The following is a 55,025-nucleotide window of genomic DNA, read 5'->3' on the forward strand; positions in this document are numbered from 1 at the left end:
CAGCCCGATGCGGTTCTTCTGCATGAGGATCAGCTCGCGCGGGTGGTCGGCGCACTGCGCGTACCCGGGCGCGTGGCGCCGGTTGAAGCCGACGGCGAGCGAGACCCCGCGCTCCTCGGCGAGCCTCACCAGCCGCTCGGAGTCGGCGAGTTCGTAGGCGAGCGGCTTGTCGACATAGGTCGGCACGCCCGCTTCCAGGAGCCGCGCCACGATCTTGGGGTGCACGGCGGTCGGGGCGTGCACGAAGGCGGCGTCCAGGCCTTCAGCGAGCAGCGCGTCCAGGGTGGCGTGCCGGTGGTCCACGGGGAGGTGGAGGCTGTCGCCGACCCGGTCGAGCGTGTCCGGCGTGCGGGTCTGCAGATGCAGCTCGACGCCGGCCAGGCCGCCGAGCACCGGGAGGTAGGCCTTCTGCGCGATGTCGCCGAGTCCGATGCAGCCGACCTTCACGGGGTGGTCTCCTCTAGCGCTTGCCTGCCGTTGTGATGCCGGAAGCATACGGCTGCTGCGGCGGCCGCCAGCCGGCGATCGGATCGAAGCTCCGCAGGAGCAGCCCGGGCACCGCCTTGGACAGGCCGGCGATCGCGGTGTCGCGCAGGGCGATCGCGGCGCGGTTGGTCATGAGGTTGAGGCGCGCGGCCCTGACCGACTGCCGTACGACGGCCGTCGTACGGGGCAGCCGGGCCGCCGTGTAGGCCTCGAGGTCGTCGCCGTGGTGGGCCAGCACGATCGCGTCCTCGACGGCCTGGTTTCCGCCCTGCCCGAGCATGGGCGGCATGGCGTGCGCGGCGTCGCCGACCAGGGCGACCCGGCCGCGGTGGAAGGCGGGCAGCGGCTCGGCGAGGTGGTGGACGTCGTGGCGCAGGACGTCCTCGGGCCGGGTGGCGGCGAGGACGGCGGGGATCGGGTCGTGCCAGTCGCCGAAGCGGCGCAGCAGTTCGGCCTTCTCGTCGTCCGGGGCCCGTTCGCCTGCGGCGGCGACCGCGGCCGCGTAGGCGTAGACCCGGCCGTCCTTGAGGGGCTGAGTGCCCCAGAGGCGGCCCCTCCCCCAGGTCTCGTGCGGGGCGAACTCGCCGTCGGGCACCGGGACGACGACCCTCCAGGTGGTGAAGCCGGAGTACACGGGGCCGGGATGCTCCGGGAAGAGCGTGCGGCGTACGGCGGAGTGGATGCCGTCCGCCGCCACCACGAGGTCGGCCTCCCACTCGCCGTCGGACGTGCGCACGCGGGCCGGCCGGTCGGTGTCGCCGGCGTCGACGAGGGTCGCGCCGGCCGCCGTCCGGACGGCGTTCTGCGGGATGCGGGCGGCCAGGCTGGTGATCAGCGTGGCCCGGTGGAGCAGGACGAGGGGGCCGCCGAAGCGCTCGGCCGCCGCGTCGGCGTCGGCGCGGGAGAGCCGGCGTCCGCCGGGGGTGCGCAGTACCCCGTCGCCCTGCCAGGCGGCGAGGTCGCGGATCTCGTCGCCGATCCCGATGACGTCCAGGGCGCGCAGGGCGTTGGGGGCCAGCGAGATGCCGGCGCCGACCGGCTCCAGGGAGTCCGCCCGCTCCAGCACGGTCACCTGCCGGCCGCGTTGGTGCAGCGCCATCGCCGCGGTCAGGCCGCCTATGCCGCCGCCGATCACGACGGCCCGCCCGGACTGTGCCATGGCTCCTCCTCGTGTCCCGCCCCATCGGGTACTACAGATGTAGTGCCCCCTGACTCGACCGTACTACAGACGTAGTGCGACGGGTAGGTTGGCCTGTATGCCGACCTCCGCCCCCGTGGGCACCTCGGGCGCCTCACGCGCCGACCTCGTCGCAGACGCCGCGCTCGCCCTGCTCGCCGAGCGCGGGATGCGCGGCCTCACCCACCGGGCGGTCGACGAGGCGGCCGCGCTCCCCCAGGGCTCCGCGTCCAACGTGGCGCGGACCCGGCAGGCACTGCTGGAGCTGGCGGTGCGCCGGCTGGCCGACCGCGAGGCACGGGTGCTGGCGCTGCACGAGCTGCCGGAGCCGGGGGCCGGGCTCGCCGGCCTGGTGGACGCGCTGGCCCTCGCCACGCACCGTGCCCTGACCCGCAACCGTGAACTGACGCTCGCCCGCTACGAACTGGCCCTGGAAGCCACCCGCCGGCCCGAGCTGCGCACGTACTTCGATACGGCCGGGGCCCGTTTCCGCGATCAGCTCACCGGCATGGTCGCCGCGATGGGCTCGGCCGATCCGGCCCGGCACGCGCTCTCACTGGTGGCCTGGGCGGACGGGCTGATGTTCTCCTGCGTGGCCGGGTCCTTCAGCGCCGAGGTACCGGGCCTCAAGGAGGTACGGGCAGGCCTGCAGGAACTGCTGGACGGGATGCTCGGCGGGTGAAATCCGCTGGTGCGGGCGGGGGCGGCCGGGACAGGATGCCGTCATGACCACCGAGCGCCGTGAACCCGACACCACCGCCGACGAACGCACCATGCTGGAGGGCTGGCTCGACTACCACCGGCAGACCCTGGCCTGGAAGTGCCAGGGTCTGACCGACGAACAGCTCCGGACCGCCTCGGTCGAGCCCTCCACCCTGTCGCTCATGGGGCTGGTGCGGCACATGGCCGAGGTGGAGCGCAGCTGGTTCCGCCGTGTCCTGGCCGACGAACCGGACGAGCAGGCCGGGCCCATCCACTACAGCGACGCCGATCCGGACGGCGAGTTCCGGCTCACCGAGGCGGACACCTGGGCGCAGACGTCAGCCACCTGGCAGGCCGAGATCGAGGCCGCACGGCGCCATGCCGCCCGCTTCGGCCTGGACGACCTCTCCGTCGGCAAGCATCGGCGCACCGGCGAGCACTTCAACCTGCGCTGGATCTACACCCACATGATCGAGGAGTACGCGCGGCACAACGGCCATGCCGACCTGCTGCGCGAGCGCATCGACGGCGCCACGGGCGACTGACGTCACCCGGGCCGCGTGCACGGCCTCCGTACGGGGACCGAGATCACCCGTGCGGGGCATCCTCCGGCCGTCCGGCGTTCTCCGGGCCGTCGGAGCCGACATTCTTGCGCGGGTGCATCGATCGACGACCACTGCAACGCTCCTGGTCACCGTGGCCGTCTCGGCCCTCACCGGCTGTGTGACCGTGCCGCGCGCGCCCGCTCCCGGCCCGCCGCCTGCACCGCCCCGGCCGTCCGCGCCGCACCCTGACGGCGCGGCCGGGCCACGGGCCGTGCAGGCGCCGGCCCGCGAGGCGCTGGAGATGATCGGCCCGTCCCGGTCCGCCGTACCGACGGCACCCAAGCGGCCTCAACAGCCGCAGGCCACGGCTTCGGCCCGGCGGCCGCCGACCCCTCACCCGCCTCGGCAGCCGTCCCGTCCCCCGTCGGCGCATCCGGCGACCGGAGAGCACCGGCAGCCGGAGGTCGAGCTTCCGGACCTGCCGAGCAGCACCGACGTGTGCGCCCTCGGCCGGCAGTACGGAGGCTGGCGGGAGGGCAGCCCGGAGGCGGTCATCTGCGAGCAGACATACGGGAGTTGAGGCCGTCGGAGGTCGTCGGGCCGGGGGGTGTCCGACAATTCCCGTCGTCCGCCCGCGGGGCAGGCGGGAATTGTGAGACACCCCCTAGCGCTCCCCTAGGGACGCTGGCGCGGCGGCCCCCACGAACCGGCCGGGTCCGGGCCCTCCTCCGCCAGCCGCAGTTCCAGCTGCGTGATGGCCGCCCGTACGCCCTGTCCGTAGCCGTCGTCGCCCAGCGACCCGGCCGCGCCGCGGGCCCGGCGGACATGGGTGCGGGCGGCGCCGTTGCGGCCGAGCTTGAAGTAGTCGGCCGCGAGGTTCAGGTGCAGCGAGGGGTAGAGCGTGCGTACCGCGGGCGCGCCCTGGTGTGCCGCCGCGCGGTCGTCGCTGAGTTCCTCGGCCGCCGTCAACGCCCGTAGGTCCCAGGCGAGTTCGTCGGCCGGGTCGTCCTGGGTGTCGGCCATGTAGTGGGCCAGGGTGCAGCGGTGCAGCGGGGCGCCGTCCTCGCCGATCTCCGCCCACAGGTCCAGGAAACGGTGCCGGGCCTCCTCTCGGTCGCCGGCGTGGTGCAGCATGACGACCTGCCCGATCCGTGTCATCACGGCATCCGGTGCCGTCTGCTCCTGTCCCTGGGCCACCGCGTCCTCCGCACATTCGCCGGCTGGTCGGCTGTCCCGACCGACGCTAACGGCAGCCCGCGGCAATCCCGCTCAGGCGGCACCGGGCCGGCTCCCGGGAGAACCGGCCCGGCGGCGGCTCAGCCCAGGTCCCGGATCGTCCAGTCGATGGGCTGGTGGCCCTGGCTCGCGACCGCCTCGTCGATCTGTGTGAACGGGCGCGAGCCGAAGAACTTCTTCGCGGACAGCGGCGAGGGATGCGCGCCCTTGACCACCACGTGCCGGGTCTCGTCGATCAGCGGGAGCTTCTTCTGCGCGTAGTTCCCCCACAGCACGAAGACCGCCGGGTCGGGGCGGTCGGCCACCGCGCGGATCACCGCGTCGGTGAATTTCTCCCAGCCGCGGCCCTTGTGCGAGTTGGCCTCGCCGCCGCGCACCGTGAGCACCGCGTTGAGCAGCAGGACGCCCTGCTGGGCCCACGGCATCAGATAGCCGTTGTCCGGGATGGGCAGGCCCAGCTCCTCCTTCATCTCCTTGTAGATGTTGCGCAGGGAGGGCGGGGTCTTCACGCCGGGACGGACCGAGAAGCACAGGCCGTGCCCCTGCCCCTCGCCGTGGTAGGGGTCCTGGCCGAGGATCAGGACCTTCACCCGGTCGTACGGCGTGGCGTCCAGCGCGGCGAAGACCTCCTCGCGCGGAGGATGGACGGGACCTCGCGCCCGCTCCTCCTCGACGAACTCCGTCAGCTCCTTGAAGTAGGGCTGCTGCAGCTCGTCGCCCAGAATCCCGCGCCAGGACTCGGGCAGCATGGAGATGTCGGTCACGTCAACGTCCTTATGTCGTGCGGTCGTTTCAGGTCTCAGAACCTACAGGCGAGCACTGACAACGGCCCCGACTCCCCGAACTCCCACGCCTACCAGCTGGTCTTGCGGTGCAGCTCCCACATCAGCATGATCGTCGACGGGTCCAGGGCCTGCTCCGCGCCGGAGATGTCCTCGCTCGCGGCCACGTACTGCTTGCCCTGCCACAGCGGCAGCAGCCGGGCGTCGTTCACCAGGATCTGCTGCGCCTGCTCGAAGTCCGAGACCACGTTGGCGCGATCGCTCTCACTGCGGGAGCGGGGCAGCAGCACACCGGTGATCTCGGGCGCGGGGTACGGCGTGCCCAGCGCGTTCTGCTTGCCGACGAACGGCGCGATGAAGTTGTCGGGGTCCGGGAAGTCGGGGAACCAGCCGCGCCCGAACACCGGGTACTCGCCCTTCTGGTAGCCCGTCACATACGTCTTCCAGGGGCGGCTCTTGAGCGTGATCGTGAACAGCCCGGAAGCGTCCAGCTGGCGCTTGATCTCCGCGAACTCCAGCTTGGTGGAGGAGCCGTAGCGGTCGGTGGTGTACCAGAGGGTGAGCGGGACGCGCTGGGTGATGCCGGCGTCGGTGAGGAACTTGCGGGCCTTGGCGACGCTCGGGCTGCCGAAGTCGTCGAAGAAGTCGGTGGTGTGCGCGGTCAGGCCCTTCGGGACCATGGAGTACAACGGCTCCACGGTGTCCTTGTAGACCTTGTGCGCGATCGCGCCGCGGTCGACGACCTGGGCGACCGCCTTGCGGACCGCGGGCTTGGCGGCCCAGGAGTCCTTCGGGTTGAACACCAGGTAGTTGATCTCCACGCCGGCGCCCTCGTTGATCTGGAGGCTGCCGTCGGAGTTGTGCTTCTGCAGGTTGACGATGTCGTCGGCGTTCAGGCCGCGGAAGGCGACGTCGACGTCCTTGTCCTTCAGCGCGCCGACCATGGTGGCCGAGTCCTGGAAGTAGCGGATGGTCACCGCGCTGTTCTCGCGCTGGGCGTAGCCCTTGTAGTTGCCGTTCTTGGCGAGCTCGGCCTTCTTGCCGTCCTCGTAGGCCTGCAGCGTGTACGGCCCGGAGCCGTAGACCTTGTCGTCCTTGCGCAGGGAGCCGGCCGGGTACTCCTCGGGGTCCACGATCGACATGGCGGGTGTCGCGAGCACGAACGGGAAGGTGGCGTCGGGCTTGTTGAGGTGGAAGACGACCTTCAGGTCACCGGTCACCTGCACCCGGTCGAGGCTGCCGAGCAGGCCGGCGGGGCCGCCGTTCACGTTGATCTTCCGTATTCGGTCGATCGAGTACTTGACCGCCCGGGCGTCGAGCGTGTGCCCGTCGGAGAATCTCAGGCCCGCGCGCAGCTCGCACTCGTAGATCCGGTTCGAGTTGTCGGAGAAGCGGCAGCTCTCGGCCGCGTCCGGCTGCGGCGTGGTCGCTCCGGAGGGGTAGCTGAGGAGCGTCTGGTAGATGTTGCGGAAGAGCTCCCAGGACTGGTCCCAGGAGGCGGCGGGGTCCAGCGTGCTGGGTGCGCTGGTCGTCCCGACGACGATGGGGCCCTTGTCGCCGGAGGAGTCCGACGAGAGGATGCCGCATCCGGCCACCAGCGACGACATGGACGCGATGGCCGCCATGTTCCGCAGGCCTCGGTTCCGGTTGAACACGCGCTCGCTCCTCGATCTGCCGTACCAAGGGTCGGCAGACCATACCGCAGCGCGACGGTAGTTGAACCCGCTTTGTACGAGGCCCTTGATCAGGTTGTTTATGACGACGTTGTCATGGGGCTGTGCCCTTCTTGTGCCATGACAAGGGCGCCGTTTCCGTCAAGGAAACGGCGCCCTCAGGTGCCTGATCGTTACGGTCGCAACGGGTTGCTCAGGAGACGCCGGCGTTCAGGAAGATGCCGCCGTCGACGACGAGCGTCTGCCCGGTGATCCAGTCGGACTGGCCGGACGTGAGGAACGCGGCGGCGCCCCCGATGTCGGACGGCACACCGAGCCGCGCGAGCGGGTAGGCGGCCGCGGCCTCCTCCTCCCGGCCCTCGTACAGGGCCTGCGCGAACTTGGTCTTCACGACGGCCGGGGCGATCGCGTTGACCCGCACCTTGGGCGCGAACTCGTGCGCGAGCTGCTGGGTCAGGTTGATCAGCGCGGCCTTGCTGACCCCGTACGCGGCGATGAAGGGCGACGGCGCGAGGCCCGCGACCGAGGCGATGTTGACGATCGAGCCGCCGTTGTCCTTCTGCCAGGCGTGCCAGGTCTTCTGGGCGAAGCCGAGCGCGGAGATCACGTTGGTCTCGAAGACCTTGCGGGCCACGTTCAGGTCGAGGTCGGCGATCGGGCCGAACACCGGGTTGGTCCCGGCGTTGTTGACGAGGTGGTCGACGCGGCCGAAGGCCTCCATCGTCCGCTCGACGGCCTCGGACTGGTGGTCCAGGTCGTGCGCCTTGCCGGCGATGCCGATGACGCGCTCGGCGCCGAGCTTGTCGACGGCCTCCTTCAGCGCGTCCTCGTTGCGGCCGGTGATGGCGACGCGGTCACCGCGGGCGACGAGCGCCTCGGCGACGCCGTAGCCGATACCGCGGCTGGCGCCCGTGACGAGGGCGACCTTGCCGGAGAGTGCGGGCAGTTCAGTCATGGCTGGGAGTTCTCCTAGTCGAGCGGTCCGCCGGCGACGTACAGCACCTGGCCGGAGACGAAGCCGGCCGCCTCACCGGTGAAGAAGGCGATGGCGTTGGCGATGTCGTCCGGCTCGCCGACCCGGGCCACCGGGATCTGGGTGGCGGCAGCGGCCTTGAAGTCGTCGAAGCCCATGCCCACGCGGTCGGCGGTGGCCTTGGTCATCTCGGTGGCGATGAAGCCGGGGGCGACGGCGTTGGCGGTGACGCCGAACTTGCCGAGCTCCTTGGCGAGGGTCTTGGTGAAGCCCTGCAGACCGGCCTTGGCGGCCGAGTAGTTGACCTGCCCGCGGTTGCCGAGCGCCGACGACGAGGACAGGTTCACGATCCGGCCGAAGCCCGCGTCGACCATGTGCTTCTGGCAGGCCTTGGACATCAGGAAGGCGCCGCGCAGATGCACGTTCATGACGGTGTCCCAGTCGGAGACGCTCATCTTGAACAGCAGGTTGTCGCGCAGCACGCCCGCGTTGTTGACCAGGATCGTCGGCGCGCCGAGCTCCGCGGCCACCCGCGCGATCGCGGCCTCGACCTGCGCCTCGTCGGAGACGTCGGCGCCGACCGCGAGGGCCTTGCCGCCGGCCGCGGTGATCTTCTCCACGGTCTCCTTGCAAGCGGCCTCGTCGAGGTCGATCACGGCGACCGCGCGGCCCTCGGCGGCCAGCCGTACGGCGGTGGCGGCGCCGATGCCGCGCGCTCCGCCGGTGACTACCGCGACCCGCTGCTCAGTGGTGGACATTGCTGCTTCTCCTCGCCCTCGAGAAAGTACGCCCGCTTGAAAGTACGTCTCTTACGAACCACGCCCGCCAGGTGAGCGACCGCTTAGTACCTTCGGCAGACGAGACGCTAGAAGGCCTGGCACTCGGTGTCAACGGCACGCGGCGCGGGTGTGATCCATTACCTCACCAGCAGGTCGAGCAACCGCTCCGTCTCGGCCGCCGGATCGGCGGTGAGCCCAGTGTGCACCGGTCCGGGCTGCACGACCGTGGAGCGCGGCGCAATCAGCCAGCGGAAGCGCCGTCCGGCGTCCTCGCCGGCGGCCTGTCCGGCCGCCTCTCCCCCGCCGCAGACCCGCTCGACGGCGCCGAGCGCGGCCCGGACGCCGGCGACGTCCGCGGCCGGATCGAGGGCGAGCAGCCGCGCCTCGTCGAGGTGGGTGCGGGCCCCGACGTAGGCCTTGGCGCGGCAGTAGACGAGCACGCCGGCGTTGATGCACTCGCCGCGCTCCACACGGGGCACGACCCGCAGCAGCGCGTACTCGAAGACGTCCCGGTCGCCGCCCTGGCCGCCGCGGATGATGTGCCGCTCGACCACGGAACCGGCCATGTGGATATGGCGCTCGCTCACTTGCCCTCCTCGATTCCGGTGACGCGCTCGTGCACGGCCGCGGCCCGGGCGAGCAGCGGCCCGGCGTACGCCCCTCTGAGGTCGTCCGGTGTGTCGAAGCCGGGCTCGCCGGCCAGCCAGGCGTCCGGGATCTCCGCCGTGACCTCGGCCAGCAGCTCCTCGGTGACACGGGGCGCGAGCTCGGCGGCGGCGCCCGCGACATCGGGCCGGAAGCGGGCGAGGGCATGGTCGCGTGCGTCGTAGGAACGGGCCGCGGAGGCCTCGGCGCCGGGCCAGTTGTGGTGCCAGATCATGGTGGCGCCGTGGTCGATGAGCCACAGGTCGCCCCGCCACATCAGCAGGTTGGGGTTGCGCCAGGAGCGGTCGACGTTGTTGACCAGGGCGTCGAACCAGACGATCCGCCCAGCCTCCTCGGGGCTCACCTCGAAGGCGAGCGGGTCGAAGCCGAGGGCGCCGGAGAGGAACTCCATGCCCAGGTTGGTGCCGCCGCTGGAGCGCAGCAGGTCCTGCACCTGCTGCTCGGGCTCACCCAGTCCCAGCACCGCGTCGAGGCCGATGGTCACCAGGCCCGGCACGCGCAGACCGAGCCGGCGGGCGAGCTCGCCGCAGACGACCTCGGCGACCAGCGTCTTGCGGCCCTGGCCGGCGCCGGTGAACTTCAGGACGTACGTCCCGAAGTCGTCGGCCTCGACCAGCCCCGGCAGCGATCCGCCCTCCCGCAGAGGCGTGATGTAGCGGGTCGCGATGACTTCCTTGAGCATCGCCCCAGGTTACTGGGGCAGCGGCGGGCCCCGGACGAGCAGTGGGCCGACATCGACAGCAAAGCGACAGCGCCCCTTTACCCACCTCGGGACATGACCTTGCCAAGCTCGGCATCGGGTGAACAACCCACGGCGACCGGCCGTACCCCTGTACAGATCCACGACGCTTGAATGGAAGGGAACGTCAGCATGACCAGCGAATCAACTCCTCCCGCCCAGGCACCTGCCCGCCGGACCGTCATGGCGGCGGCAGGCGCGGCGGGACTCGCCGTCGCGCTGACCGCGTGCGGATCGTCCGACGGCGGCTCCTCGGGCAGCTCGGACACCCAGGCCGGTGCGAACGCGTCGAGCGGCGGTGACTCGGGCAGCGGCTCCGGGGGGACGGCCCTGGCCAAGACCTCCGACATCCCCGAGGGCGGGGGCAAGATCTTCAAGGACCAGAGCGTGGTGGTCACCCAGCCCGCCGCGGGGACCTTCAAGGCCTTCTCGACCAAGTGCCCCCACCAGGGCTGCGCCGTGAGCAGCATCGCCGACGGCATCATCCACTGCCCCTGCCACGGAAGTGAGTTCTCGGTCGAGGACGGCAGTGTGAAGAAGGGCCCGGCGACCTCCGGACTCAGCACCCAGAAGGTCACCGTCAGCGGGGACTCGATCACGCTCTCCTGACGCGCGGCCCCTTGAGACAGCCGAGCACCTCGTCCGTGGTCGCGACCGTGGCGACCAATGCGAGGGTGTTGCGGATCATCGCCGGGGTGTAGTCGGAGGGCACCCCCGCGATGGCGTCGGACGGCACCACGGCGGTGTAGCCGCGGTTCACCGCGTCGAAGACGGTGTTCGGAACGGCCACGTTGGCCGAGACACCGGTGACGACCAGGGTGCGGCAGCCCAGGTTGCGCAGCAGCGCGTCCAGGTCGGTGCCCTGGATCGGGGACAGCCCGTGCAACCGCCGTACGACGAAGTCCTCCTCGGTGACCTCGATCGGGGCGGCGACGCGCACCGCCGTGGTGCCGGACAGCTGCTGGACGGGGAGGCGTTCGGCGGCGCGGAAGAGCCGGGCGTTGCGGTTCGCGCCGCGGCCGTCCGGGCGGCGCTCGGCGATCGCGTGCACCACCTGGACCCCGCTCTCGTGCGCGGCCGCGACCAGCCGGGCGACGTTGGCGAGGGTGCCGGACGAGCGTGCCTCGTGGGCGAGTTCGGGCAGGGCGCTGTCCGGTCCCACGACGCCCTGCTGGCATTCGACGGTCAGCAGCACGGTGGAGTGAGGTGCGAGGAGTTCGCTGAGCTGTTCGTACGACGGCACGGTGCCCCCTCGTCGACGGCGGTCCGGGGCGGGCGAGCGTAACGGTCATTGCGTACGGGCGGAAGACGACTCATCCTTTTCTGACGTGATGTCAGAGGATCTCTCCTCTGACACGACGTGAGAGAAGAGGGGGCCGCATGACCGTCACTCAGCGCCGGGGCCGGAAGATCATGATGACGCCTGGTGAGCTGGACGAATTCCTGACCACCCAGCGCACCTGCCGCGTCGCCACCGTCTCGGCGGGCGGAGCACCGCACGTGAGCACGCTGTGGTTCGCCTGGGACGGATCCTCGCTGTGGCTGTACTCCGTGGTACGCAGCAAGCGCTGGACGGACCTGCGCCGCGATCAGCGGGTCGCGGTCGTGATCGACACGGGCGAGGAGTACGACGAGCTGCGCGGCGTCGAGCTGTCCGGGGCCGTCGAGTTCGTGGGCGAAGCGCCGCGCACCGGGGAGCTGTGCGCCGAACTCGACGTCCCGGAGACCCTGTTCGCGCGCAAGAACTTCAACCTGGAGGAGATGCCGCACGACGGCCGGCACGCCTGGATGCGGCTGACACCGGAGAAGATCGTGTCCTGGGACTTCCGCAAGCTGGGCGGCGCCTGACGCCTCCCGTCCGGCTCAGCCCACCTTGCGGGCCGCGTCCTGCAGCGCCTGCACCGCCGCCCGGATCGACGGGCGGCGGTCGGCGTCCGCGCGCCAGACGACGTACACATGCCGGCGCACGCGCTGCCGGAGCGGGACGGTGACGACGCCGGCGGGCATCGGGTGGCGGCCGAGCAGCGGGGCGATGCACACCCCGAGCCCGGCCGCGACCAGGCCCATCTGGGTGTGGGTCTCGGCGGCCCGGTGGCCGACGATGGGCTCGACGCCGCGCGAGCGGAGTGTGAACATCAGCCACTCGTGGCAGAACTCGCCCTCGCCCCAGGTGATCCACTCGTCCTCGGCGAACTCCCCGAGGTCCACCTCGTCGCGCCCCGCGAGCCGGTGCCGGGCCGGCATCGCCACGTCGGCGGGGTCGTCCAGGAGGGGCGCCTTCACCAGGCCTTCGGGCAGCGGCATCGGCTTGTTGTACCAGTCGAGCACCACCGCGAGGTCGAGGTCGCCGCGCACCACCCCGGCGATGCCGGCCTCCGGCTCCAGCTCGCTGGAGCGCAGCAGCAGCGCCGGGTGTTCGGCGCGCAGGGCGGCGAGCGCGGTGGGGAACAGGCCGCGCGCGGCGGTCGGGAACGCCGAGAGCCTGAGCTCGCCGACCACCTGCCCGCGGTGCGCCTCCAGATCGGACTGGGCGAGCTCGACCTGCGACAAGATGCGTGACGCGTGCTCGGCGAGCAGCCGGCCCGCGTCCGTGAGCCGCACGCCCCGTCCGTTCTTGGCGAGGAGCTGCTGGCCGGCCTCCCGCTCCAGCTTGGCCATCTGCTGGGAGACGGCCGACGTCGTGACGTGCAGCGCGTCGGCCGCGCCGCTGACCGAGCCGTGCCGGGCGAGGGCGTCGAGGGTACGCAGGCGCTCCAGGTTCAACATGTAAGTAATGCTACGAGGTACCTCGCGAAAAGTCTCGATTGTGCTACGAGGTTCTGTGCTGCATCGTTGCCGTCATGACCACCGCCGCCGCCTCGCGGACCCCTGTCCGCGCCCCCGCCCACCGTCCCGCCCTCGACTGGCGTCTGCGCTTCGGCGCCCTCTCCCTGATCTGGGGCTTCAGCTTCCTGCTCATCAAGGTCGGCACGGAGGGGTTCGCACCCTTCCAGGTCACCCTGGGGCGGCTGGTGTTCGGTACGTCCGTGCTCGCGGGGGCGCTGGCGGTGAAGCGGGAGCGGCTGCCGCGCGGGGTGCGGCTGTGGGGGCACCTTGCCGTGGCCGCGTTCCTGCTGAACGCGCTGCCGTTCTCGCTGTTCGCGTACTCCGAGCTGACGATTCCGTCGACGCTGGCGGGGATCTGCAATGCGACGTCGCCGTTGTGGGGGATGGCGCTGTCCGTGGTCGCGCTGTCGGAGGACCGGCCCACGCGGGTGCGGGTCGCGGGGCTGGGGATCGGGTTCCTCGGGGTGCTGACGGTGCTCGGCGCGTGGGAGGGGTTCAGCGGGCTGGATGCCAAGGGGACGACGATGGCGCTGCTCGCGTCGCTGAGCTATCCCGTGGGGTGGATCTATGTGCGGCGGACGCTCGGCGGCTCCCGGAACTCGCATCTGTCCATGACCGGGGCGCAGTTGTTGCTGGCGACGGTGCAACTGGCTTTTGTGACACCGTTGTTCACCTCTGCGCCGACGCGGTTCTCTCTTGTGCCGTTGCTTGCCGTCGCCGCGCTGGGGGCGTTGGGGACGGGGGTCGCCGTTCTTCTTCAGTACGGGCTGGTGGCTGAAGTCGGGCCCACCACGGCGCAGATGGTCACGTATTTCATTCCGGTCATCGCCACGGCGGCGGGGGTCGCCGTTCTCGGGGAGTCGTTGCGGTGGTCGACTCCTGTGGGGGCGGTGGTCGTTCTGGCGGGGGCGGCGCTTACGCAGGTTCGGCGGCGCGGCTGAGTTTTGGCGGTGCGCCTAAGGGGGATCGGTGCTGGGTTCGGGGGCGGGTGCGGGTCTGTTGTGGCTAGTCGCGCCGTTCCCCGCACCCCTGGGTCAGCTGTCTTCACCCCTACGCATAGTTCCTGGTCGGTGCCGGGTCCAGGGCCCTGGCCGTTGCTTCGGCCAAGGGAGCTGTCTCCTCCGGGGTGAGGGTGGCGACCGTGATGCGGATGCCGGGGGGTGCCGTCAGGCGGAAGCGGGCGCCCGGGGCTACCGCCCAGCCGGCGTGCAGGAGGCGGGAGACGGCCGCAGTTTCGTCGGGCACCGGGATCCAGACGTTGAGGCCGGAGCGGCCGTGGGATGCGATGCCGCGTTGCGCGAGGGCGTCGATCAGGAGGTCTCGGCGGGCGCGGTAGGCGGCCGCCACTGATCGCGTGTCGAGGGCCCCGTCCGCCCAGAGTCGGACCACCGCCCGCTGGACGATGCGGCTGACCCAGCCGGGGCCGAGGCGGTGGCGGCCGGTGACGCGGTCGATCGTGGTGGGGTCGCCGGTGAGGACGGCGAGGCGCAGGTCGGGGCCGTAGACCTTGGCGACGGAGCGCACGAAGGCCCAGTGGCGGGTGATGCCGGCCAGGGGGTGCAAGGGGAGGTCGACGATGCCGTGGCCGTGGTCGTCCTCGATCAGCAGCGTCTCCGGGTGCTCGCCCAGCACGGCGCGCAGGGCACGCGCGCGCGTGGCGGAGACCGCGGCGCCGGTCGGGTTCTGGGCGCGGTCCGTGACGATCAGGGCGCGGGCGCCGGACTCGAGAGCCCGTCGTACGTCGTCGGGGCGTGGGCCCTCGTCGTCCAGGCCCACCGGTACGGTGCGCAGCCCGAGCGCCGGGACGAGGTCGAGCAGGCTGCCCCAGCCGGGGTCCTCCACGGCGACGGTGTCCCCCGGTTTCAGATGGACGGCGAGCACGCGCTCGATGGCGTCCAGTGAGCCCGAGGCGACGGTCAGCGGGCCGTCGGGCACCCCGTCGGCGTCCAGTGCCGCGCGCGCGATCCGCGCGAGGTCCGGTTCCACGAGGGCGTCCCCGTAGAGCACGGGCTCGCGGTCGTTCTGCTCGGCCGCCGCCGCGAACGCCTTCGCCAGGGACGGCAGCAGCGCCGGGTCGGGGTTGCCGTTCGCCACGTCGCGCGCGCCCTCCGGCACATCCATGCGGACGTACTCGCGCCCGGTGGTGGCGGGCTTGGAGCGCACTCGGCTGCCCCGGCGCCCGGACGTCTCGATGACCCCGCGCTCGCGCAGGATCCGGTACGCGGACGCGACCGTGTTCGGGTTCACGCCCAGCTCGACCGCCAACTCCCGCATGGGCGGCAGTAGTTGGCCCGGCTCCAGCTCGCCGGCCCCCACCGCACGCTCGACGCTCGCCGCGATGTCCGCTGCGCGCCGTCCTTCGATCCGGTATTCTCCTAGCACAAAGCAGATTATGCACTAGTGCAAAACATGGTGCAAGACGAACAGCCAGTGCAGGACGAACAGCCTTGGAGAGTGTCATGCAGGGGACCGCCCAGCCGACGTCGCAGCCCACCGCCTACACGCCGACCGACCGCACCGTCCCCACCCGTTCCGCGGAGCGGGCGTCGTACGACAAGGAACTGGTGCACGCGATACTCGACGAGGCCTACGTGTGCCACCTCGGCTTCGTCCGTGACGGGCGGCCGGTCGTCCTGCCCACGTTGTTCGCCCGGGTCGGCGAGCTGCTGTACGTGCACGGCTCGACGGGCTCGCGTCCGCTGCGGATGACCGGCAAGGCCGACCCCGGGCTGGAGGTGTGCCTGACGGTCACGCACGTCGACGCGCTGATCCTGGCCCGCTCGGCCTTCCACCACTCGATCAACTACCGCTCCGTGGTGGTCCACGGCACCGCCCACGACGTGACGGACCCGCAGGAGAAGCGGGCCGCCCTGGACGCGCTGGTCGACCATGTCGTGGCGGGCCGGGCGGCCGACTCCCGGCCCGCGAACAAGAAGGAGCTGGCCGCCACCGCGGTGATCCGTCTCGACCTGGACGAGGTCTCCGCCAAGCTGCGCACGGGCGGCGTGAACGACGAGCCCGAGGACCTGGACCTGCCGCACTGGGCCGGCGTCGTCCCGCTGCGCAAGGGCTACGAACTCCCGCTCCCCGACGCCGACTTGACGCCTGGGATCGAGCTTCCCGACTACCTGGCGGCGCGCTGATGCTGATCCACCCCTGGGACGCGCCCCGCGACGACGCCGAGTGGCAGCAGTGGCTCGGCACGCACGACTTCGGGCAGCTCGCCGTCAACGGCCTGCCCGGCGAGCCGCCCCACGTCCAGCCGCTCCACTTCGCCTACGACGCCGACCGCACCGAGGTCGTCACGCACCTCGCCCGGCCCAACCCCCTGTGGCCGGCGCTGGAGGCCGGCCCGGACGTGCTGCTGAGCGTGGTCGACGACTACGTGTACGTCCCCGGCCCCTGGCAGGCGCCGCCCGACGTCCCGCCCGAGCACGGCGTTCCGACGAGCTTCTACGCCGCGGTTCAACTCCGTTGCACGGCCCATGTCGTGGACGATCCGGCGGAGAAGGCCGAGCTGCTCAACCGCCAGGTCGGCCACTTCCAGCCGCAGGGCGGATCCGCCCCGGTGGCGGTGGGCGAGGCGCCGTTCGACAGGTTCCTGGCGGGCATTCGCGGGCTGCGGCTCGAAGTGGTCGGCGTCCGGGCCAAGTTCAAGTACGCGAGCCACAAGCCGCAGGAGGTGCAGGACCGCGTGGTGGCGGGCCTCGCGGCGCGGGGCGGCGCGCGGGACGCCGCGGCGCGGGAGCACCAGGTGCGGCGGCGAGGGGTGTGGCCGGACGGACGGTGAGCTGTGTGTGGGGGGTGCGGGAACCGGTGATCGGCTCCCGCACCCCCCACGGTGCTACGCCGGTACCGGCTCCTGCGCCGCAGCGCCGCGTGCCTCCGCGAGCGCCAGGCCCGCGACCGAGGCGAGCATCAGCACGGTTCCCGCCAGGGTGGGGGTGGTGAGGTGTTCGCCGAGCAGGACGACCGCGAGCACCGCGGCGGCCACCGGTTCGAGGAGCATGATCACGGACACGGTGGCCGAGCGGACCACGGCCGCTCCGGCGAAGTAGAGCCCGTAGGCGAGGGCCGTGGGGACCGAGGCGATGTAGACCAGCAGCCACAGGGTGCGGGCGAGGTGGTCGGTGTGCGGGACGATCCCTTCGGCCAGGGCGAACGGCAGCAGGCACAGGCCGGCGACCGCGAACGCCCCCACCGACGTGCTGGACGCGTCCGTCTCGCCGTGCCGGCCCCACCAGCGGGTGAGGAGGGTCATCGCGCAGTAGCCCGCCGCGGCCAGCAGGGCGAACAGCACCCCGGCCGGACGTACGGTCGCGCCGCCACCGCCGAGCACGAGGACCGCGAGCCCCGCGAGCGCCCCGGCGACGGCGGTCACACCGCCGCGACCGAGCCGCTCCCCCATGGTGAGCCGGGCGCCCAGGGCGATGAGCACGGGTCCGGCGCCCAGGGTGACGACGGTGCCGACCGCGAGTCCGGTGGCGGACACGGCGGCGAAGTAGGCCGTCTGGAACACGGCGAGCCCCACGCCGGTGGCACCGGCCCGCAGCGCCCGGCGGCGCAGCGGTTCACGCACGGCGGTCCGGGCGCGCGGACGCAGCAGGCGGGCGGCGAGCAGCAGGACGAGGCCGGCCGCGCAGCGCCAGAAGGAGAGGGCGGCGTAGCCCATGTCACTGGCCTGGTAGACCAGGGAGGCGGCCGCGCCCGCGGTGCCCCAGGCGACACCGGCGACGATCAGGAAGAACAGGCCTCGCCCGACGGGCAGGCCGAGAGCAGCATTCGACACGAGTGGTCTCCGCAGAGTGCAGAAGGTCGGAAGGGGACCGGCCGGGGCCGGGTCCCGTGGACTGCTTCTGCGGGCAGCACCGTTCAGCCCGACACCGTCGGGCGTGAGGTCCGGAGGGCCCGCCTCAGGCGGCCGGGGGCGGAAGAACGAGTGCGTCCGAATGCATGATCGACACCTTAGGCCGCGGTTTCCCGGGAGGACAAGGTGGTTTCCGTGCCGCCGCTCGCCACCGGCTCCGGGGAGGCCTTGGCGGGCGCCGACGACTGGGCGATGAAGGCGCCCGCCAGGACGACGGCTCCGCCGATGATCTGCGGCGCCGACAGGTGCTCGCCGAGGAGCACCCAGGCCAGGACCGTCGCGATGACCGCCTCCAGGCAGGCCACGACGCCGGCGACCTGCGGCGACAGCCGGCGCACCGACACCACACCGGTGACGTAGGCGAGGACGGTGGCGACGAGCACGATCCAGGCCAGCAGGTACACGGCGGCGACGGGTGTGCCGTTCATCTGCGCGGTGCCCGTCAGCACGGAGAAGTCCATGGTCCAGGGGCGGGCCACCACGGTCAGGACGACGGCGCCGATCAGCAGGCCGTACGCGATGACGCCGAGCGGGTCGGGTGCCTCGTCACCGGCGTCGCTGCCCTGGTCGGCCAGGACGAAGTAGCCGACCTGGCAGCAGGCCGCGCCGAGCGCCAGCAGCAGCCCGAGGGCGTCGAAGCTCAGCCCCGACCAGACCTCGACGACGCAGGCGAGGCCGCCGGCCGCGAGGACCACGCCGAGCGCCGCGGCGCGCGTCACCGGCCGCCGCTGCACGAACCGGACCCAGCCCAGCACGAGGGCGGGCGCGAGGTACTCGACGAGCAGGGCGACCCCGACGGGGATACGGGAGATCGCGGCGAAGTAGCAGGCCTGCACACCGGCCACGGCGAGCAGTCCGAACCCCGCGAGCAGTGCCGGGCGGCGCAGCAGCAGGGCACGGTGGCGCACGGCGACCGGCAGCATCACCAGGGCCGCGCCCGCCACCCGCAGCCACACCACGTGGAGCGGGTCGAGTCCGGCCTCGATCAGAGGCTTCGCCGCGACCCCGGACCCGCCGAAGGCGACCGCGGACCCGAGGGCGAGCCCGAGCCCCATCCCCTTGCCGCTGCCGTGACGGCTCTCAGACGTATGCACCGGCACATGATGACAGGCGACGACAGGAGCGTCACCCCCATTGACACCTGTCTCAACGGCTGGACCACCGCAGCCGCTCCAGCCGGTCCTCGATGCCCGTGATCAGGGCCCCGGTGTCGATGCCCGCGCGGTGGAGCACCTCGACCGCGCGCGCCTCGGGGTCGGGGACGATCGCCGCCAGGAGGTCGATGCCGCGGGCCGGTCCGGCACCACGGGCGGCGGCGCGCTCGCAGGCGTGCTCCATGGCGCCCGCGGCCAGTGGCGAGAAACCGTCGGACTGCGCCACGACGGGCACCGCGCCGGAGTCCTCCACGGAGCCCTGCCAGCGCAGGCCGTAGCCGATGCTGCGCTGTACGAGGTAGCCGAGCAGCCGGGCGATCCCGGGCCCCTCACCGAAGACGGCCCGCACCTCCGGGTCGTGCTCCAGGAGCGAGTGCAGCAGATGGGCCGAGTCGATCTGCCGGTCCCCGTCGCGCACCGCCCGGCGGCGGGCACCGGAGACCACCGCTGCCAGCTCGGCGGTGAGCCTGGCATCGTTGTCCGCGCGAGGTGCCACGACCTGCTCGTCGACCGACTGCCGGGGGATACGGGGTTGCACAACCCCTACCCCATCAGCCCCGTCGTCCGCGGTCATCCCCGAGGGGAAGCATCTTGACGTCCCACACAAAGTGGACCCGGCCGGCCGGAATCTCCTCCTTACGGATGAGATCAGGCCGTTCTACCCGCAGGGGCGCGCGCCGCCTTGCGGTGCGCCACGCGCGCAACCACAGCACTCCGTCGCACGTCCCAGCAGGTGCATGGAGCGCAGGTACTGGCTGGTGTCGCTGCCGGCCGTCGACGGCAAACAGTACGTGTACCGGGTGTACGCCCCGGAGGACGCACTGCCCGCCGACCTGTTCTGGGACGCCTGGCACTGCCACGACGAGAGCGTCTTCCCGCGGGCCTGGGACCTGTTCGACGCCGCGCTGATACGGCACGTCGGCTGAGCGGCGCCGCACACGCTCACATTTTCTGACGGTTCATCAGTATTGAATGTTCCAGGCCGTGCGGCTACTTTCCGCGACACCGGAGCCCGACAGAAGAGGTGGTCGCATGGCCGAAGTCAGCGCGGAGGCCCGTATCGAGGCACCCGCCGAGAAGGTGTGGGCGCAGCTCACGGACTGGTCCGCGTACGGCGAGTGGAACGCGACCCACACCAGCTTCCCCAAGGGCGGTCCCGAGACCCTCGAAGTGGGCGGGACCTACCAGGAGAACATGAAACTGATGGGCTTCCCGGCCGAGGTCGAGTGGACCGTCGACGAGCTGGAGCCGGCCCGGGTGTTCGCCACCCGGGGCAAGGGCCCGATGGCGGTGAGCCTGGTCAACCGCTACACGCTGACCCCGGACGGCGACGCCACGACGGTCCGTGTCGACAGTGAGTTCACGGGCGCGGCGGTGTCCCTGATGGCGGGCAAGCTCAAGGACTCTGCGACGGCGGCGCTCACCGAGTCGCTGCGGAAGCTGGCCGGACTGGTGACCTGAGGGCGCGGACACACGAAGGCGCCCCGTGGAGGTTCCACGGGGCGCCTTCTTCACGGCGGGGAGGCCGCCGGTCCTCGACGAGCCCGGTCAGTCCTCGTCGGCGAGGATCAGGTACAGCTTCTTGCGGGCTTCGTTGATGACGGTCAGCGCCTTCTCGCGCTGCTCCTTGCTGCCGGTCTTCCAGACCTGGCCGAATGCCTCCATCAGACCGAAGCCGGCCTGCCGGATCTCACCGAGAGCCTCGAAGTCGATGCCGCGGGAGGCTTCCTCCCAGGGCGCTTCCGGGCCCTCGTCGGCCGCCGCGCGGCCCGTCTCGGTGAGGGAGAACAGCTTCTTGCCGCCCTCGCTCGCACTGGTGATCAGACCCTCGTCCTCCAGCAGCTGGAGGGTGGGGTACACCGAACCGGGGCTGGGCTTCCACGCCCCGCCACTGCGCTCGGCGATCTCCTGGATCATCTCGTAACCGTGCATGGGCCGGTCCTTCAGCAGGGCCAGGATCGACGCCCTTACGTCGCCTCGCCGTGCCCTGCCGCGGGGTCCGCCCCGTCCTCGTGGGCCCCAGGGGCCCGGGCCGAAGCCGGGACCGCCGAAACCGAAACCGGGGCCGTGGCCGCCGCCGCCCGGGCCGCCCGGCCCGAAGGGACCGAAGGCACCGCGCCGGCTCTCGAAACCACCCCGGCCGCGGGAGCCGGGTCCACCGTGTCCACGCTCGAATCCATGGGAACGCATCGCAATCACTTCCATTCCATCGTTGATCTGTCGCGATGCGTCAACGATATATCGGAATAGTTCGGAAGACAAGGTCTGGCGGAAATACGACAGCGGAAGGGCCCGGCCCCAGGTCAGGGCCGGGCCCGTTGAGCCCCAGCGGTTGTCGGGGCGGCCTCAGTGGCCGCGGAACGCCTCCTCCAGCCACCAGGAGCCGTGGTCGCGGGTCACCTTGGCGTCGATCAACAGAGGTGCCGAGCGCGGACCGGCGACCCAGTCCCGCACGGCCTTGAGGTCGGCCGGGGTGCGGACGGTCACCGCCTCGAAGCCGTAGCCGCGGGCCACGGCGGCGATGTCCGTCTCCGGGAAGGTGACCGTGCCGAGCGGGAAGCCGTCGGGGCCGAAGTGGTGGACCTCCGCCCCGTAGCCCTCGTCGTTGTAGACGACGACCACCATCGGCAGGCCGAGGCGGCGCACGGTGTCGAGCTCCACGGCGCTCATCAGCGCACCGCCGTCGCCGAGGGTGGCCACGGGCAGGCGGTCGGGCTGCGCGAGGGCCGCGCCGATCGTGGTCGCGAGGCCCAGGCCGATCGACTGGAAAGCCTGGGTGAAGCAGAAGCCGTTGTGGTCCGGCACCGCGAGGTACGCGCTCGGGTAGCCCATGAAGTTGCCCGAGTCGACGCCGACCACCCGCTCGGCGGGCAGGATGTCGTCGAGCCCGATGCTGAGCGTCCGCGGGTCGATGCGCTCCCGGGTGCCCTCGTCCTCGTAGGGGACGTCGCGCCACCGGCCGCTTGCGGCGAGGGCGGTGGCGATCTCCGGGGTCCGGTACCCCTCGCGGGTCTTCCCTCGCGTCTCCAGGACCCGCCGTGCCGTGAGCTCCACGTCACCGGTGACGCCGAGGTCGATCTCCCGGTGTGCGCCGAGGGCCTCCGGGTCGTCGTCGACCTGGACGACGGTCGCTCCGGGGCCGATCAGACGGCCGTGGCGCATGGTCCACATGTTCAGGGCGCAGCCCCAGCCGACGATGAGGTCGGCGCCCTGGAGGAGTTCGGCCACCAGCGGCGGGGCGAAGCCGCCGGACACGTCGAGCGAGAAGCGGTCGCCGTGGAACAGGCCGCGGGCGACGGCCGAGGTGGCGAGCAGGGCGCCGTGCCGCTCGGCGAGTGCGGCGAGGGCGTCGCGGCTGCCGGGGGTGCGGGCGCCGCGGCCGGCCACGAAGACGGGGCGCCGGGCGGCCTCGAGTGCCTGCGCCAGCTCCGCCAGCGCCTTCCGGGACGGCTCGACGGGCTGCGGTTCGGGAATCCGCACGCCGGCGACGGACACCCCGTCCGGCACGTCGAGGGCCTGGACCTCCAGCGGGAGGTTGAGGAGGACGGTGCGGCGTTCGTGCTTGGCCCGGCGCAGGGCGGCGAGGGCCTGTTCGACCGCGTCGTGCGCGGTCGTCAGGCGTGCGGTGACGGCTCCTACGGCGTGCGCGGCAAGGGCCTGGTCGATACGGAAGTTGGAGCGCTGCTCGGTCGCCTCGGCGGCCAGCACGAGCAGGGGCGTACGGCTCTTGGCCGCCTCGGTGATACCGGTGAGGGCGTTGGTCAGGCCGGGTCCCTGATGGACGCTGAGCGCGGCCGGTGCCCCGCTCGTGCGGGCGTACGCGTCCGCCATGGTCGCCGCGCCGCCCTCGTGGCGTGCGGCGACGAACCGCGCGCCCGCCGCCACCATGGCGTTGGTCAGATGGAAGTTGCCCGAGCCGACGACGCCGAAGACATGGTCGACCCCGGACGCGGCCAGGGCCCGCCCGACGGCTTCGGCGACCTTCACGACCGCTCCACCAGGGCGAGTACGCGGGCAGGGGCGCCGGATCCGGAGACGATGGGCAGCGGTCCCGCGACGACGAGGGCACCGGTCGGGGGCAGGGCGCCCAGATTCTGGAGCTGGGTGAGGCCGTACTTGCCGCTGCCGAGCAGGTGGGAGTGGCACGGGAAGGGCGGTTCGAAGGAGTGGGCCAGCCCCGCGTCCGTGCCGACCGTCTCCACGCCGAGCCCGATCACGGGTGCCTCCTCGGCGACCCAGCGGGCGCACTCCGGCGACAGGCCGGGGGTGTGCGGGCCGTTCTCGTCGGCGTTCAGGAACTCCTCCTGCGACTGGGAGCGGGTGTCCCAGCCGGTGCGCAGCAGCAGCCAGCCGCCTTCGGGCAGGGGACCGTTGTCGGCCTCCCAGGTCTTGATGTGGTCGACCTCGACCAGGAAGTCGGGGTCCTTGGCGGCCGCCGCGGAGAAGTCCAGCACGGCCGCCGGCGCGATCAGCCTGCCGGCCGGCACCGACGCCACGTCGCCGAGGTCCTTGCCGGTGGCCCAGTGCACCGGCGCGTCGAAATGGGTCCCTGTGTGCTCACCGCTGCGGAAGTTGTTCCAGTACCAGGCCGGCCCCCGGTCGTCGTACCGGCTGATCTCCTCCAGCTCGAAGGTCTGCGTCTGCCCGAACTGGGGTGGCAACTGGATCACCGGCGTCGTCGCCGACAGCGGCGACGTGAGATCGACGATTTCGATCGATCCACCCCGCAACCCGGACAGCAGAGCGGCAAGCACGGACGGCTGGGACATGACGGCCTCCTGGGACGGGGCTGAACTGTCAACGCCTTTCTGTACAGCCTGTCAGCCGGTGGCGGCCACGCCGAGACCGTTGACGGCTAAATCAGTCCAGCGGCCGCGAATTGGCCTTGGTGGGCCGGGCCACCTCGGCCTAGCGTCGACGTATGCGAATCCGAGTCGTCGACGCCTTCACCGATCGTCCGTTCGGCGGGAATCCCGCCGGTGTGCTGCTGCTCGAGTCCTTCCCGGAGGACGCGTGGATGCAGCGGGTCGCTCTTGAGGTCAATCATGCCGAGACGGCGTTCGCGCATCGGCTGCCGGAGGGCGGGGAGGCCGACTGGGCGCTGCGGTGGTTCACGCCGGTGGCCGAGGTGCGGATGTGCGGCCATGCCACGCTGGCGACGGCGCACGTCCTGCGGAGCACCGGCGCGCACGTGGGCGTGGTGCGGTTCGCCACCCGTAGCGGAGTGCTCGTGGCGACGCCCGGGGAGGACGGCTCGATCACGCTGGACTTCCCGACCGCGCCGCTCACCGAGGTGGAGATCCCGGCCGGCGTCGCCGATGCGCTGGGCGCCGAGCCGCGCTGCGCCTTCGACACCGGGCCGAACGTCGGCGATCTGGTGGTTGAGCTGGCCGACGAGAAGTCGATCCACGCGCTCACACCGGACCACAAGGCGCTCGGCGCCTACTCCGAGCGCGGCATCATCGCCACCGCCCGGGCCGAGGACCCGTCCAGGGGCTATGACTTCGTCTCCCGCTGCTTCTTCCCGAACGTCGGCATCGACGAGGACCCGGTCACCGGCAGCGCCCACACGGCCCTCGCCCCCTACTGGTCCCCGCGCCTCGGCAGCGCCGTCCTCACCGGCCTGCAGGCCTCGCCCCGCGCCGGCCGCGTCCGCACCGAGCTGCGCGGTGACCGCACCCTGCTGAGCGGCCGCGCGGTCACCACGATCGAGGGCGAGCTGCTGGCGTAGCCGTACGTCAGGCCGTCGGCAGCCAGCCCACCTTGCCGGCCAGCAGCGCGTATCCGACGAACGCCCCGATGTCGAGCAGGGAATGCGCCACCACCAGGGGGCCCACCCGCCCCCACCGGCGGTAGAGGAACACGAACACCAGGCCCATCACCATGTTGCCGATGAACCCGCCGATGCCCTGGTAAAGGTGATAGCTGCCGCGGAGTACGGAACTGGCCACCAGCGCCGAGCCGGGCGTCCAGCCCAACTGCCCCAGCCGCCGCAGCAGATACCCGACGACGACGACCTCCTCGAGGATCGCGTTCTGCATCGCCGAGAGCACCAGCACCGGGTACTTCCACCACACGTCGGGCAGCGCCTCCGGCACCACCGTGAGGTTGAAGCCCAGCCCCCGTGCGGCCAGGTAGAAGGCGATCCCGGTGCTGCCGATCAGCGCCGCGACGCCGGCGCCGCGGCCGAGGTCCGGCCAGGGCCGGGTGCGGTCGAACCCGATCGTGCGCATGCTGCGGCCCTCGCGCATCAGCAGATGGGCGACGAGGGCGACGGGCACCAGCGCCGTCGCGATCCCGAACAGCTGCCAGGCGAGATCGAGCCATGGACGCCCCGGCGCCGCCGACGCGTTGAGGGTCGCCGCCTGATCCTTCAGACCCCCTGGTTTCGTGACCGATCCGACAAAACTGATCAGTGCGGACACACCACTCGCACCGAGCGAAAGCCCCAGAACGAGCAGGGTCTCGTCACGGAGAATCCGCCGCGAGGGCCGTTCCGGCGGAACAGAATCGGCCACCGGCTCAGCCTCTGCCTGCACACCTGCCTCCAGTTGAGTAATCCAGCCTCATGCCCACCGCAGCCCCGCTAGGGTCTCGAAAGAAGTTACGAAGATCGTGCGCGACAGGCCGTCGGGGGGACGGGCGCCGTACGGGGCGTACCTCCCTTTTACCTGCCTTACGGCCGAAATCCGCCGCGAGGTTCAACAGGGAGGTGCACCCCGTCATGGGACGTCACAGCTTGCCCGATCAGTATGGGGCGGGCCGCAGCGACCCCCGCCCACGTTCACGACGCCGCACGGTGGCCGTCGCCACGGCACTCGTCCTCACCGTCGCCGGCGGCACGGCGGCCGCCGCCAGAAGCGGGCTGCTGTCGTTCGGCCCCTCCTGCCAGGACGATCCGCTGCGGCTGACGCTGGCCGCCTCGCCGGACATCGCCCCGGCCCTCGCGGCCGCGGCACGGCAGGCCCACACCGACAACATCACCTCCGACGGCCGCTGCCTCGCGGTCGCCGTGACGGCCCGCGACTCGTACAAGGTCGCGGACACGCTAGGCGCGGGCCGCAGGACCGATGTGCAGCTGTGGGTCCCCGACTCGGATTTATGGGTCGACCGGATCACCGCCAACAACAGCGCGGTCGAGGCCACCACGGCGGGCACGGTCGCCTCGACGCCGATCGGTGTCGCCATGGTGCCGCAGGCCGCGAAGTCGCTGGGCTGGCCGCAGAAGACGTACAGCTGGACCGAGCTGGCCGGCGCCGCCATGCAGGGCGACTCGCTCAAGTTGGGCGCGGCCGACCCCGCGCGCAGTGCCACCGGACTGCTCGCCCTCACCCAGCTCAGCGCGGCCGCCGCCGGGACGAAGGACGGCGACACCCAGGCCGTGGCCATGATGAAGGCGCTGTCGCAGCGCACCTCGGACACTGACGGCCAGGTCGTGGACACGCTCCCCCGCGACTCCTCGGGCACCGAGCTGGGCAATCCGAAGCGGAACCAGGCGCTGGTGCTGTCCGAGCAGGCGGCGTACGCCCACAACTCCTCGGCCGACAGCGGCACCGGCGTGGACATGTTCTATCCCAAGGACGGCTCGCCCCGGCTGGACTACCCGTACGCGATGGTCGGCGAGCTCAGCACCGACCAGAGCCGGGCCGCGCTGCGCTTCATGAACTTCCTGCGCCGGCCCGCGCAGCTGCAGATCCTGCGGGAGCACGGCTTCCGCGCCTCCGAGGACGAGACGCCGCAGGCGGTGGTCGCCAAGGCCGGCGGCAGCAGCCCGCAGCCGTACGCGGACGAACCCCCGAAGCCGGCCCCGGCCGTCGCGCTCCAGGAAGCCCTCGGCATGTGGACGATCACCGTGCAGAGCGCCCGGATCACCACGGTCGTGGACGCCTCCTCGTCCATGTCGGAACCGGTGCCGGACACCGGCCAGTCGCGCATGGACGTCACCAAGGGTTCATTGCTGCAGGCCCTCGCCACGTTCACGCCCGAGGACGAGATCGGCCTGTGGGAGTTCTCCACGAAGCTGGACGGTGACAAGGACTACCGCGTCCTGGTGCCCACCGAGCGGCTCGGCGACCACAAGGGCGCCGGCACCCAACGCGACCGGCTCTCGGCGGCGTTCAACGGTCTCAAGCCGGTACCGGACGGGGCCACCGGGCTCTACGACACCACGCTCGCGGCGTACCGGGCGGCGACCTCGACCTACGCCAAGGGGAAGTTCAACGCACTGGTCGTGCTGACCGACGGCGCCAACCAGGACCCGGGCAGCATCTCTCGTGGCGAGCTCGTCAACAGGCTCCAGAAGCTCACCGACCCCCAGCGCCCGGTGCCGCTCATCATGATCGCCGTGGGCCCTGACGCCGACCGGGCGGAGGCCCAGGAGATCGCGAAGGCGACGGGCGGTTCGGGCCAGTCGGTCAGCAGCCCCTCGCAGATCCAGGCGGTGATCCTGAAGGCGATCGTGGCGGCGGGCTCGCAGGGCGACGACTGACGCGGCCGTCCCCGGGCCGGCCGCCACTCACCCCGTGGGCACCGGCTCCGGCAGCCCCACCGGCCAGGTGTGCACCGGGTCCCCCAGGTGCATCAACTGGCTGTACCTGCGCGTCGTGGCGGCCAGCGCGGCATCCCGCGACAGCCCCGCTTCCAGGGCCCGGTGGAAGGTCGCCGCCTGCCAGGACGCGCCGTTGGCCCGGCGCCGGCAGCGCTCCTCGATGACACCGAGGTACAGATCCCGGTCGGCGGGCTCGACGCCCCACGCCTCCAGGCCCGTCTCGGCGAGCGGCAGGAGCTCGTCGCGTACGAGGCTCACCGCGTCGACCTGGGTGAGGCCGCCGTACCGGCCGCGCCGCGGCCACTCGAGGCGGGCCTCGATCCCGTCCTTGCACGCGGCGTCGAAGTTGGCCGCCGCCGCCTCGAAGGGCAGCCGCGTCCACACCGGCCGGGACTCCTCGGCGAGGGCGCGCACGAGGCCGTAGTAGAAGGCCGCGTTGGCGATGACGTCGGTGATGGTGGGCCCGGCGGGCAGGACGCGGTTCTCCACGCGCAGGTGCGGGACGCCGTCGGCGATGCCGTAGACCGGGCGGTTCCAGCGGTACACCGTGCCGTTGTGCAGGACGAGTTCGGCGAGCTTGGGGACGCCGCCCGCGTCCAGGACCTCGAGCGGGTCCTCCTCGTCGCAGATCGGCAGCAGGGCGGGGAAGAAGCGCAGGTTCTCGTCGAAGAGGTCGTGCGCCGAGGTGATCCACCGCTCGCCGAACCAGGTGCGCGGGCGCACCCCTTGGGCCTGGAGCTCCGGCGGGCGGGTGTCGGTGGACTGCTGGAACAGCGGCGGCCTGGACTCGCGCCACAGCTCACGCCCGAACAGGAAGGGCGAGTTGGCGCCGACGGCGATCTGGGCGGCGGCCACGGCCTGCGCGGCGTTCCAGACGTCGGCGAAGCGGTCCGGGGTGACCTGGAGATGCAGCTGTACAGAGGTGCACGCGGCTTCCGGCGCGATGGACTTCGAGGTGCAGTTGAGGCGTTCCACCCCCTCGATGTCGAGGACGAAGTCCTCGCCGCGGGCCGCCACGATCTGCTCGTTGAGCAGGGCGTAGCGGTCGACGTCGGAGAGGTTGGACGAGATCAGATCGTCCCGGTCGAGGGTCGGCAGAATGCCGATCATCACGATTCCCGCGTCGAGCTCGCCCGCTTTTCGGTCGGCATATGCCAGTGACGTCCTCAGTTCCTCCGCGAGCCGGTCGAATACCCTCCCACCCAATCGATGGGGGGCTATGTTGACTTCCAGATTGAACATGGCGAGTTCTGTTTGGAAATCACGGCTCGCGATGCGTTCGAGGACCTGAGCATTGAGCATTTTCGGCATGCCGTCGCCGCCGGTCAGATTCAGCTCGATCTCCAACCCCATGAGGTTCTGTGGACGGTCGAACCGCTTCTGGGCCAGGAGCCGCTCCAGTCCCGTCAGGCACCTGCGGAGCTTGTCCCGGTAGCGCTGCCGATCGGACAGGTCGAACCCGCCTGCCACGACCTTCTCCCCCATCGAAGCGTCCCTCCTCGGATGTGCGGCCCAAGATCCCGGCCGCCGGTGTCGGGGTCACGTGCAATGATGCCCAGCCTCGGCGATCGATAACGTCCCCGCGCGGGCCCGGCGGGCGCTACTCTGATGGATGTGACCGGAGGCACATTCATTAGGCATGGACATGCCGCAGTTTCCGGTCCACCGCGAACTCGTGAAAAACGCCGACGAGAATTGGCCGACCCCTTCCAGGGCGTCTTCCGAGGTCACCGCCGCGCGGCCGGATCAGAATCGGGAGAATCCCCGCGAATCGCCGACCGTATACAGCCTTGCCGGGTGCACCGGAAACGACTAGCCGAAACATTGTGAGAACGCAGGTCGTATAAACTCCGCGAACAAGACAGAGTGTCGGGCACCAACGGTCATGGAACCTGCCGTCGAGCACGTGCGGCAGGCCTCACCCACGTTCCCGCGTGCCCGGGTCCGGCCACCGGCCCTCTGGCCCCGTGAGCAGACAGCGCCGTCCGCCCCCGCCCCGCCCTCGCGCCACCGTGCCTGTCGAATGAGAGGCGACCCACCATGCCGCTGCATGTCCCCCCGGCTCCCGCACCTGCCCTACGCACCGTTCTCACCGCGCTCGGTTCCCCCACCGCGGTACGCGAGGCCCGGACCCCCTCCCTGCTCCACGCCCAAGCGCCGGCCACTCCCGAACTGCCGCTGCCCGTACACGTACTGGACCGGCTGACCCCCGCGGGCGCGTCCGCCACCCGGCTGGCCGGGTGGCGTTTCCTGATCCGCTGCGACGATCGCGCGGTGGCCGCGGCGGACACCATGCTGACCCCGGACGGCTGGGCGTTCTCGCGCTTCTTCGAGGGCCCCTACATCACCTCCACCGAACGCGCCCTGCGCCAGGCCGAGTCGATGCCGCAGTCGTACCAGCCGCGTCTGCTCTCGGTACCCGGGCTCTACATGCTCACGCTGTGGCTGCACGGGGACTGCACCGCGGACGGCGCCACCGGCCACCCGGCCGCCACGGATCTGCTCGTCCCGCTGGCGCCGGCCCCACCCGGCATCGCGGCCCATCGCCCGCACCGCGTCGCCGAACTCCTCCCGGTGCTGACCCATCGGGTGACTCCCGTCCCGCTGCTGGGCTCGCCGGCCTGATCGCAGCCGCGCGAACACTTTTCGTACCCCGCCCCGGAATTCCGGATGGCGGGGTACGTCGTTTTTCCGTTCGGCAATGCGCTCGTACGAGCCATCACTTGCTCGTACGAGCCGAAAAGGCTCTCTGACCAGTACGGACTAGCCCCATCCGGCCAGCGAGAACCACCCGAAGTGACAGTGCAGTTGGACTGAACCGTCCGCGCGGGTGATGCGTCATCAACCTGTGAGAAGTGGTGCGGCTAAATCCCTGCGGAACGACGCCCGTGGGGCAACACTGGGACTGGACCGAATTATCACTACGGGGGGCGGCCATGAACGGAGCTTCAAGCCGCGGAACAGACAAGACAGCCATCTCACACATCACGACAGAGCGAAAGATCCCATCAATGTGCCAGCACCAGCCACCGTGTCCGACAGCCGACTCAGCCGACCGGGAATCCGCCCGACTTGTGGCGCACCACCCGGAGCAGGGCTGGAGTCTGCTGTGCAACGGCGTTCTGCTCTTCGAGGACACTGGTGAGCTCCTGCCCGACGGCAAGATCATCGCCCCGCACCGCCCGCCGGGCGCCAGCCAGGTGATGACGGCCGCCTGAGGGCGGACGGGCGGTGCGCCTCGCCGCCCGGAGACTTGAGGGGCCGGTCGCAGAGACATGCTGCGAGCCGGCCCCGACGCATGTCCGGGGCCGATCACTCCGTGTAGTTCCCCGTGCGTGCCACGGTCATCGCGTGTTGCCCGGACGTGGTCTCCCTTCCCATGAACGGCCGCTTCCCGGAAGACTTCCGGGCGTTTCGCAGCCGCGTCGACGGAGGTGGGGGCAGTGGCAGCAGACCGGGCCCGCGACGCAGGGCCGTCCCAGACCCGCGGCAGGGTCACGATCACGGAGATCGCCCAACAGGCGGGGGTGTCGGCGCCGACCGTGTCCCGGGTGCTCAACAGCCGTTCCGACGTCTCGCCGAGCACCCGCGCCCGGGTCGAGGAGCTGCTGCTGCGGCACGGCTACCGCAGGCGCGCCGCCGCCCCGGGCACCCGTGCCGCCCTGCTCGACCTGGTCTTCGACGACCTCGACAGCCCCTGGGCGGTGGAGATCATCCGCGGTGTGGAGGAGGTGGCGCACACGGCCGGGGTCGGCACGGTGGTGTCGGCGATCCACGGCCGCTCGGGTGACGCCCGCGAATGGATGCGCAACCTCAGGGCCCGTGCCTCGGACGGGGTGATCCTCGTGACCTCTGCGCTGGAGCCGCTCGTGCACCAGGAGTTGCGCGTCCTGGGCGTCCCGCTGGTCGTCGTCGACCCGGCCGGCTCCCCCGCCCTCGGTATCCCAACGATCGGCGCCGCCAACTGGTCGGGCGGCCTGGCGGCCACCGAGCATCTGCTGTCGCTGGGGCACCGCAGGATCGGCCTGATCGCGGGCCCGCCCCGGCTGCTGTGCTCCCGCGCCCGCCTCGACGGCTACCGCGCCGCCCTGGAGGGCACCGGTGTGACACCCGACGAAACCCTCGTCGTCCCCGGCGACTTCCACCCCGAATCCGGTTTCACCGGCTGCAACGCCCTGCTGGACCTGCCCGAACCGCCGACCGCCGTCTTCGCGGCCAGTGACCAGATGGCCCTCGGCGCGATCGAGGCCCTGCGCCGGCGTGGCCTCAGGGTGCCGCAGGACATGAGCGTGGTCGGCTTCGACGACCTTCCGGAGGTCAGCTGGTCGGCTCCCCCGCTCACCACCGTCCGCCAACCGCTGGCGGACATGGGCAAGTTGGCGGTCCGTACGGCGCTGCGCCTGGCGCACGGCGAACAGCCGGACTCGCCGCGCGTGGAGCTGGGCACGGAGCTGGTGGTGCGGTCGAGCACAGCATCCCCGGCTCCCTGACCGGGGGTGCCGGACCCCGGCGGTGCTCCCCACTGCACCCCCGGGGCGTTCCGGAATCCCCTGCGTGGACCGCTACTTGCCTCCGAGTGCCTGACGGATCGCGAAGTATGCGGGTTTGGGCCGGAGTTGCTCGTCCCAGGGCAGGGCCGCGCCCTCTCCGGGGAAGAACCCCGGGATCCACGAGTACTTGTCGGTGTAGTCCCACACCGTGATGCCGACGCACCGCCGTACCGCCAGACAGGCCCTGGTCAGGTCCCCGTACCACTGGGCCTGCGTGGCCAGCTTCGCATCGTCCGCGGGCAGGAGCATGCGCACGTCGACCTCGGTGAGCGCGGTGTCGAGCCCCAGCTGCGAGAAGCGGCGGAGGTTGTCCTCCAGGGTGGCCGGATAGCCGTACTGCAGGGCGAGATGAGCCTGGAGGCCGATGCCGTCGAGCGGGACGTGCCGCGCCTTGAGGTCCTTGGCCAGCTGGTAGTAGGCGTCGGACTTCGGGCCGACGGCCTCGAGGTTGTAGTCGTTGAGGTACAACTTGGCGTGCGGGTCGGCCTGGTGGGCCCAGCGCAGGGCGTCGGCGATGTAGCCGGGGCCGAGCGTCTTGTACCAGAGGGTCTCGCGGTAGGTGCCGTCCTCGTTGAAGGCCTCGTTGACGACGTCCCAGGAGTAGACCTTGCCGCGGTAGTGCCGTACCTCCGTCTGGATGTGGTTCTTCAGGACGGCGCGGAGCTCGTCGGCCGTCCACTCGCGGCTCGTGAGCCAGCCCGGCAACTGGCTGTGCCAGACGAGGGTGTGGGCGCGCACCCGCTGGTGGTTCCTGCGGGCGAGGTTCACGATCTCGTCGCCGTTGGTCCAGTCGAAGACGCCCTGCTGAGGCTCGGTGGCATACCACTTCATGCCGTTGCCGGGCGTGATCATGTCGAACTCGCGGCCGAGCAGTGACTTGTAGACGGTGTCGGTGAGTTCGGGGTTGTCGGTGGCACTGCCGAAGTAGCGGCCGTGGCGCTGGGCCAGCTCCGCGAGCGTCGGCTGTTTCGGGCTCGCCTGGGCGGCGGGGCCGCCTGCGAGGCCGGCCGCGACCACGGCGGCGGCGAGCGCGCCGGCGAGTCTGAGACGGGTGGTCTTGCGCATGGTGCGACTCCTCACGGTGTGTGGTGCGGGGCCGTACGTCCGCCGGCGGACGTCATCCCTTGGTGGCGCCGGCGGTGAGGCCGCCGACGAGCTGGCGCTCGGCGACCGAGTAGAGGGCGAGGGCCGGGACCATCGCCAGGAAGAGGTAGGCGAAGACACGGGCGTAATCGGCCGAGTACTGCCCCTGGAACTGCGCGACGCCGAGGGGCAGCGTCCACCACTTGGAGTCGGTGAACACCAGCAGCGGCAGCATGAAGTTGTTCCAGCTGGTGACGACGGCGAGCACGGAGACCGTGCCGAGCGCGGGCCGGGCCATCGGCAGCAGCACCCGCCAGAAGAACCCGAACGCGGTGCAGCCGTCGAGCGTGGCCGCCTCCTCCAGCTCGCCGGGGATCTGCCGGAAGAACCCGCGCAGGATGATGATGGTCATCGGCAGCCCGAAGGCGGCCTGCGGGAGGATCACGCCGAGCGGGTTGTCCAGCAGGCCGAGGTGGCGCAGCAGGAGGAAGAGGGGCAGGGCGGCCACCGCGGGAGGGAACATCAGCCCCATCGTGAAGAAGGTGAACATCAGCTCCCGCCCACGGAAGGCGAACCGGGCGAAGGAGAAAGCCGCGAGGGCGGACACGGCGACCACGAGCAGGGTCGTCACCACCGCCACCAGCGTGCTGTTGCCCAGCAGCCGCCAGAAGTCGCCGGAACCGAGGATGTCGGTGTAGTTGCCGGTCAGCCAGTGCTCGGGCAGTCCGAAGGGGTTGCGGGAGAGCTCGTCGGTGGACTTGAAGCCGGACAGCGCGGCGTACAGCAAGGGTACGACGATCACCGAGCCGACCACGACGAGCACCACGTGCAGCGGCAGTTGGCGCAGGGTCTTCACTTGCCGTCCCCCCTCATGTTCGTGGTGGCCCCTTCGAGGTCGCGGCGGAGCACGAACCGCTGGTAGGCGAGGGCGAAGACGAGGCAGATGCCGAACATGACCACGCTGATCGCGCTGGCGTAGCCGACCTGGTAGCGCTTGAAGCCGTACTGGAACATGGTCACGGCCATCGTCTCGGAGTGGTGGTCGGGGCCGCCCTGGGTGATCACCCACACCAGGTCGAAGAGCTGGATGGACCCGATGACGGAGAGGAAGACGCTGATGCGCAGGGTGGGCGCGAGCAGCGGCAGCGTGACGTTGCGGAAGCGCTGCCAGGGGTTCGCGCCGTCGATCAGTGCCGCCTCGTTCAACTCGGCCGGGATGGACTGGAGTCCGGCCAGGCAGAGCATCATGTGGAAGCCGAAGTACTTCCACGTCATGACGAGGAAGAGGGTCGCCATGACCCAGGAGGGGTCGGCGAACCACTCGCCGCCGAGCGCGTCCAGGCCGATGGCGCCGAGGACGTGGTCGGCCAGTCCGTCGTCCGGGGCGAAGACCATGCTGAACAGCACGCCGGTGATGGCCTCGGACAGGACGTACGGCGCGAAGAACAGCATCCGGTAGACGGCCCGGCCGCGCAGCCGCTGGTTCAGGGCGACGGCCATGGCGAGCGCGAACGGCAGTTGCAGCACGAGCGAGAGCAGGACGAGCAGCACACAGCGCCACAGGTCGCCGAGGAAGACGTCGTCCTGGAACAGGCGGGTGAAGTTGTCGCCGCCGATGTAGTCGGAGGGCATGCCGAAGCCGCCCCAGCGGAAGAAGGCGGCGTACAGCGCGAACAGCATCGGCAGCAGCACCAGCCCGATGAACAGCACCAGCGCAGGCACCTGGAAGCCGACCGCGGTGAGCCAGTTCACCAGGCGCCGGCGCGCCCGTCCCCGGGCCGACTTGGCGGCCGGGGACGGGGTGGCGACATCGGGGCCCGTCCGCTTGTCCGGGAGGTAGGTCGAGGTCATCGCCGGTGACTACGCTTCCTTCGCGGTCTTGGTGATCGACTGCGTGACCTGCTCGGGGGACTTGGACCCGGCCATGAGCGCGGCGACGCTGTCGTTGACCTCCTGGCCGACCGCGGGGTCGTACGCCTGGTCGAGGTAGAGCTGGAAGCCGGTGGCACCCTTCAACTGGGCCTGTACGGCCTTGGTGTTGGGGTCGGAGAGGGCCTTCTCAGCGCCGGGCACGACCGGGAGGGTGTTGGTCTTCTTGACGAGTTCGAGGTCGGTGGCCTCGGAGGCGAAGAACTTCAGGAAGTCGACGGCCGCCTGCGGTGCGCCCTTGCGCAGGGCATGGCCGCCGCCACCGCCGAACACCTCGGTGATCACGCCCTTTCCGCCCTCGACGGCCGGGAAGGGGAAGAAGCCGAGGTTGGAGCCGAGGCCCTTGCCCGAGTCGGCCTCGACGACCGGTGCCCACTGGCCCATGAGCTCCATGGCGGCCTTGCCGTTGCCCATGGTGGCGGCCTGTCCGGTGGGCGTGGAGTAGGCGGCCCCGAGGAACCCCTTCTGGAACGGCTGGAGTTTGACCAGGTCCTCCAGGTGCTGACCGGCCTGGACCAGGCCCGGGGCGGTGAAGTCCTTGCTGTCGTTGGCCTTCTGGAGCTCCTGGATGCCGGCCGTGCGCATGGCGAGGTAGGCCCAGTAGTACATGCCCGGCCACTTCTCCTTGCCGGCCAGGGCGATGGGCGTGATGTTCTTCGCCTTCAGCTTCCTCACGGCGTCGAGGAAGCCGCTCCAGGTGGTGGGCGGCTCGCTGATGCCGGCCTGCTTGAAGAGCGCCTTGTTGTACCAGAACCCGATCATGCCGATGTCGAACGGGATGCCGTACGTCTTGTCGTCGATGAGGTACGGCTGCTTCGCCGTCGACAGCATGCCGTCGACCCATGGCTTGGTCCGGTCGGTGAGGTCCTCCACGAGGCCGGCGTCCACCTGCTGCTTCAGCACACCGCCGCCCCAGGTGTGGAAGATGTCCGGCAGCTTCCCGGAGGCGGTCAGCGCCGTCATCTTCGACTTGTAGGCGTCGTTCTCGAGCTGGGTGATCTTTACCTTCACCTTGGGGTTCTGCGCCTCGAACTTCTTGGCGAGGCCGGCCCAGACGGTCTTCGTGGGTTCGGTGGTCGAGATGTTCCACCACTCGATCGTGGTCGTCCCGTCGGAGGACCCTCCGTCCGAGTCGCCGCCGCAGCCGCTCAGTGCCGTCATGCCCAGGCCGGCCGCGGCGGAGGCCGCCAGAAAGCCGCGGCGGGACAGTGCCCGGTCGCCCATCTTGTGCTCCTTGGGGTAGGGACGGCGCGTCCACGACCGCCCCGGGTGGGACCGAAAGTTTCGGAGAAGATCCAGAAAGATGCGTTGTTGCCGCACCCTAGAGACAGCTCCCAAACGGTGGCAACCCCTTGTGCACGGTGAATCTGGAGTGGACCGGACAGCAGTCCACCCCGACCCGCAGGAAGCCGAGTCGGTGTGGACACCTCCGACGACAGTCCTTCGGGACCGTCTTCCGTAATGTTCGCCGCAAAATCCGAATGTTTCGGCGACCTGCGCGAACTTCGGGCTAGATGCCTACGTCCCGGCTGCGGATGTCCTCCAGGGACTCGCGCCGCACCAGGAGCCGGGCCCGGCCCGCGTGCACGGCGGCGACCGGCGGGCGGCCGACGAGGTTGTAGGTCGAGGCCATGGACAGGTGGTAGGCCCCGGCGACGGGGACGGCGATCAGGTCTCCGGGACGGACGTCGGCGGGCAGCCGGCTCCCGGCCAGAACGTCGCCGGCCTCGCAGTGGCGGCCATACGCCGGCGGAACGCCTGGCGGCTGCGGCTGGACGTCCGCCGCGTGCTCAGGGAGGCGGAGCCGCTACGACGACGCGTGAGCCTCCGGCGCCTGCGTCACCTCCTGCCGCGACCGTCGCTCCGCACAGGCTCAGCACCGTCGACAGGCGCACAACGTGCCGACGCCCGGTGCCGCGCCGAGGTGAATGCGCAGGTTGCCGCGTGCCATGTTCACCCTTCGAAGCGGTAACCCAAGCCGGGTTCGGTGATGAGGTGGCGGAGGTGTGCGGGGTCCGCCTCCAACTTGCGGCGCAGCTGGGCCATGTAGACGCGCAGATAGTTGGTCTTGATGCTCTGGGAGACCCCCCAGACCTCCTGGAGCAGGTACTGCTGGGTGATGAGCCGGCCGGGGTTGGTGATCAGGATCTCCAGCAAGCGCCATTCCGTCGGGGTCAGCCGTACGTCGTGGCGGCCGCGGACCACCTTCTTGGCGAGCAGGTCGACGGTGAACTCGTCGGTCTCGACCACCGTCGTCCCGGGGGCTGCCGGGGTCTCCCGGACGCGGCGGACGGCGGCGCGCAGCCGGGCCGTCAGCTCGTCCATGCTGAAGGGCTCGGTGATGCAGTCGTCGGCGCCCACGTCGAGTGCGGCCACCTTCTCGTCGGAGGCCTGGCGCGCGGACAGCACCAGCACCGGGACCCGGCTCCGGCCGCGCAGGGCCTCGATGACGTCGACGCCGTCCATGTCGGGCAGCCCGAGGTCGAGTATCACCACGTCCGGCGGTCGTGCCGCGGCCAGCCGCAGGGCCGGGGCGCCGTCCGAGACCGCGTCCACCTCGTACCGGCGCACCTGCATGTTGATCACGAGGGCCCGCACCAGCTGCGGGTCGTCCTCCACCACCAGCACCCTGGTCATGGGTGTGCGCCCTTCTGCGCGGCGGCGTGAGCCGGCCGAACCGGACGGATCCGGCGGCCGGCTCACGCCGGGTTCCTGTGAAGCCATCAGCCCTTGGCCACAAGTGCCTTGAGTGCGATGTTGAGTTCGAGGACGTTGACCCGGGGATCGCCGATGAAACCGAGGGTGCGGCTCTCGGTGTGATCCTTGACGAGGCTCTCCACCCGGGCCACGGACAGGCCGTTGCGCTCGGCCACCCGGTGCACCTGGATCTCGGCGTACTGGGGGGAGATGTCCGGGTCGAGCCCGGAGCCCGAGGACGTGACCGCGTCGGCGGGGATCTGGGAGGGCCTGACCGTGTAGCCCGGCACGGAGTCGTCCTTGACGACCTTCGCCTTGGCCTGCTGCACAGCCTTGACGAGATCGGGGCTGTCGGCGGAGAGGTTCGTGGCGCCGGAAAGGATCAGCTTGTACCGGGTGTTGAGCGAGTTCTCCCCGAGCCCGTTCGCCGGACGCGACTGGAAGTACCGCATGCCGTAGCCCTGTTGGCCGATCAACGAGGAGCCGACGACCTTCCCGGCCGACTTGATCTCGGAGCCGTTCGCCTTGTTGCTGAACAGCCCCTGGGCGATGCCGGTGATCACCAGCGGGTAGATGACACCGGTCACCAGGGTCAGCACGAGGAGGGCGCGCAGGCCCGCCCCGAGCAACCGGGCGGTGTTGGTGACGGAGTTGTTCATGGCGGTCGGCACGCCTTTCAGGAATTACAGCCCGGGGATGAGGGAGATGAGCAGGTCGATGAGCTTGATGCCGATGAAGGGGGCGATCAGACCGCCGAGACCGTAGATCCCGAGGTTGCGCCGGAGCATCTTGTCCGCGCTCACCGGCCGGTACTGCACTCCACGCAGGGCGAGCGGCACCAGGGCGATGATGATCAGCGCGTTGAAGATGACCGCCGAGAGGATCGCGGAGTCCGGCGAGGACAGCGCCATGATGTTGAGCTTGTCCAGGCCCGGGTAGACCACCGCGAACATCGCCGGGATGATCGCGAAGTACTTCGCGACGTCGTTGGCGATGGAGAACGTCGTCAACGCGCCCCGGGTGATCAGGAGTTGCTTGCCGATCTCGACGATCTCGATGAGCTTGGTCGGATTGGAGTCGAGGTCGACCATGTTGCCGGCCTCCTTCGCGGCCGACGTACCGGTGTTCATCGCCACACCGACGTCCGCCTGGGCCAGCGCCGGCGCGTCGTTGGTGCCGTCACCGGTCATCGCGACGAGCTTGCCGCCCGCCTGCTCCCGCTTGATGAGCGCCATCTTGTCCTCGGGAGTCGCCTCGGCGAGGAAGTCGTCGACGCCCGCCTCCTCGGCGATCGCCTTGGCCGTCAGCGGGTTGTCACCCGTGATCATGACGGTCTTGATGCCCATCCGGCGCAGTTCGTCGAACCGCTCCCGCATGCCCTGCTTGACGACGTCCTTGAGGTGGATGACGCCCAGCACGCGGGCACCGCGCTCGTCCTTGACGGCGACGAGCAGCGGCGTGCCGCCCGCCTCGGAGATGCGGTCGGCGATGCCGCCCGCGCCCTCGGCGACCGTGCCGCCCTCCTCCTGGACCCAGGCGATGACCGAACCGGCCGCGCCCTTGCGGATCTTGCACCCGTCGACGTCCACGCCCGACATCCGGGTCTGGGCGGTGAAGGCGATCCAGTCGGCGTGGGCGAGCTCGCCCTGGTGGCGCTCGCGCAGGCCGTACCTCTCCTTGGCCAGGACGACGATGGAGCGGCCCTCGGGCGTCTCGTCGGCCAGCGACGACAGCTGCGCGGCGTCGGCCACCTCGGCGTCGGTGGTGCCGCTCACCGGCACGAACTCGGCGGCCCGGCGGTTGCCGAGGGTGATGGTGCCTGTCTTGTCGAGCAGGAGCGTGGAGACGTCACCGGCGGCCTCGACCGCCCTGCCGGACATGGCCAGTACGTTGCGCTGCACCAGCCGGTCCATGCCGGCGATGCCGATCGCGGACAGCAGGGCGCCGATCGTGGTCGGGATGAGGCAGACCAGCAGGGCGACCAGCACCACCATGGTGAGGTGGGTGCCCGCGTAGTCGGCGAACGGCGGCAGCGTGGCGACGGCCAGCAGGAAGACGATCGTCAGCGACGCCAGCAGGATGTTCAGGGCGATCTCGTTCGGCGTCTTCTGCCGGGCGGCGCCCTCGACGAGGTTGATCATCCGGTCGATGAAGGTCTCGCCCGGCTTCGTCGTGATCTTGATGACGATGCGGTCGGACAGCACCTTCGTCCCGCCGGTGACCGCCGAGCGGTCGCCGCCGGACTCGCGGATGACCGGGGCCGACTCACCGGTGATGGCCGACTCGTCGACCGAGGCGACACCCTCGACCACGTCGCCGTCGCCGGAGATGACGTCGCCGGCCTCGCACACCACGAGGTCGCCGATCCGCAGCTCGGTGCCGGGCACCTGCTCCTCGCTGTCGCCCACCAGGCGCCGTGCGACGGTGTCGGTCTTGGCCTTGCGCAGGGTGTCGGCCTGCGCCTTGCCGCGGCCCTCCGCGACCGCCTCCGCCAGGTTGGCGAAGACCACGGTCAGCCACAGCCAGGCGCTGATCGCCCAGCCGAACCAGTCACCCGGGTCCTTGAAGGAGAAGACGGTGGTGAGCACTGAGCCGATCCACACCACGAACATCACGGGCGACTTGAACTGCACCCGCGGGTCGAGCTTGCGGACGGCGTCCGGCAGCGACCTGAGCAGCTGCCTGGGATCGAAGAGGCCCGCGCCGACACGGCCCTCGGCGGACTTGTGCCCGGTGGGTACGTCGCTGTGCGGCGCCCGGGTGGGTGTGGCTGTGGACATGGAGTCCTCTGGGTCTTCTACGTTTTCGACAGGAGTGGTATGAGTGGTCATCACGCCAGCCCCTCGGCCAGCGGGCCCAGCGCGAGTGCCGGGAAGTAGGTCAGGCCGACGATGATCAGGACCGCGCCGACCAGCAGGCCGATGAACATCGGCTTCTCGGTGCGCAGCGTCCCCGCGGTCACCGGCACCGGCTTCTGCTCGGCGAGCGAGCCGGCCAGGGCCAGGACGAACACCATCGGCAGGAAGCGGCCCAGCAGCATCGCGAGCCCGGTCATGGTGTTGAACCAGTCGGTGTTCGCGTTCAGCCCGGCGAAGGCGGAGCCGTTGTTGTTGGCGGCCGAGGTGAAGGCGTAGAGCACTTCGCTGAAGCCGTGTGCGCCCGAGTTGAGCATCGAGTGGGGCGGAGTCGGCAGCGCCATCGAGAAGCCCGTGAAGATCAGCACCAGCGCCGGCGTGATCAGGATGTAGACGGCGGCCAGCTTGATCTCACGGGAGCCGATCTTCTTGCCCAGGTACTCGGGCGTACGGCCGACCATGAGACCGGCGATGAACACCGCGATGATCGCGATGATCAGCATGCCGTAGAGGCCGGAGCCGGTACCACCGGGCGCGATCTCACCCAGCATCATCGACAGCATGGTGACTCCGCCGCCGAAGCCGCTGAAGGAGGAGTGGAACGAGTCCACCGCGCCGGTCGAGGTCAGCGTCGTGGCCACCGCGAAGATCGAGGAGCCGCCGACGCCGAAGCGGACCTCCTTGCCCTCCATCGAGGCACCCGCGAGCTGCAACGCGCCCTCGTGGTGGGCGAATTCGGTCCACATCATCAGCGCGGTGAAGCCGATCCAGATGGTGCCCATCGCCGCGAGGATCGCGTAACCCTGCTTCACCGAGCCGACCAGCACGCCGAAGGTGCGGGTCAGTGAGAACGGGATGACCAGGATCAGGAAGATCTCGAAGAGGTTGGTGAACGGGGTCGGATTCTCGAACGGGTGGGCGGAGTTGGCGTTGAAGTAGCCGCCGCCGTTGGTGCCCAGCTCCTTGATGGCCTCCTGCGAGGCGACCGCGCCGCCGTTCCACTGCTGCGAGCCGCCCATGAACTGGCCGACCTCGTGGATGCCGGAGAAGTTCTGCAGGACGCCGCACGCGACCAGGACGACCGCGGCGACGGCGGCGATCGGCAGAAGGATGCGCACGGTGCCGCGCACCAGGTCGGACCAGAAGTTGCCGAGTTCCCCGGTGCGCATGGGGGTCCCCCCGCTCGAGCGAAGTCGAGAGTGGGGGAGCGCGAAGCCGCGCACCAGCGCCACGGCGACGGCGATGCCGACCGCGGCCGAGACGAAGTTCTGCACGGCCAGACCGGCGGTCTGCACGACGTGCCCCATGGTCTGCTCGCCGTAGTACGACTGCCAGTTGGTGTTCGTCACGAACGAGACGGCCGTGTTGAACGACTGTGCGGGGTTGACCGAGGAGAAGCCGAGCGAGCCGGGCAGGACGCCCTGCAGCCGCTGCAGGAGGTAGAGGAAGAGCACCCCGGCGACGGAGAAGGCGAGCACCCCGCGCAGATACGCCGGCCAGCGCATCTCGGTGTCCGGGTCGGCACCGATGCCCTTGTAGATCCACTTCTCGACGCGCAGGTGCTTGTCGGAGGAGTAGACCCTGGCCATGTAGTTGCCGAGGGGGACGTGGACGAGTGCCAGCGCGCCTATGAGCGCCAGCAGCTGCAGGATTGCCGCAGGTACGGGACCCATGTCTGTCTCAGAACCTCTCCGGGAAGATCAGGGCGAGGACGAGATAGCCCAGCAGGGCGACGGCCACGACGAGGCCGACGATGTTCTCGGCGGTCACAGCTTGGTCACCCCCTTGGCGACGAGGGCCACCAGAACGAAACACGCGATCGCGGTGACGACGAAGGCCAGATCGGCCATCGTGAGCTCCTGGAGTGAGAACCGGTCGGACGGGGACGGTTAGAGGAAACAGCCCTCGTGGCCGGAATCGAGCGCCGTTGACGGGTCCCATACGGCGCACCGCACGCCTTTGACGGAACTCTTACGGCGTCGCGATCGCCGCAGGTCAAAAGCGCGCCCCGCTGGTTCTGCAGCAGGCGGATGAGGACGGTGACCCAGGTGGCCGGCCCCCACACCTCGCGGACGTAGGCGGCGACGGGACGGTCCAGGGAGGGCCGCTCGCAGGCGAGCCGCACCAGGGGCGCTCGGGCCCCACTCGGTCCAGGTGCCCTCCAGGAGGTGCGCCTGCGCCCGGTCCTCGGGACCAGCGTGGCAGACGCCAACCGCGCGGACCTCGTCGCCGTTGAGCGGCGCCTCGCCCTGCCGGCGTGACCCGCGCTCGAGCCTCCAGCGCCGCACCATGCCGACCTGCGCGACCGTGAAGCCGACGACGACGCCGATCGCGAGCACGCCGTGCCGGTGGACGTGGCGGTCCGCGCTTGGCGCGAAGACATGCGGCAGCCAGTTGTCCCGGGCCAGCCGCTTCATCGTCGCGAACTGGACAACGCAGAAAGCCCAGTTGTGGCCGAGCCAGGCGTCCGCGAACCGAGCGGGCACGGTGCCGCCCTGGGCCGTCCGGAGATGGCGAACGCAGCCAAGGAGGGCCGCTCGCCGAGCAAGCCCAGACCGTACGCGATGACGCTGGGTGTCCGCCCCTGGCCGCCCGGACCCGCTGTCGCCCACACAGGCCGGCCGCCGCCAGAAGCGCCCCCAGCACCCACTCCTTGATGTGCGGTCCACGCAGGCGAGGCCAGTCTTAACGGAAGCTTAGCGCCCAGGGCCCCATGATCCGTGGGCCCAGGCGTCACGCTCCGCTTACGCTGGTGCCGCCGTCCGCGTGATGGCCCCACACCACGCTGAGCCGCACCTCAGGAGCACGCCGATGGCCACGACAGAACATCCCCCGCCCAGTCGATTGCGCGCCTGGATGCTGGAAGGCCTGTCCGACATGGGCAAGAACCATGCCCAGCAGGCACCCCCGAGCGAGTCCGCCCTGGAGCACAAGGGGCAGCCCTGGTACCGGGTCATGTGCCTCACCGGCGTCGACTACTTCTCGACGCTGGGTTACCAGCCGGGCATCGCGGCCCTGGCGGCGGGACTGCTGTCACCCGTAGCGACCATCGTGCTGGTGATCGTCACCCTCGCGGGCGCCCTGCCGGTGTACCGGCGCGTGGCCGAGGAGAGCCCGCACGGCCAGGGTTCGATCGCGATGCTGGAGCGCCTGCTGACGTTCTGGAAGGGCAAGCTCTTCGTCCTGACGCTGCTCGGCTTCGCCGCCACGGACTTCCTGATCACCATCACCCTCTCCGCCGCGGACGCCTCGACCCACCTCGTCGAGAACCCGCACCTGAACAGCGCGCTGCACGACAAGCAGATGCTGATCACGCTGATCCTCGTGGCGCTGCTCGGCGCCGTCTTCCTCAAGGGCTTCCTGGAGGCCATCGGCGTCGCCTTCGCCCTGGTGGGCATCTACCTCAGCCTGAACGTCGTCGTCGTGATCGTCGGTCTGTGGCATGTCGCCACCGCCGGGCACGTGATCACCGACTGGTCCAGCGCCCTGACCGCCGAGCACGGCAGCATCTTCGGGATGATCGGCGTCGCCCTGGTCGTCTTCCCCAAGCTCGCGCTCGGCCTCTCCGGCTTCGAGACCGGCGTGGCCGTCATGCCGCACGTCAAGGGCGACCCGGCCGACACCGAGGAGACGCCCACGGGCCGGATCCGGGACACGAAGAAGCTGCTCACCACGGCCGCCATCATCATGAGCGGCTTCCTCATCACGACCAGCTTCATCACCACGCTGCTGATCCCGGAGAAGGAGTTCGAGCCGGGGGGCCATGCCAACGGGCGTGCGCTCGCCTACCTGGCGCACCACTACCTGGGCGGCGCCTTCGGCACGGTCTACGACATCTCGACGATCGCCATCCTCTGGTTCGCCGGCGCCTCCGCCATGGCGGGTCTGCTCAACCTCATGCCGCGCTACCTCCCGCGCTACGGCATGGCCCCGCACTGGGCGCGGGCGGTGCGCCCCATGGTCATCGTCTTCATCCTGATCGCCTTCCTGGTCACCTGGATCTTCGACGCGAACGTGGACGCCCAGGGCGGCGCCTACGCCACCGGTGTGCTGGTGCTGATCAGCTCCGCCGCGATCGCGGTGACCATCGCCGCCCACAAGGCAGGTCAGCGCAACTGGACCATTGGGTTCGCGGTGATCTCGGCGGTGTTCCTGTACACGACGGTCGTGAACGTCATCGAGCGCCCCGACGGCGTCAAGATCGGTGCCTGCTTCATCGCCGGCATCATCCTGGTCTCGCTCCTGTCCCGGCTGGCCCGCGCCTTCGAACTGCGCGTGACCAGCGTGACGCTGGATCCGATGGCGGAACGTTTCATCCGGGACATGTCGAGCCGGAAGATCCGCTTCATCGCCAACGAGCCCGACCAGCGCGACAAGGCCGAGTACCGCGACAAGATCGAGCAGATCCAGGTCGACAACGACATGCCCGGCGAGGACTTCGTCTTCGTCGAGGTCACGGTCCTCGACCCGTCGGAGTTCGAGGCCGGCCTGACCGTCCGAGGCGAGGTCCTGCACAACCGCTACCGGGTCCTGACCCTCGAGTCCTCGTCCATCCCGAACGCCCTGGCCGCGCTGCTCCTGCACGTCCGCGACGTCACGCACTGCACACCGCACATCTACTTCGAGTGGACCGAGGGCGGCCCCTTCGCCAACTTCCTGCGCTTCTTCCTCTTCGGCCAGGGCGAGGTCGCCCCGGTCACCCGCGAGGTGCTGCGCGAGGCGGAGCCGGACCCGACCCGCCGCCCGAGGGTCCACACCGGCTGAACCACGGGCCCCGGCCCCCGCGTCAGATTCGCGTCAATTCTTGGTGCCCCGGCGTCAGAGTCCCGTCAGCGACGCCCTCACGGGCGCCCGGCGGCGCCTACCGTCACCTCATGGACCGGAGCACACCACCGAGCCCGGTCGGCGACCGCCACTGGCGTGGCAGCGCCCGGCTCGCCACCGGCTGCGCCCTCGCCTTCGGCACCATGACGACCCTGGTCGACTGGGACGCGAGAACCCTGACCCCGGCCCGCGCCCTGCTCAGGCTCGCCCTGTCGGCCGCGGTCTTCGCGGTCCTGCTCCCACCCAGCGTCACCGCGGGCCGCGGCTGGCTGACGGTGCGCGGCCCGCTGCACCGGCGCATCGTCCACACCGACGCACTGGTCTGCGTACGGCAGTACGACGGCGCCTCCTCGCATCTGGTCCTGCAGGACGCCCATGGCCACTTCCTGGAACTCGACCCACGCGTCCTCGCTGCCAACCCCCTCCTGTGGCACGAACTCGACACAGGCGTCCGCCGCTCCCTCGAACACGGCACCCTGCGCCAGGGCGCGGACGTCCTGGGCCGCCTCGGCCACACGATCGACGACGAGACGGCCGAGGCCGTACTCAAGGCGTCGGGACTTTCCTGACCCGGTCGCGAGACCATGTCACGAGACCACGATCCCGAGACCACCCGGCCCACGCCCGGAAAGCCTGCCCTTACCGGCACCGCCCGCGCCGCAATTGCCGTACGACAACCCGTCCGAGGCTGAGGCGTCCCTCGACCACCACCCGCAGCACCACGGGCACGTCCTGGCCCCGACCCGTACGCGCCTTGATCTTGGCGTAGTGCGTCACCAGTGAATCGGTGTCCACCACCACACCCGGCGGCGTCAGCAGCCGCAGCGCTCCCCCGCGCATGTCGAGGTCGATGTGCAGGATGTCGTGCGCGATGACCGCGCCGGTGAAGTCGAGGGTCACGTCGCCCCGCTCGGAGTCGACCTCCAGCCGGCGCGGCACCGTCCAGCCGTCGGCGCGCCGGGACGAACCGCCCTTCTGCTCGATGCGGACGACGTCCTTCACCTCGGGCGCGACACCGACGGTCTCGGCCGGCAGGTCCGTCGTCAGCACCGCCAACTCCCCCATCGTGCGCGCGGTGAGCGCGGCCTCCACCCGCTCGTCGAGCTCGTCCGCGGTCAGCCGGCCGTCCCCGGCGGCGACACGGAGCACGTCGACCACCCGGTCCCGGTCCTCGTGCGAGGCCCTCAGGCCGGGCGGCTTCTCGCCACTGCGCGACACCTCACCGGACATGGCCACACCCCGAATCCCAGTCACAGCACTGACGCTATATCGCGTTATACCCAACGCTCAACCCCACGTCCACCAGGGCCCATTGTCGGCCCTATCGTGACGGCATGCAGAGCTACACAATCGGCCAGGCAGCACGACTACTCGGCGTGAGTCCGGACACCGCACGCCGCTGGGCGGACGCCGGGCGGGTGGCGACCCACCGTGACGAGGGCGGGCGACGACTCATCGAGGGCCGGGACCTCGCCGCGTTCTCCGTCGAACTCGCCAAGGCGGGGGGCGCCGAGGAGGAGACCTCCTACACCTCCGTCCGCAACGCCTTCCCCGGCATCGTCACCGCCATCAAGCTCGGCGACGTCGCGGCCCAGGTGGAGATCCAGGCCGGCCCGCACCGCCTGGTCTCCCTGCTGACCCGCGAGGCCGTCGAGGAACTCGGCCTGGAGGTCGGCATGGAGGCCACGGCCCGCGTGAAGTCGACGAACGTACACATCGACAGGACGTGACCCGCCGACGGCACATCACCCACTGCCCGACCACACCTGACACAGGAGCCGCACCTGCCCCGCACGACCACTTCCGTACGAACGCACATGCGGCCCCTCCATCCCTTCAGCCCAGCTCATGCGATGCGACAGGAGACTTACACCTCGCATTTGCGCCAGTATGATCGGCGCATCGGTAGGGACCGGCGGCGACCGTCGGCCTCTTCCTCCGTAGAAGTCAGAGGAGTGGACCCGTGATGACCCGTTCCATGCGCCGGACCCGCCGGACCCTGCAGGTGGCCGGCGCAGGAGCCGCCGCGCTGCTGGCCCTGACCGCCTGCTCCTCGTCCGACTCGGACTCCGACTCGGGGAAGTCCGACTCCTCCGCGTCGTCGTCCTCGCCGAAGCTCTCCGGCGACGTGACGGTCTTCGCCGCGGCCTCACTCCAGGAGAGCTTCACGACACTCGGCAAGGAGTTCGAGAAGCAGCACCCGGGCACGCACGTCACCTTCAGCTTCGGCGGCAGCGACAGCCTCGCCGCGGGCATCACGGGCGGCGCCCCGGCCGACGTGTTCGCCTCCGCCAGTCCGAAGACGATGAAGATCGTGACGGACAAGAAGGACAACGCCACCGCCCCGGCCACCTTCGTCCGCAACCAGCTGGAGATCGCCACCCTGCCGGGCAACCCCGACAAGGTCGCCTCCCTCAAGGACCTCACCAAGTCCGGCCTCAAGGTCGTCCTCTGCGACAAGACCGTGCCGTGCGGCGCCGCTGCCCAGAAGGCACTGGACGCCGGCAAGCTGAAGCTGACCCCGGTCTCCTACGAGGAGGACGTCAAGTCCGCCCTGAACAAGGTGGTGCTGAAGGAGGCCGACGCCGCCGTGGTCTACGAGACGGACGTGAAGGCGGCCGGCAGCAAGGTCGAGGGCGTGGACTTCCCCGAGTCGGCCAAGGCCATCAACGACTACCCGATCGCCCTGCTGAAGAACTCCAAGAACCCCGAGGCCGCCAAGGCGTTCATGGCGCTCGTGCGGTCCGCCGAGGGCCAGAAGGTGCTGACCGAGGCGGGGTTCCTCAAGCCGTGACCTCGACCGGCAAGTCCGACGCCGCGGCCGACACCCTCGAGAGCGGTCCGCGGCGCGGGCGTGCGCGGTCGGCCCGCCGCGGGGTCCCGCTGCCCCTGCTGCTGCCCGCGCTGATCGGCCTGGCCTTCCTGCTCCTGCCGCTGGTCTCGCTTCTCGTACGAGCCCCGTGGAGCACCCTGCCCGAGCAGCTGACCAGCACCGAGGTGTGGCAGGCGCTCAAGCTGTCGCTGGTGTGCGCCACCTCGGCGACCGCGGTCAGCCTGGTCCTCGGCGTCCCGCTGGCCTGGCTGCTGGCCCGCACCGAGTTCCCCGGCCGCGGCCTGGTCCGCGCCCTGGTGACCCTGCCGCTCGTGCTGCCGCCCGTGGTCGGCGGTGTGGCCCTGCTGTTCGCGCTGGGCCGCAACGGCGTGATCGGCCAGTGGCTGGACTCCTGGTTCGGCATCACGCTCCCCTTCACCACCACGGCTGTCGTCGTCGCCGAGAGCTTCGTCGCGATGCCGTTCCTCGTGATCAGCGTCGAGGGCACGCTGCGCGCCGCCGACCAGCGCTACGAGGAGGCGGCCACCACCCTGGGCGCCTCCCGCTTCACCGCGTTCCGCCGGGTCACCCTGCCGCTCATCGCACCGGGCGTCGCGGCGGGCGCCGTCCTCGCCTGGGCGCGCGCGCTCGGCGAGTTCGGCGCGACGATCACCTTCGCGGGCAACTTCCCCGGCAGGACCCAGACCATGCCCCTCGCGGTCTACCTCGCCCTCCAGAACAACCCGGAGGCCGCCATCGCCCTCAGCCTGGTCCTACTGGCCGTGTCGATCGCGGTACTGGCGGGCCTGAGGGACCGTTGGATGACGGCATCATGACGAACCCGCCTGGGGGCCTGCCAGATGCCGAACACCAGCCGACAGACAGCCTGATGCCACCTTCGCACCGCGCAGCCGCCGACGGCGCTCAGCTCACGGACGGCCTCGACGCCCACCTGATCGTCGACCGCAAAACCTTCCGCCTCGACATCACCCTCACCGCAGCCCCCGGCGACGTGCTCGCACTACTCGGCCCCAACGGCGCAGGCAAAACCACAGCCCTCCGAGCCCTCGCAGGCCTGGTCCCCCTGACAGACGGCCACCTCCACCTGGACGGCGCGGAGCTGAACTGCACACCCCCCGAGAACCGCCCCGTAGGCGTCGTCTTCCAGGACTACCTCCTCTTCCCCCACCTCACCGCCCTCGACAACGTCGCCTTCGGCCCCCGCTGCCAGGGCGCGACGAAGGCGGAGTCCCGCGCCCAGGCAGCCGAGTGGCTCAAGCGGATGGACCTCACGGAACACGCCACCGCCAAGCCCCGCCGCCTCTCCGGCGGCCAGGCGCAACGCGTCGCCCTGGCCCGCGCCCTCGCCACCCACCCCCGGCTGCTGCTCCTCGACGAGCCCCTCGCCGCCCTGGACGCCCGTACCCGTCTCGACGTACGGGCCCAACTCCGCCGCCATCTGGCCGAGTTCGAGGCGGTCGCGGTCCTGGTCACGCACGACCCGCTGGACGCGATGGTGCTGGCGGACCGCCTGGTGGTCGTCGAGCACGGCGGCGTCGTCCAGGAGGGCACCCCGTCCGACATCGCCCGTCACCCCCGTACCGACTACATCGCCCAGCTGGTCGGCCTCAACCTCTACAAGGGGCAGGCCGACGGCCACACCGTCCGCCTCGACGCCGGCCCGGCCATCACCACCACCGAGGACCTTTCCGGTGAGGTCTTCGTCGCGTTCCCGCCGAGCGCCGTCACCCTCTTCCGGGACCCGCCCACCGGCTCCAGCGCCCGCAACCACTGGCGGTGCGAGGTAGCAGGCCTCGAGACCCACGGCGACCAGATCCGTGCCGACCTCACGGGCGAACTCCCCCTCGCCGCCGATCTCACCACGGCCGCCGCGGCCGAGCTCGACCTGCATCAGGGCGCACCGGTCTGGGCGACGGTCAAGGCGGCGCAGACGCACGCCTACCCGGCCTGACCTCTCTCGCGCATTACGGTCGGGGCCATGACCCTGAGCATCCGCAACCAGCTCCCCGGCACGGTCACCGCCATCACCCCGGGCGAGGCCATGGCCACCGTGAAGGTCCGTCTCGACGGCGGGCAGGAGATCACGGCGGCCATCACCCGGGAAGCCGTGAACGACCTCGGCCTCACCGAGGGTTCCGCCGTGCGCACCCTGGTGAAGTCCACCGAGATCGCCCTCTCCACCGCCCCCGTCGAGGGCCTCTCCATCCGCAACCAGCTGCCCGGCGCGGTCACCGCCGTCACCTCCGGGCAGGCCATGACCACGGTGAAGGTCTCCGTCGAGGGAGGCGAACTGACCGCCGCGATCACCACGGACGCGGCCACGGACATCGGTCTCACCACCGGCTCCACGGTCGTGGCAGTGATCAAGTCGACCGAGGTCTCGCTGGCGACCGTGTGACGCGGAAGGGCCCCGCCGAAGCGGGGCCCTTCACGTCGCAGCTCGTGATGACTACCGGTCTCAGTCCTCGTACGCGTCCAGCGGCGGGCAGGAACAGACCAGGTTGCGGTCGCCGAAGGCCTGGTCGATCCGGCGCACCGGCGGCCAGTACTTGTCGGCGGCGGACACCCCGGCCGGGAAGACGGCCTCCTCGCGGGTGTACGCGTGCTCCCACTCCGCACCGAGCGCGGCGGCGGTGTGCGGGGCGTTCCGCAGCGGGTTGTCGTCGGCCGGCCATTCGGCCGCCCCGACCTTCTCGATCTCCGCCCGGATGGCGATCATCGCCTCGCAGAACCGGTCCAGCTCGATGAGGTCCTCGGACTCGGTCGGCTCGATCATCAGCGTGCCGGCCACCGGGAACGACATCGTCGGCGCGTGGAAGCCGTAGTCGATCAGCCGCTTGGCGACGTCGTCGACGCTCACGCCGGTCGCCTTGGTCAGCGGCCGCAGGTCGATGATGCACTCGTGCGCGACCAGCCCGCCGGGGCCGGTGTAGAGCACGGGGAAGTGCGGCTCGAGCCGCTTGGCGACGTAGTTGGCGGACAGCACGGCGACCTGCGTGGCCCGCTTCAGGCCCTCGCCGCCCATGAGCCGGACGTACGCCCACGAGATCGGCAGGATGCCGGCGCTGCCCCACGGGGCGGCCGAGATCGGTCCGACACCCGTCTCCGGACCGGCCGCCGGCTGCATCGGGTGGTTCGGCAGATACGGCGCCAGGTGCGCCCGTACGCCGACCGGGCCGACGCCGGGACCCCCGCCGCCGTGCGGGATGCAGAAGGTCTTGTGCAGGTTGAGGTGCGAGACGTCGCCGCCGAAGTGGCCCGGCTTGGCGAGCCCCACCAGCGCGTTGAGGTTGGCGCCGTCGACGTAGACCTGACCGCCGGCCTCGTGCACCTGGGCGCAGATGTCGGCGACGTGCTCCTCGAACACACCGTGCGTCGACGGGTACGTGATCATCAGCACGGACAGCTCGTCGCGGTGCTGCTCGATCTTCGCCCGCAGGTCCTCGACGTCAATCTCGCCGTCCTCGGCGGTCTTCACGACGACGACCTTCATGCCGGCCATGACGGCGCTGGCGGCATTGGTGCCGTGCGCCGAGGAGGGGATGAGGCACACGGTCCGCTGCTCGTCACCGTTGGCCCGGTGGTAGCCGCGCACCGCGAGGAGACCCGCCAGCTCACCCTGCGACCCGGCGTTGGGCTGCAGCGACACCTTGTCGTACCCGGTGACCTCGGCGAGACGTTCCTCCAGCTCGCGGATGAGCGTGAGGTAGCCGCCGGCCTGCTCGGCGGGCGCGAAGGGGTGCAGCTGCCCGAACTCGGGCCAGGTGACCGGCTCCATCTCCGTGGTCGCGTTGAGCTTCATGGTGCAGGAGCCCAGCGGGATCATGCCGCGGTCGAGCGCGTAGTCGCGGTCCGCCAGCCGGCGCAGGTAGCGCAGCATCGCGGTCTCGGAGCGGTTCTGGTGGAAGACGGGGTGGGTCAGGACGGCGTCGCTGCGCAGCAGGCCCTGCGGGACCGCCTCCTCGGCGGCCGCGTCCAGCGCCTCGATGTCGGCCTCGATCCCGAACGCGGCCCACACGGCGGCCACTTGAGCGCGCTTGGTGGTCTCGTCGCAGGCGATCGACACCTGGTCGGCGTCGACGAGGCGCAGGTTCACGCCGTTCTCCCGCGCGGCGCCCACGACCTCGGCGGCACGGCCCGGCACCCGCACCGTGAGCGTGTCGAAGTAGGAGCCGTGCACGATCTCGACACCGCCGGCCCGCAGCCCTTCGGCGAGGATCGTGGCGTAGCGGTGGGTGCGCTGCGCGATGGCCCGCAGACCCTCAGGCCCGTGGTAGACGGCGTACATTCCGGCCATGACGGCGAGCAGCACCTGCGCGGTGCAGATGTTGCTGGTGGCCTTCTCGCGCCGGATGTGCTGCTCACGGGTCTGCAGCGCGAGCCGGTAGGCCTTGTGGCCGTCGGCGTCCACGGACACGCCCACGAGCCGCCCGGGCAGGCTGCGCGCGAACTTCTCACGCACCGCCATGTAGCCGGCGTGCGGCCCGCCGAAGCCCATCGGCACACCGAAGCGCTGCGTCGTGCCGACGGCGATGTCCGCACCGAGCTCACCCGGGGACTTCAGCAGCGTCAGCGCGAGCAGGTCGGCGGCGACGGTGACGAGCGCGCCCAGCTCGTGCGCCTGGTCGATCAGCGGCTTGATGTCGCGTACGACACCGGAGGCGCCCGGGTACTGCACCAGCACGCCGTTGATCTCCCGCCCGGCGACCTCGGCCGGGATGCCGTCGGCGAGGTCGGCGACCACGATCTCCACACCGGCCGGTTCGGCACGGGTCTCGATCACGGCGATGGTCTGCGGCAGCACGTCCGCGTCGACCAGGAACAGGCCCTTCTTGTTCTTGCCCATGCGCCGGGACAGCGCCACGGCCTCGGCGGCGGCCGTGCCCTCGTCGAGCAGCGAGGCACCGGAGGTGGGCAGGCCGGTGAGGTCGGCGACCATGGTCTGGAAGTTCAGCAGCGCCTCGAGCCGACCCTGCGAGATCTCCGGCTGGTACGGCGTGTAGGCCGTGTACCAGGCCGGGTTCTCCATGACGTTGCGCAGGATCACCGGCGGCGTGAACGTGCCGTAGTACCCGAGCCCGATCATGGAGTCGAGCACCTGGTTGCGGTCGGCGAGCGAGCGCAGCTCGGCCAGCACCTCGGCCTCGGTGCGCGCGCCCGGCAGCTCCAGGGCGTCGGCGTTCTTGATCACATCCGGGACCGCGGCGGCCGTGAGCTCGTCCAGCGAGCCGTAGCCGACCTGCGCGAGCATCTTGGCCCGGGCCTCGTGATCGGGGCCGATGTGACGCTGTTCGAAGGGAATGCCCTTCTCCAGCTCGGTGAGCGGAATGCGATGCGGGGTCATTTGCGGAGGCCTCCTGGTCGACACGACCTTCGAGGGGCACCACTGCACGGGTACCCGGACGGCCTCCCCCTCTGTCATCTCAACCTGAGAGTTTCACCAGGTCGCCCGAGAGCGCCCGGTTTTCACCGTCGGTGAGAGCGGAAGCCGTCGACACCCGCCCTGCTTTCCAGAGTGACCTCGTCCGCGCGGTACGTGTGCCTGAGAGATTCCGGGGAGGATTTGCTCCTTCGGCGCCTCCGATGATGTCTGGAGGACTCTCCCGCACGGGGTCAGCAGCCGCTGTCAGCCTACCAGCGTGCACACAGACCGATCCTCCGAGTGGCCACCTCGCCCGTTGTGCTCTTTTGTAGTGCTTAGGGATGAGTTGCGACCAAGTGGAGGGACCGTGCAGACCGAGATCGATCCGCGCAACCTGATCGGCCGCAAGGCGTTCGACCGCAATGGCACCAAGCTCGGCACCATCGACGAGGTCTACCTCGACGACGCGACCGGCGTGCCGGAGTGGGCGGCCATACGCACCGGCCTTTTCTCCCGGGACGCCTTCGTCCCCCTGGCACCCAGCGAACTGGTCGAAGGCACCCTGCAGGTCCCCTTCGACCGGACCCTGATCAAGGACGCCCCGGACTTCGGTGTCGGCCGTCACCTCTCCCCCGAACAGGAGCTCCAGCTCTACCACCACTACGGTCTCGACAGCGCAACACCTCCCTCCGCCCCGGACCGCTCCTTCGGCAAGCTCGCGGGCACGGGGGACACCGACGCCTAGGACACCTCGGCAAAGGTGGTGCCCGGTCCCTGCGCCACCAACGGCAGCGGTTCCGCCGGCTCGAGGTCGGGGTCGTCGGTCCGGAACGTCCGCACCCGTCCCGGCTCCGAATCAGGCGTCTCGAACCGCACCGTGACCCGCCCCAGGCCGCTGCCCTGCACCCACCCGTGCCCGAACTCGCCGTGCCGCACATCGCGCCCCGAGGGCCAGCGCCGCTCGGCGGGCGTCGGCTCCACCCGCACAGGTTCGTCCGCCGCCTCCTCCACCGGCGCGGCCGCCCCCTCCCCCGCCGCCTGCGCGAACAGATCCTCCTGCGTGTAGTCCGCGAGCCCGCTGACCCCGACCCCGAGCAGCCGTACCCCGCCCGTGGTGTCCACCGTGTCCAGCAGCCGCGCCGCCGCCTCCCGCACCACCCCCGGATCGTCCGTGGGACCCCGCAGCGTCTCGGAGCGGGTCAGCGTCGAGAAGTCGTAGCGCCGCACCTTGAGCACGATCGTCCGCCCCGAGAGCCCGGCCTCGCGCAACCGCCGCACACACCGGTCGGCCAGCCGCTGCACCTCGAGCCCGACCCGGAGCCGGTCGTGGATGTCCACGTCGTAGGTGTCCTCGACCGACACCGACTTGGTCTCCCGCTCGGCGACCACCGGCCGGTCGTCGTGCGCCAGCGCCATGGCGTACAGCGCGTGCCCATGGGCCTTGCCCAGCAGCCGTACGAGCTCGTCCTCGCCGGCTTCGGCGATCTCGTCGACGGTGCTGATCCCGGCCCGTCTCAGATGGTCCCCCGTCGCCGGCCCCACGCCCGGCAGCGTCCGCACCGACATAGGGCCGAGCAGCGCCCGCTCGGTCCCCGGCTCGATCAGCACCAGACCGTCCGGCTTGGCCTCCTCGGAGGCGATCTTCGCGACCATCTTCGACGCGGCCAGCCCCACGGATCCGGTGAGCCCCGTCCCGGTCCGTATGTCCCCGCGCAGCTTCTCCCCCACCAGCCGCGCCG

General features: G+C 70.8%; 53 protein-coding genes, 3 pseudogenes and 1 riboswitch (2 of these 57 only partly in view). Of the genes and pseudogenes, 23 read left to right on the forward strand and 33 right to left on the reverse strand.

Annotated features, from left to right (window positions below; translation table 11 throughout):
- Nucleotides 1–447: the 5' portion of a Gfo/Idh/MocA family protein gene (locus tag ACGFYN_RS22475; protein WP_393867619.1), read on the reverse strand. 459 nt of this gene lie to the left of the window's left edge; only the first 447 of its 906 coding nucleotides appear in the window; it begins with the start codon at nucleotides 445–447; its stop codon lies beyond the left edge, outside the window.
- A gap of 13 nt (nucleotides 448–460) precedes the next feature.
- Entirely contained in the window at nucleotides 461–1,645 is a 1,185-nt protein-coding gene (locus ACGFYN_RS22480; RefSeq protein WP_393867620.1) for an FAD-dependent oxidoreductase, read from the reverse strand.
- Nucleotides 1,646–1,742: 97 nt separating this feature from the next.
- On the opposite strand from ACGFYN_RS22480, the gene ACGFYN_RS22485 reads away from it, so the two are divergent.
- The 3 genes from ACGFYN_RS22485 (at nucleotide 1,743) to ACGFYN_RS22495 (ending at nucleotide 3,490) form a co-directional block, all read left to right on the forward strand.
- Nucleotides 1,743–2,345: a TetR/AcrR family transcriptional regulator gene (locus tag ACGFYN_RS22485; RefSeq protein ID WP_393867621.1), complete on the forward strand. Its 603-nt coding sequence runs from the start codon at nucleotides 1,743–1,745 to the stop codon at nucleotides 2,343–2,345.
- Nucleotides 2,346–2,388: 43 nt separating this feature from the next.
- Complete coding sequence (locus tag ACGFYN_RS22490) at nucleotides 2,389–2,910, forward strand: DinB family protein (RefSeq protein ID WP_393867622.1); 522 nt, start codon at nucleotides 2,389–2,391, stop codon at nucleotides 2,908–2,910.
- A 112-nt stretch (nucleotides 2,911–3,022) separates the two neighbouring features.
- Nucleotides 3,023–3,490, forward strand: coding sequence for a hypothetical protein (locus tag ACGFYN_RS22495; protein WP_393867623.1), 468 nt, complete (start codon nucleotides 3,023–3,025; stop codon nucleotides 3,488–3,490).
- A 95-nt stretch (nucleotides 3,491–3,585) separates the two neighbouring features.
- Here the strand turns inward: ACGFYN_RS22495 and ACGFYN_RS22500 are convergent, their stop codons facing one another.
- From ACGFYN_RS22500 to ACGFYN_RS22530, 7 genes are all read right to left on the reverse strand, one after another.
- Nucleotides 3,586–4,107: a hypothetical protein gene (locus tag ACGFYN_RS22500; protein ID WP_393867624.1), complete on the reverse strand. Its 522-nt coding sequence runs from the start codon at nucleotides 4,105–4,107 to the stop codon at nucleotides 3,586–3,588.
- A gap of 119 nt (nucleotides 4,108–4,226) precedes the next feature.
- Nucleotides 4,227–4,910, reverse strand: a complete 684-nt coding sequence (locus ACGFYN_RS22505) for a uracil-DNA glycosylase (RefSeq protein ID WP_393867625.1) — start codon at nucleotides 4,908–4,910, stop codon at nucleotides 4,227–4,229.
- A gap of 89 nt (nucleotides 4,911–4,999) precedes the next feature.
- The gene (locus tag ACGFYN_RS22510; protein WP_393867626.1) at nucleotides 5,000–6,583 is read right to left on the reverse strand and encodes an ABC transporter substrate-binding protein; all 1,584 of its coding nucleotides are present in this window, start codon (nucleotides 6,581–6,583) and stop codon (nucleotides 5,000–5,002) included.
- A 211-nt stretch (nucleotides 6,584–6,794) separates the two neighbouring features.
- Complete coding sequence (locus tag ACGFYN_RS22515) at nucleotides 6,795–7,556, reverse strand: SDR family oxidoreductase (protein WP_393867627.1); 762 nt, start codon at nucleotides 7,554–7,556, stop codon at nucleotides 6,795–6,797.
- A 14-nt stretch (nucleotides 7,557–7,570) separates the two neighbouring features.
- Nucleotides 7,571–8,332, reverse strand: coding sequence for a 3-oxoacyl-ACP reductase FabG (gene fabG / locus ACGFYN_RS22520; protein ID WP_393867628.1), 762 nt, complete (start codon nucleotides 8,330–8,332; stop codon nucleotides 7,571–7,573).
- A 158-nt stretch (nucleotides 8,333–8,490) separates the two neighbouring features.
- Nucleotides 8,491–8,940: a DUF3037 domain-containing protein gene (locus ACGFYN_RS22525; protein ID WP_393867629.1), complete on the reverse strand. Its 450-nt coding sequence runs from the start codon at nucleotides 8,938–8,940 to the stop codon at nucleotides 8,491–8,493.
- Complete coding sequence (locus ACGFYN_RS22530) at nucleotides 8,937–9,701, reverse strand: HipA family kinase (protein ID WP_393867630.1); 765 nt, start codon at nucleotides 9,699–9,701, stop codon at nucleotides 8,937–8,939. Before ACGFYN_RS22530 ends, ACGFYN_RS22525 begins: the two co-directional genes overlap by 4 nt.
- Nucleotides 9,702–9,890: 189 nt before the next feature.
- Between ACGFYN_RS22530 and ACGFYN_RS22535 the strand changes: the two genes are divergently transcribed.
- The gene (locus ACGFYN_RS22535; protein ID WP_393867631.1) at nucleotides 9,891–10,367 is read left to right on the forward strand and encodes a Rieske (2Fe-2S) protein; all 477 of its coding nucleotides are present in this window, start codon (nucleotides 9,891–9,893) and stop codon (nucleotides 10,365–10,367) included.
- On the opposite strand, the gene ACGFYN_RS22540 is transcribed toward ACGFYN_RS22535, so the two are convergent.
- Nucleotides 10,354–11,001, reverse strand: coding sequence for a cysteine hydrolase (locus tag ACGFYN_RS22540; RefSeq protein WP_393867632.1), 648 nt, complete (start codon nucleotides 10,999–11,001; stop codon nucleotides 10,354–10,356). The genes ACGFYN_RS22535 and ACGFYN_RS22540 overlap by 14 nt on opposite strands.
- Before the next feature lie 137 nt (nucleotides 11,002–11,138).
- Between ACGFYN_RS22540 and ACGFYN_RS22545 the strand changes: the two genes are divergently transcribed.
- On the forward strand, nucleotides 11,139–11,606 hold the full coding sequence (locus ACGFYN_RS22545) for a pyridoxamine 5'-phosphate oxidase family protein (protein WP_393867633.1): 468 nt from the start codon (nucleotides 11,139–11,141) through the stop codon (nucleotides 11,604–11,606).
- A 15-nt stretch (nucleotides 11,607–11,621) separates the two neighbouring features.
- On the opposite strand, the gene ACGFYN_RS22550 is transcribed toward ACGFYN_RS22545, so the two are convergent.
- The gene (locus tag ACGFYN_RS22550; protein ID WP_393867634.1) at nucleotides 11,622–12,524 is read right to left on the reverse strand and encodes a LysR family transcriptional regulator; all 903 of its coding nucleotides are present in this window, start codon (nucleotides 12,522–12,524) and stop codon (nucleotides 11,622–11,624) included.
- A 74-nt stretch (nucleotides 12,525–12,598) separates the two neighbouring features.
- Here ACGFYN_RS22550 and ACGFYN_RS22555 point away from each other — a divergent pair, with 74 nt between their 5' ends.
- Entirely contained in the window at nucleotides 12,599–13,525 is a 927-nt protein-coding gene (locus ACGFYN_RS22555) for a DMT family transporter (RefSeq protein ID WP_393867635.1), read from the forward strand.
- Nucleotides 13,526–13,634: 109 nt separating this feature from the next.
- On the opposite strand, the gene ACGFYN_RS22560 is transcribed toward ACGFYN_RS22555, so the two are convergent.
- A complete protein-coding gene (locus ACGFYN_RS22560) occupies nucleotides 13,635–14,966 on the reverse strand; it encodes an aminotransferase class I/II-fold pyridoxal phosphate-dependent enzyme (RefSeq protein WP_393867636.1) in 1,332 nt (443 codons plus the stop codon).
- A gap of 77 nt (nucleotides 14,967–15,043) precedes the next feature.
- Between ACGFYN_RS22560 and ACGFYN_RS22565 the strand changes: the two genes are divergently transcribed.
- Together ACGFYN_RS22565 and ACGFYN_RS22570 are read left to right on the forward strand one after the other, a co-directional pair.
- Nucleotides 15,044–15,727, forward strand: coding sequence for a pyridoxamine 5'-phosphate oxidase family protein (locus ACGFYN_RS22565; protein WP_393867637.1), 684 nt, complete (start codon nucleotides 15,044–15,046; stop codon nucleotides 15,725–15,727).
- Complete coding sequence (locus ACGFYN_RS22570; RefSeq protein ID WP_393867638.1) at nucleotides 15,727–16,374, forward strand: FMN-binding negative transcriptional regulator; 648 nt, start codon at nucleotides 15,727–15,729, stop codon at nucleotides 16,372–16,374. The genes ACGFYN_RS22565 and ACGFYN_RS22570 overlap by 1 nt, the downstream gene beginning before the upstream one ends.
- A 54-nt stretch (nucleotides 16,375–16,428) precedes the next feature.
- Here ACGFYN_RS22570 and ACGFYN_RS22575 read toward each other — a convergent pair whose 3' ends face one another.
- The 3 genes from ACGFYN_RS22575 to ACGFYN_RS22585 form a co-directional block, all read right to left on the reverse strand.
- A complete protein-coding gene (locus tag ACGFYN_RS22575; RefSeq protein WP_393867639.1) occupies nucleotides 16,429–17,373 on the reverse strand; it encodes a DMT family transporter in 945 nt (314 codons plus the stop codon).
- Nucleotides 17,374–17,549: 176 nt separating this feature from the next.
- Nucleotides 17,550–18,551, reverse strand: coding sequence for a DMT family transporter (locus tag ACGFYN_RS22580; RefSeq protein ID WP_393867640.1), 1,002 nt, complete (start codon nucleotides 18,549–18,551; stop codon nucleotides 17,550–17,552).
- Between the two features lie 46 nt (nucleotides 18,552–18,597).
- Nucleotides 18,598–19,143, reverse strand: a complete 546-nt coding sequence (locus tag ACGFYN_RS22585) for a Clp protease N-terminal domain-containing protein (RefSeq protein ID WP_393867641.1) — start codon at nucleotides 19,141–19,143, stop codon at nucleotides 18,598–18,600.
- A gap of 199 nt (nucleotides 19,144–19,342) precedes the next feature.
- Here ACGFYN_RS22585 and ACGFYN_RS22590 point away from each other — a divergent pair, with 199 nt between their 5' ends.
- On the forward strand, nucleotides 19,343–19,531 hold the full coding sequence (locus tag ACGFYN_RS22590) for a hypothetical protein (protein WP_393867642.1): 189 nt from the start codon (nucleotides 19,343–19,345) through the stop codon (nucleotides 19,529–19,531).
- A 106-nt stretch (nucleotides 19,532–19,637) separates the two neighbouring features.
- Nucleotides 19,638–20,066 carry an SRPBCC family protein gene (locus ACGFYN_RS22595; RefSeq protein WP_393867643.1) on the forward strand — a complete coding sequence of 143 codons (429 nt, stop codon included), beginning with the start codon at nucleotides 19,638–19,640 and terminating at the stop codon, nucleotides 20,064–20,066.
- Between the two features lie 87 nt (nucleotides 20,067–20,153).
- Here the strand turns inward: ACGFYN_RS22595 and ACGFYN_RS22600 are convergent, their stop codons facing one another.
- From ACGFYN_RS22600 to ACGFYN_RS22610, 3 genes are all read right to left on the reverse strand, one after another.
- Nucleotides 20,154–20,795: a PadR family transcriptional regulator gene (locus ACGFYN_RS22600; protein ID WP_393867644.1), complete on the reverse strand. Its 642-nt coding sequence runs from the start codon at nucleotides 20,793–20,795 to the stop codon at nucleotides 20,154–20,156.
- Between the two features lie 156 nt (nucleotides 20,796–20,951).
- A complete protein-coding gene (locus tag ACGFYN_RS22605; protein ID WP_393867645.1) occupies nucleotides 20,952–22,592 on the reverse strand; it encodes a thiamine pyrophosphate-binding protein in 1,641 nt (546 codons plus the stop codon).
- A complete protein-coding gene (locus ACGFYN_RS22610) occupies nucleotides 22,589–23,374 on the reverse strand; it encodes a cyclase family protein (protein WP_393867646.1) in 786 nt (261 codons plus the stop codon). The genes ACGFYN_RS22605 and ACGFYN_RS22610 overlap by 4 nt, the downstream gene beginning before the upstream one ends.
- 152 nt (nucleotides 23,375–23,526) lie before the next feature.
- Between ACGFYN_RS22610 and ACGFYN_RS22615 the strand changes: the two genes are divergently transcribed.
- Nucleotides 23,527–24,336, forward strand: a complete 810-nt coding sequence (locus tag ACGFYN_RS22615; protein WP_393867647.1) for a PhzF family phenazine biosynthesis protein — start codon at nucleotides 23,527–23,529, stop codon at nucleotides 24,334–24,336.
- Between the two features lie 7 nt (nucleotides 24,337–24,343).
- Here the strand turns inward: ACGFYN_RS22615 and ACGFYN_RS22620 are convergent, their stop codons facing one another.
- Entirely contained in the window at nucleotides 24,344–25,144 is an 801-nt protein-coding gene (locus tag ACGFYN_RS22620; protein WP_393867648.1) for a CPBP family intramembrane glutamic endopeptidase, read from the reverse strand.
- 185 nt (nucleotides 25,145–25,329) lie between these two features.
- On the opposite strand from ACGFYN_RS22620, the gene ACGFYN_RS22625 reads away from it, so the two are divergent.
- On the forward strand, nucleotides 25,330–27,093 hold the full coding sequence (locus tag ACGFYN_RS22625) for a substrate-binding and VWA domain-containing protein (RefSeq protein ID WP_393867649.1): 1,764 nt from the start codon (nucleotides 25,330–25,332) through the stop codon (nucleotides 27,091–27,093).
- A gap of 27 nt (nucleotides 27,094–27,120) precedes the next feature.
- On the opposite strand, the gene ACGFYN_RS22630 is transcribed toward ACGFYN_RS22625, so the two are convergent.
- Nucleotides 27,121–28,638, reverse strand: a complete 1,518-nt coding sequence (locus ACGFYN_RS22630; RefSeq protein ID WP_393867650.1) for a glutamate-cysteine ligase family protein — start codon at nucleotides 28,636–28,638, stop codon at nucleotides 27,121–27,123.
- A 555-nt stretch (nucleotides 28,639–29,193) separates the two neighbouring features.
- On the opposite strand from ACGFYN_RS22630, the gene ACGFYN_RS22635 reads away from it, so the two are divergent.
- The 3 genes from ACGFYN_RS22635 to ACGFYN_RS22645 all read left to right on the forward strand — a co-directional run bounded on the left by ACGFYN_RS22635 (nucleotide 29,194) and on the right by ACGFYN_RS22645 (nucleotide 31,643).
- The gene (locus ACGFYN_RS22635) at nucleotides 29,194–29,778 is read left to right on the forward strand and encodes a hypothetical protein (RefSeq protein WP_393867651.1); all 585 of its coding nucleotides are present in this window, start codon (nucleotides 29,194–29,196) and stop codon (nucleotides 29,776–29,778) included.
- A gap of 386 nt (nucleotides 29,779–30,164) precedes the next feature.
- Nucleotides 30,165–30,371: a DUF5999 family protein gene (locus ACGFYN_RS22640; protein ID WP_393867652.1), complete on the forward strand. Its 207-nt coding sequence runs from the start codon at nucleotides 30,165–30,167 to the stop codon at nucleotides 30,369–30,371.
- 225 nt (nucleotides 30,372–30,596) lie between these two features.
- Nucleotides 30,597–31,643: a LacI family DNA-binding transcriptional regulator gene (locus tag ACGFYN_RS22645; RefSeq protein ID WP_393867653.1), complete on the forward strand. Its 1,047-nt coding sequence runs from the start codon at nucleotides 30,597–30,599 to the stop codon at nucleotides 31,641–31,643.
- A gap of 72 nt (nucleotides 31,644–31,715) precedes the next feature.
- Here ACGFYN_RS22645 and ACGFYN_RS22650 read toward each other — a convergent pair whose 3' ends face one another.
- From ACGFYN_RS22650 to kdpF, 10 genes and pseudogenes are all read right to left on the reverse strand, one after another.
- Nucleotides 31,716–32,768: an endo-1,4-beta-xylanase gene (locus ACGFYN_RS22650; protein WP_393867654.1), complete on the reverse strand. Its 1,053-nt coding sequence runs from the start codon at nucleotides 32,766–32,768 to the stop codon at nucleotides 31,716–31,718.
- 52 nt (nucleotides 32,769–32,820) lie between these two features.
- The gene (locus ACGFYN_RS22655) at nucleotides 32,821–33,642 is read right to left on the reverse strand and encodes a carbohydrate ABC transporter permease (RefSeq protein WP_393867655.1); all 822 of its coding nucleotides are present in this window, start codon (nucleotides 33,640–33,642) and stop codon (nucleotides 32,821–32,823) included.
- Nucleotides 33,639–34,637 (reverse strand): carbohydrate ABC transporter permease, encoded by a 999-nt coding sequence (locus ACGFYN_RS22660; protein WP_393867656.1) that lies wholly within the window; start codon nucleotides 34,635–34,637, stop codon nucleotides 33,639–33,641. Before ACGFYN_RS22660 ends, ACGFYN_RS22655 begins: the two co-directional genes overlap by 4 nt.
- A 9-nt stretch (nucleotides 34,638–34,646) precedes the next feature.
- The gene (locus ACGFYN_RS22665; RefSeq protein WP_393867657.1) at nucleotides 34,647–35,939 is read right to left on the reverse strand and encodes an extracellular solute-binding protein; all 1,293 of its coding nucleotides are present in this window, start codon (nucleotides 35,937–35,939) and stop codon (nucleotides 34,647–34,649) included.
- A 286-nt stretch (nucleotides 35,940–36,225) separates the two neighbouring features.
- Nucleotides 36,226–36,459 (reverse strand): annotated as a pseudogene (locus ACGFYN_RS22670) (diaminopimelate decarboxylase); the annotation flags it as partial.
- A 209-nt stretch (nucleotides 36,460–36,668) separates the two neighbouring features.
- On the reverse strand, nucleotides 36,669–37,352 hold the full coding sequence (locus ACGFYN_RS22675; RefSeq protein ID WP_393867658.1) for a response regulator: 684 nt from the start codon (nucleotides 37,350–37,352) through the stop codon (nucleotides 36,669–36,671).
- 86 nt (nucleotides 37,353–37,438) lie between these two features.
- Entirely contained in the window at nucleotides 37,439–38,071 is a 633-nt protein-coding gene (locus tag ACGFYN_RS22680) for a potassium-transporting ATPase subunit C (RefSeq protein ID WP_393867659.1), read from the reverse strand.
- A 24-nt stretch (nucleotides 38,072–38,095) separates the two neighbouring features.
- The gene (gene kdpB, locus ACGFYN_RS22685) at nucleotides 38,096–40,192 is read right to left on the reverse strand and encodes a potassium-transporting ATPase subunit KdpB (protein WP_393867660.1); all 2,097 of its coding nucleotides are present in this window, start codon (nucleotides 40,190–40,192) and stop codon (nucleotides 38,096–38,098) included.
- A 50-nt stretch (nucleotides 40,193–40,242) separates the two neighbouring features.
- Nucleotides 40,243–41,940: a potassium-transporting ATPase subunit KdpA gene (kdpA, locus tag ACGFYN_RS22690; RefSeq protein ID WP_393867661.1), complete on the reverse strand. Its 1,698-nt coding sequence runs from the start codon at nucleotides 41,938–41,940 to the stop codon at nucleotides 40,243–40,245.
- A gap of 7 nt (nucleotides 41,941–41,947) precedes the next feature.
- On the reverse strand, nucleotides 41,948–42,037 hold the full coding sequence (gene kdpF / locus ACGFYN_RS22695; protein WP_016434100.1) for a K(+)-transporting ATPase subunit F: 90 nt from the start codon (nucleotides 42,035–42,037) through the stop codon (nucleotides 41,948–41,950).
- A gap of 1,041 nt (nucleotides 42,038–43,078) precedes the next feature.
- Between kdpF and ACGFYN_RS22700 the strand changes: the two genes are divergently transcribed.
- Together ACGFYN_RS22700 and ACGFYN_RS22705 are read left to right on the forward strand one after the other, a co-directional pair.
- Nucleotides 43,079–45,031: an amino acid transporter gene (locus ACGFYN_RS22700; protein WP_393867662.1), complete on the forward strand. Its 1,953-nt coding sequence runs from the start codon at nucleotides 43,079–43,081 to the stop codon at nucleotides 45,029–45,031.
- Between the two features lie 110 nt (nucleotides 45,032–45,141).
- Nucleotides 45,142–45,660, forward strand: a complete 519-nt coding sequence (locus ACGFYN_RS22705) for a hypothetical protein (RefSeq protein ID WP_393867663.1) — start codon at nucleotides 45,142–45,144, stop codon at nucleotides 45,658–45,660.
- 70 nt (nucleotides 45,661–45,730) lie between these two features.
- On the opposite strand, the gene ACGFYN_RS22710 is transcribed toward ACGFYN_RS22705, so the two are convergent.
- On the reverse strand, nucleotides 45,731–46,321 hold the full coding sequence (locus ACGFYN_RS22710; protein ID WP_393867664.1) for a DUF1707 domain-containing protein: 591 nt from the start codon (nucleotides 46,319–46,321) through the stop codon (nucleotides 45,731–45,733).
- A 104-nt stretch (nucleotides 46,322–46,425) separates the two neighbouring features.
- Between ACGFYN_RS22710 and ACGFYN_RS22715 the strand changes: the two genes are divergently transcribed.
- The 5 genes from ACGFYN_RS22715 to ACGFYN_RS22735 all read left to right on the forward strand — a co-directional run bounded on the left by ACGFYN_RS22715 (nucleotide 46,426) and on the right by ACGFYN_RS22735 (nucleotide 50,322).
- The gene (locus ACGFYN_RS22715; RefSeq protein ID WP_384265895.1) at nucleotides 46,426–46,821 is read left to right on the forward strand and encodes a molybdopterin-binding protein; all 396 of its coding nucleotides are present in this window, start codon (nucleotides 46,426–46,428) and stop codon (nucleotides 46,819–46,821) included.
- 236 nt (nucleotides 46,822–47,057) lie between these two features.
- Entirely contained in the window at nucleotides 47,058–47,885 is an 828-nt protein-coding gene (gene modA, locus ACGFYN_RS22720) for a molybdate ABC transporter substrate-binding protein (RefSeq protein ID WP_393867665.1), read from the forward strand.
- A complete protein-coding gene (modB, locus tag ACGFYN_RS22725; protein WP_393867666.1) occupies nucleotides 47,882–48,739 on the forward strand; it encodes a molybdate ABC transporter permease subunit in 858 nt (285 codons plus the stop codon). Before modA ends, modB begins: the two co-directional genes overlap by 4 nt.
- Nucleotides 48,740–48,792: 53 nt before the next feature.
- Complete coding sequence (locus tag ACGFYN_RS22730; protein WP_393867667.1) at nucleotides 48,793–49,875, forward strand: ABC transporter ATP-binding protein; 1,083 nt, start codon at nucleotides 48,793–48,795, stop codon at nucleotides 49,873–49,875.
- Between the two features lie 27 nt (nucleotides 49,876–49,902).
- A complete protein-coding gene (locus tag ACGFYN_RS22735) occupies nucleotides 49,903–50,322 on the forward strand; it encodes a molybdopterin-binding protein (RefSeq protein ID WP_393867668.1) in 420 nt (139 codons plus the stop codon).
- Nucleotides 50,323–50,382: 60 nt separating this feature from the next.
- Here the strand turns inward: ACGFYN_RS22735 and gcvP are convergent, their stop codons facing one another.
- The gene (gcvP, locus tag ACGFYN_RS22740; RefSeq protein WP_393867669.1) at nucleotides 50,383–53,268 is read right to left on the reverse strand and encodes an aminomethyl-transferring glycine dehydrogenase; all 2,886 of its coding nucleotides are present in this window, start codon (nucleotides 53,266–53,268) and stop codon (nucleotides 50,383–50,385) included.
- 176 nt (nucleotides 53,269–53,444) lie between these two features.
- Nucleotides 53,445–53,540, reverse strand: a riboswitch (glycine riboswitch).
- A 113-nt stretch (nucleotides 53,541–53,653) separates the two neighbouring features.
- Here gcvP and ACGFYN_RS22745 point away from each other — a divergent pair.
- Nucleotides 53,654–54,025, forward strand: a pseudogene (locus ACGFYN_RS22745) (PRC-barrel domain-containing protein); the annotation flags it as partial.
- Here ACGFYN_RS22745 and ACGFYN_RS22750 read toward each other — a convergent pair.
- Nucleotides 53,947–55,025: pseudogene (locus tag ACGFYN_RS22750) on the reverse strand (DNA polymerase IV) (it continues 364 nt past the right edge of the window). The pseudogenes ACGFYN_RS22745 and ACGFYN_RS22750 overlap by 79 nt on opposite strands.

The sequence above is a fragment of the Streptomyces sp. NPDC048419 genome (assembly GCF_043200415.1).
Taxonomy (GTDB): domain Bacteria; phylum Actinomycetota; class Actinomycetes; order Streptomycetales; family Streptomycetaceae; genus Streptomyces.

Bases quoted from the DNA above. Each gene is read 5' to 3' on its own strand.
- ACGFYN_RS22480 (WP_393867620.1), bottom strand. From the start codon at position 1,645: ATGGCACAGTCCGGGCGGGCCGTCGTGATCGGCGGCGGCATAGGCGGC.
- ACGFYN_RS22485 (WP_393867621.1), top strand. From the start codon at position 1,743: ATGCCGACCTCCGCCCCCGTGGGCACCTCGGGCGCCTCACGCGCCGAC.
- ACGFYN_RS22490 (WP_393867622.1), top strand. From the start codon at position 2,389: ATGACCACCGAGCGCCGTGAACCCGACACCACCGCCGACGAACGCACC.
- ACGFYN_RS22515 (WP_393867627.1), bottom strand. From the start codon at position 7,556: ATGACTGAACTGCCCGCACTCTCCGGCAAGGTCGCCCTCGTCACGGGC.
- fabG (WP_393867628.1), bottom strand. From the start codon at position 8,332: ATGTCCACCACTGAGCAGCGGGTCGCGGTAGTCACCGGCGGAGCGCGC.
- ACGFYN_RS22530 (WP_393867630.1), bottom strand. From the start codon at position 9,701: ATGCTCAAGGAAGTCATCGCGACCCGCTACATCACGCCTCTGCGGGAG.
- ACGFYN_RS22535 (WP_393867631.1), top strand. From the start codon at position 9,891: ATGACCAGCGAATCAACTCCTCCCGCCCAGGCACCTGCCCGCCGGACC.
- ACGFYN_RS22545 (WP_393867633.1), top strand. From the start codon at position 11,139: ATGACCGTCACTCAGCGCCGGGGCCGGAAGATCATGATGACGCCTGGT.
- ACGFYN_RS22550 (WP_393867634.1), bottom strand. From the start codon at position 12,524: ATGTTGAACCTGGAGCGCCTGCGTACCCTCGACGCCCTCGCCCGGCAC.
- ACGFYN_RS22555 (WP_393867635.1), top strand. From the start codon at position 12,599: ATGACCACCGCCGCCGCCTCGCGGACCCCTGTCCGCGCCCCCGCCCAC.
- ACGFYN_RS22565 (WP_393867637.1), top strand. From the start codon at position 15,044: ATGCAGGGGACCGCCCAGCCGACGTCGCAGCCCACCGCCTACACGCCG.
- ACGFYN_RS22570 (WP_393867638.1), top strand. From the start codon at position 15,727: ATGCTGATCCACCCCTGGGACGCGCCCCGCGACGACGCCGAGTGGCAG.
- ACGFYN_RS22590 (WP_393867642.1), top strand. From the start codon at position 19,343: ATGGAGCGCAGGTACTGGCTGGTGTCGCTGCCGGCCGTCGACGGCAAA.
- ACGFYN_RS22595 (WP_393867643.1), top strand. From the start codon at position 19,638: ATGGCCGAAGTCAGCGCGGAGGCCCGTATCGAGGCACCCGCCGAGAAG.
- ACGFYN_RS22600 (WP_393867644.1), bottom strand. From the start codon at position 20,795: ATGCGTTCCCATGGATTCGAGCGTGGACACGGTGGACCCGGCTCCCGC.
- ACGFYN_RS22610 (WP_393867646.1), bottom strand. From the start codon at position 23,374: ATGTCCCAGCCGTCCGTGCTTGCCGCTCTGCTGTCCGGGTTGCGGGGT.
- ACGFYN_RS22615 (WP_393867647.1), top strand. From the start codon at position 23,527: ATGCGAATCCGAGTCGTCGACGCCTTCACCGATCGTCCGTTCGGCGGG.
- ACGFYN_RS22625 (WP_393867649.1), top strand. From the start codon at position 25,330: ATGGGACGTCACAGCTTGCCCGATCAGTATGGGGCGGGCCGCAGCGAC.
- ACGFYN_RS22630 (WP_393867650.1), bottom strand. From the start codon at position 28,638: ATGGGGGAGAAGGTCGTGGCAGGCGGGTTCGACCTGTCCGATCGGCAG.
- ACGFYN_RS22635 (WP_393867651.1), top strand. From the start codon at position 29,194: ATGCCGCTGCATGTCCCCCCGGCTCCCGCACCTGCCCTACGCACCGTT.
- ACGFYN_RS22640 (WP_393867652.1), top strand. From the start codon at position 30,165: ATGTGCCAGCACCAGCCACCGTGTCCGACAGCCGACTCAGCCGACCGG.
- ACGFYN_RS22650 (WP_393867654.1), bottom strand. From the start codon at position 32,768: ATGCGCAAGACCACCCGTCTCAGACTCGCCGGCGCGCTCGCCGCCGCC.
- ACGFYN_RS22660 (WP_393867656.1), bottom strand. From the start codon at position 34,637: ATGACCTCGACCTACCTCCCGGACAAGCGGACGGGCCCCGATGTCGCC.
- ACGFYN_RS22665 (WP_393867657.1), bottom strand. From the start codon at position 35,939: ATGGGCGACCGGGCACTGTCCCGCCGCGGCTTTCTGGCGGCCTCCGCC.
- ACGFYN_RS22675 (WP_393867658.1), bottom strand. From the start codon at position 37,352: ATGACCAGGGTGCTGGTGGTGGAGGACGACCCGCAGCTGGTGCGGGCC.
- ACGFYN_RS22680 (WP_393867659.1), bottom strand. From the start codon at position 38,071: ATGAACAACTCCGTCACCAACACCGCCCGGTTGCTCGGGGCGGGCCTG.
- kdpB (WP_393867660.1), bottom strand. From the start codon at position 40,192: ATGTCCACAGCCACACCCACCCGGGCGCCGCACAGCGACGTACCCACC.
- kdpA (WP_393867661.1), bottom strand. From the start codon at position 41,940: ATGGGTCCCGTACCTGCGGCAATCCTGCAGCTGCTGGCGCTCATAGGC.
- ACGFYN_RS22700 (WP_393867662.1), top strand. From the start codon at position 43,079: ATGGCCACGACAGAACATCCCCCGCCCAGTCGATTGCGCGCCTGGATG.
- ACGFYN_RS22705 (WP_393867663.1), top strand. From the start codon at position 45,142: ATGGACCGGAGCACACCACCGAGCCCGGTCGGCGACCGCCACTGGCGT.
- ACGFYN_RS22710 (WP_393867664.1), bottom strand. From the start codon at position 46,321: ATGTCCGGTGAGGTGTCGCGCAGTGGCGAGAAGCCGCCCGGCCTGAGG.
- ACGFYN_RS22715 (WP_384265895.1), top strand. From the start codon at position 46,426: ATGCAGAGCTACACAATCGGCCAGGCAGCACGACTACTCGGCGTGAGT.
- modA (WP_393867665.1), top strand. From the start codon at position 47,058: ATGACCCGTTCCATGCGCCGGACCCGCCGGACCCTGCAGGTGGCCGGC.
- ACGFYN_RS22730 (WP_393867667.1), top strand. From the start codon at position 48,793: ATGCCACCTTCGCACCGCGCAGCCGCCGACGGCGCTCAGCTCACGGAC.
- ACGFYN_RS22735 (WP_393867668.1), top strand. From the start codon at position 49,903: ATGACCCTGAGCATCCGCAACCAGCTCCCCGGCACGGTCACCGCCATC.
- gcvP (WP_393867669.1), bottom strand. From the start codon at position 53,268: ATGACCCCGCATCGCATTCCGCTCACCGAGCTGGAGAAGGGCATTCCC.